The 49,697-nt window shown below is 65.8% G+C and carries 43 protein-coding genes and 1 pseudogene; 15 read left to right on the top strand and 29 right to left on the bottom strand.

The window, feature by feature from the left end; all coding sequences use genetic code 11:
- Positions 1 to 341 (top strand): hypothetical protein (locus WDA27_10240; GenBank protein ID MFA5891306.1); only part of this gene is annotated, 341 nt, incomplete at its 5' end.
- 103 nt (positions 342 to 444) lie between these two features.
- On the opposite strand, the gene WDA27_10235 is transcribed toward WDA27_10240, so the two are convergent.
- Entirely contained in the window at positions 445 to 2,880 is a 2,436-nt protein-coding gene (locus tag WDA27_10235; protein MFA5891305.1) for a hypothetical protein, read from the bottom strand.
- A 305-nt stretch (positions 2,881 to 3,185) separates the two neighbouring features.
- On the opposite strand from WDA27_10235, the pseudogene WDA27_10230 reads away from it, so the two are divergent.
- A pseudogene (locus WDA27_10230) lies at positions 3,186 to 3,302 on the top strand (RidA family protein).
- On the opposite strand, the gene WDA27_10225 reads toward WDA27_10230, so the two are convergent.
- From WDA27_10225 to WDA27_10195, 7 genes are all read right to left on the bottom strand, one after another.
- Positions 3,299 to 3,697 carry a DUF1232 domain-containing protein gene (locus tag WDA27_10225; GenBank protein ID MFA5891304.1) on the bottom strand — a complete coding sequence of 133 codons (399 nt, stop codon included), beginning with the start codon at positions 3,695 to 3,697 and terminating at the stop codon, positions 3,299 to 3,301. The pseudogene WDA27_10230 and the gene WDA27_10225 overlap by 4 nt on opposite strands.
- 52 nt (positions 3,698 to 3,749) lie before the next feature.
- A complete protein-coding gene (locus WDA27_10220; protein MFA5891303.1) occupies positions 3,750 to 3,992 on the bottom strand; it encodes a hypothetical protein in 243 nt (80 codons plus the stop codon).
- A 196-nt stretch (positions 3,993 to 4,188) separates the two neighbouring features.
- The gene (locus WDA27_10215; GenBank protein ID MFA5891302.1) at positions 4,189 to 4,575 is read right to left on the bottom strand and encodes a hypothetical protein; all 387 of its coding nucleotides are present in this window, start codon (positions 4,573 to 4,575) and stop codon (positions 4,189 to 4,191) included.
- A 404-nt stretch (positions 4,576 to 4,979) separates the two neighbouring features.
- A complete protein-coding gene (gene selB, locus WDA27_10210) occupies positions 4,980 to 6,800 on the bottom strand; it encodes a selenocysteine-specific translation elongation factor (GenBank protein ID MFA5891301.1) in 1,821 nt (606 codons plus the stop codon).
- A 2-nt stretch (positions 6,801 to 6,802) separates the two neighbouring features.
- Positions 6,803 to 8,122: an L-seryl-tRNA(Sec) selenium transferase gene (selA, locus tag WDA27_10205; protein ID MFA5891300.1), complete on the bottom strand. Its 1,320-nt coding sequence runs from the start codon at positions 8,120 to 8,122 to the stop codon at positions 6,803 to 6,805.
- 23 nt (positions 8,123 to 8,145) lie between these two features.
- On the bottom strand, positions 8,146 to 8,640 hold the full coding sequence (locus WDA27_10200; protein ID MFA5891299.1) for a hypothetical protein: 495 nt from the start codon (positions 8,638 to 8,640) through the stop codon (positions 8,146 to 8,148).
- Complete coding sequence (locus WDA27_10195; protein ID MFA5891298.1) at positions 8,641 to 9,813, bottom strand: acyl-CoA dehydrogenase family protein; 1,173 nt, start codon at positions 9,811 to 9,813, stop codon at positions 8,641 to 8,643.
- 157 nt (positions 9,814 to 9,970) lie between these two features.
- Between WDA27_10195 and WDA27_10190 the strand changes: the two genes are divergently transcribed.
- From WDA27_10190 to WDA27_10170, 5 genes are all read left to right on the top strand, one after another.
- Entirely contained in the window at positions 9,971 to 10,807 is an 837-nt protein-coding gene (locus WDA27_10190) for an NUDIX hydrolase (GenBank protein ID MFA5891297.1), read from the top strand.
- A gap of 26 nt (positions 10,808 to 10,833) precedes the next feature.
- Positions 10,834 to 11,610, top strand: coding sequence for an MBL fold metallo-hydrolase (locus WDA27_10185; GenBank protein ID MFA5891296.1), 777 nt, complete (start codon positions 10,834 to 10,836; stop codon positions 11,608 to 11,610).
- Positions 11,592 to 15,125, top strand: a complete 3,534-nt coding sequence (locus tag WDA27_10180) for an adenylate/guanylate cyclase domain-containing protein (GenBank protein MFA5891295.1) — start codon at positions 11,592 to 11,594, stop codon at positions 15,123 to 15,125. The genes WDA27_10185 and WDA27_10180 overlap by 19 nt, the downstream gene beginning before the upstream one ends.
- 75 nt (positions 15,126 to 15,200) lie before the next feature.
- Positions 15,201 to 15,626, top strand: a complete 426-nt coding sequence (locus WDA27_10175; GenBank protein ID MFA5891294.1) for a universal stress protein — start codon at positions 15,201 to 15,203, stop codon at positions 15,624 to 15,626.
- A gap of 11 nt (positions 15,627 to 15,637) precedes the next feature.
- Positions 15,638 to 15,997, top strand: coding sequence for a universal stress protein (locus WDA27_10170; protein ID MFA5891293.1), 360 nt, complete (start codon positions 15,638 to 15,640; stop codon positions 15,995 to 15,997).
- 109 nt (positions 15,998 to 16,106) lie between these two features.
- Here the strand turns inward: WDA27_10170 and WDA27_10165 are convergent, their stop codons facing one another.
- The 5 genes from WDA27_10165 to WDA27_10145 all read right to left on the bottom strand — a co-directional run bounded on the left by WDA27_10165 (position 16,107) and on the right by WDA27_10145 (position 24,807).
- Positions 16,107 to 18,356: an Ig-like domain-containing protein gene (locus WDA27_10165; GenBank protein ID MFA5891292.1), complete on the bottom strand. Its 2,250-nt coding sequence runs from the start codon at positions 18,354 to 18,356 to the stop codon at positions 16,107 to 16,109.
- 242 nt (positions 18,357 to 18,598) lie between these two features.
- A complete protein-coding gene (locus WDA27_10160) occupies positions 18,599 to 19,642 on the bottom strand; it encodes a hypothetical protein (GenBank protein MFA5891291.1) in 1,044 nt (347 codons plus the stop codon).
- A 279-nt stretch (positions 19,643 to 19,921) separates the two neighbouring features.
- The gene (locus tag WDA27_10155) at positions 19,922 to 22,258 is read right to left on the bottom strand and encodes an Ig-like domain-containing protein (GenBank protein MFA5891290.1); all 2,337 of its coding nucleotides are present in this window, start codon (positions 22,256 to 22,258) and stop codon (positions 19,922 to 19,924) included.
- A gap of 149 nt (positions 22,259 to 22,407) precedes the next feature.
- A complete protein-coding gene (locus tag WDA27_10150; GenBank protein ID MFA5891289.1) occupies positions 22,408 to 23,952 on the bottom strand; it encodes an Ig-like domain-containing protein in 1,545 nt (514 codons plus the stop codon).
- Between the two features lie 69 nt (positions 23,953 to 24,021).
- Positions 24,022 to 24,807: an alpha/beta hydrolase gene (locus WDA27_10145; protein MFA5891288.1), complete on the bottom strand. Its 786-nt coding sequence runs from the start codon at positions 24,805 to 24,807 to the stop codon at positions 24,022 to 24,024.
- Between the two features lie 42 nt (positions 24,808 to 24,849).
- Between WDA27_10145 and WDA27_10140 the strand changes: the two genes are divergently transcribed.
- Positions 24,850 to 25,194: a co-chaperone GroES gene (locus WDA27_10140; protein ID MFA5891287.1), complete on the top strand. Its 345-nt coding sequence runs from the start codon at positions 24,850 to 24,852 to the stop codon at positions 25,192 to 25,194.
- A gap of 71 nt (positions 25,195 to 25,265) precedes the next feature.
- Positions 25,266 to 26,231: a hypothetical protein gene (locus tag WDA27_10135; protein ID MFA5891286.1), complete on the top strand. Its 966-nt coding sequence runs from the start codon at positions 25,266 to 25,268 to the stop codon at positions 26,229 to 26,231.
- Positions 26,232 to 26,289: 58 nt separating this feature from the next.
- On the opposite strand, the gene WDA27_10130 is transcribed toward WDA27_10135, so the two are convergent.
- On the bottom strand, positions 26,290 to 27,078 hold the full coding sequence (locus WDA27_10130; GenBank protein ID MFA5891285.1) for a hypothetical protein: 789 nt from the start codon (positions 27,076 to 27,078) through the stop codon (positions 26,290 to 26,292).
- Between the two features lie 218 nt (positions 27,079 to 27,296).
- Here WDA27_10130 and WDA27_10125 point away from each other — a divergent pair, with 218 nt between their 5' ends.
- From WDA27_10125 to WDA27_10115, 3 genes are all read left to right on the top strand, one after another.
- Positions 27,297 to 27,926: an HAD-IA family hydrolase gene (locus WDA27_10125; protein MFA5891284.1), complete on the top strand. Its 630-nt coding sequence runs from the start codon at positions 27,297 to 27,299 to the stop codon at positions 27,924 to 27,926.
- 89 nt (positions 27,927 to 28,015) lie between these two features.
- A complete protein-coding gene (gene greA, locus WDA27_10120) occupies positions 28,016 to 28,522 on the top strand; it encodes a transcription elongation factor GreA (protein ID MFA5891283.1) in 507 nt (168 codons plus the stop codon).
- 10 nt (positions 28,523 to 28,532) lie between these two features.
- Positions 28,533 to 29,048 (top strand): peptidylprolyl isomerase, encoded by a 516-nt coding sequence (locus tag WDA27_10115; GenBank protein MFA5891282.1) that lies wholly within the window; start codon positions 28,533 to 28,535, stop codon positions 29,046 to 29,048.
- Between the two features lie 10 nt (positions 29,049 to 29,058).
- Here WDA27_10115 and WDA27_10110 read toward each other — a convergent pair whose 3' ends face one another.
- From WDA27_10110 to WDA27_10090, 5 genes are all read right to left on the bottom strand, one after another.
- Complete coding sequence (locus tag WDA27_10110; protein MFA5891281.1) at positions 29,059 to 29,955, bottom strand: LLM class flavin-dependent oxidoreductase; 897 nt, start codon at positions 29,953 to 29,955, stop codon at positions 29,059 to 29,061.
- An 89-nt stretch (positions 29,956 to 30,044) separates the two neighbouring features.
- Positions 30,045 to 30,596: a hypothetical protein gene (locus WDA27_10105; GenBank protein MFA5891280.1), complete on the bottom strand. Its 552-nt coding sequence runs from the start codon at positions 30,594 to 30,596 to the stop codon at positions 30,045 to 30,047.
- A gap of 19 nt (positions 30,597 to 30,615) precedes the next feature.
- Entirely contained in the window at positions 30,616 to 31,161 is a 546-nt protein-coding gene (locus WDA27_10100; protein ID MFA5891279.1) for a hypothetical protein, read from the bottom strand.
- Positions 31,162 to 31,332: 171 nt separating this feature from the next.
- A complete protein-coding gene (locus tag WDA27_10095; protein MFA5891278.1) occupies positions 31,333 to 31,893 on the bottom strand; it encodes a hypothetical protein in 561 nt (186 codons plus the stop codon).
- Between the two features lie 75 nt (positions 31,894 to 31,968).
- On the bottom strand, positions 31,969 to 32,493 hold the full coding sequence (locus WDA27_10090) for a hypothetical protein (protein MFA5891277.1): 525 nt from the start codon (positions 32,491 to 32,493) through the stop codon (positions 31,969 to 31,971).
- A gap of 163 nt (positions 32,494 to 32,656) precedes the next feature.
- Here WDA27_10090 and WDA27_10085 point away from each other — a divergent pair, with 163 nt between their 5' ends.
- Entirely contained in the window at positions 32,657 to 33,040 is a 384-nt protein-coding gene (locus WDA27_10085; protein ID MFA5891276.1) for a cupredoxin domain-containing protein, read from the top strand.
- 25 nt (positions 33,041 to 33,065) lie between these two features.
- On the opposite strand, the gene WDA27_10080 is transcribed toward WDA27_10085, so the two are convergent.
- From WDA27_10080 to WDA27_10035, 10 genes are all read right to left on the bottom strand, one after another.
- Positions 33,066 to 33,623 carry a hypothetical protein gene (locus tag WDA27_10080; GenBank protein ID MFA5891275.1) on the bottom strand — a complete coding sequence of 186 codons (558 nt, stop codon included), beginning with the start codon at positions 33,621 to 33,623 and terminating at the stop codon, positions 33,066 to 33,068.
- Positions 33,623 to 34,117, bottom strand: coding sequence for a hypothetical protein (locus tag WDA27_10075; protein MFA5891274.1), 495 nt, complete (start codon positions 34,115 to 34,117; stop codon positions 33,623 to 33,625). Before WDA27_10075 ends, WDA27_10080 begins: the two co-directional genes overlap by 1 nt.
- Positions 34,114 to 37,218, bottom strand: a complete 3,105-nt coding sequence (locus tag WDA27_10070; protein MFA5891273.1) for an MFS transporter — start codon at positions 37,216 to 37,218, stop codon at positions 34,114 to 34,116. Before WDA27_10070 ends, WDA27_10075 begins: the two co-directional genes overlap by 4 nt.
- Positions 37,215 to 39,377, bottom strand: a complete 2,163-nt coding sequence (locus WDA27_10065) for a hypothetical protein (GenBank protein ID MFA5891272.1) — start codon at positions 39,375 to 39,377, stop codon at positions 37,215 to 37,217. Before WDA27_10065 ends, WDA27_10070 begins: the two co-directional genes overlap by 4 nt.
- The gene (locus WDA27_10060) at positions 39,374 to 40,354 is read right to left on the bottom strand and encodes a hypothetical protein (GenBank protein ID MFA5891271.1); all 981 of its coding nucleotides are present in this window, start codon (positions 40,352 to 40,354) and stop codon (positions 39,374 to 39,376) included. The genes WDA27_10065 and WDA27_10060 overlap by 4 nt, the downstream gene beginning before the upstream one ends.
- On the bottom strand, positions 40,332 to 42,674 hold the full coding sequence (locus WDA27_10055; GenBank protein ID MFA5891270.1) for a transglutaminaseTgpA domain-containing protein: 2,343 nt from the start codon (positions 42,672 to 42,674) through the stop codon (positions 40,332 to 40,334). Before WDA27_10055 ends, WDA27_10060 begins: the two co-directional genes overlap by 23 nt.
- Positions 42,671 to 43,966: a DUF58 domain-containing protein gene (locus WDA27_10050; GenBank protein MFA5891269.1), complete on the bottom strand. Its 1,296-nt coding sequence runs from the start codon at positions 43,964 to 43,966 to the stop codon at positions 42,671 to 42,673. The genes WDA27_10055 and WDA27_10050 overlap by 4 nt, the downstream gene beginning before the upstream one ends.
- A gap of 2 nt (positions 43,967 to 43,968) precedes the next feature.
- Complete coding sequence (locus WDA27_10045; protein MFA5891268.1) at positions 43,969 to 45,024, bottom strand: MoxR family ATPase; 1,056 nt, start codon at positions 45,022 to 45,024, stop codon at positions 43,969 to 43,971.
- A 337-nt stretch (positions 45,025 to 45,361) separates the two neighbouring features.
- Positions 45,362 to 46,681, bottom strand: a complete 1,320-nt coding sequence (locus WDA27_10040; GenBank protein ID MFA5891267.1) for a pitrilysin family protein — start codon at positions 46,679 to 46,681, stop codon at positions 45,362 to 45,364.
- A gap of 17 nt (positions 46,682 to 46,698) precedes the next feature.
- Positions 46,699 to 48,006, bottom strand: coding sequence for a pitrilysin family protein (locus tag WDA27_10035; protein ID MFA5891266.1), 1,308 nt, complete (start codon positions 48,004 to 48,006; stop codon positions 46,699 to 46,701).
- Positions 48,007 to 48,111: 105 nt separating this feature from the next.
- Between WDA27_10035 and WDA27_10030 the strand changes: the two genes are divergently transcribed.
- Both WDA27_10030 and WDA27_10025 read left to right on the top strand, forming a co-directional pair.
- A complete protein-coding gene (locus WDA27_10030) occupies positions 48,112 to 48,546 on the top strand; it encodes a response regulator (protein MFA5891265.1) in 435 nt (144 codons plus the stop codon).
- Positions 48,547 to 48,616: 70 nt separating this feature from the next.
- Positions 48,617 to 49,697 (top strand): PAS domain S-box protein (locus tag WDA27_10025; GenBank protein ID MFA5891264.1); only part of this gene is annotated, 1,081 nt, incomplete at its 3' end.

Raw genomic sequence — 49,697 nt, 5'->3', positions numbered from 1 at the left:
AGAAGCCGACAACCGATTTCAAGGATCTGATCGCCGCAAACGCCCACCAGGACCGCGCCGACGCGGCATTACCCGTTCAACGGCCGACCCGAGGGCATTACTTCAGGAGCGTCCTAGCGCGCGGGGAGGCGCCGGATGTACCTCCGGTCGCCACGACGACTTCGGACGCGCGGGGCCGATTCGCAGTGAGTCTCGCTCCGGGAACCTACAGCGTGTTCGTGGAGGATGAAGGCAAGCCGTTCTGCCGCCGGAGTGACGGCGAAGGCAACGCGTGTCCGCATCAGGTTGAGGACTCCGCGCCCACGTGGACCGAGTTGGTGATCGATCATGCGTCGTATTGACCCACACGCCATCCGCCCGCACTGTTTGCCGATCTTGCCGTGTTGACCGTGGAGAGAGGTCGCGCAGATCGCCGCGCGTGACTCGGCGCCCTGCGACCGGCTCCTACCCCACCACCACGATCTTCTTGGTCGCCCCACCCTGATTGCCCGCGACGTCGCGCGCGGTGACGCTCACGTCGTAGACGCCGGGCGAGAGACCGGCGAGCGAGATACTGAAAGAGCACTGCGTGCGCGCGCTATCACATGTGAGTTCATCCCCGGAGAGCATGTGTCCCCTGGCAAGACCCGATGCGGGAGAGAAGATCACCCGAGCTGTGGCGACGCCGGAGTCGTCGTCGAGGATCTCGCCGGTGATTGCGCTTTGCGATGTGTACCACAGCGTTGGCGTGATACCCACCGTGGGGCCGCGGCGGTCGGCCGTGTCCGGCGTCACGCGACGAATCCGATCGTTGTACGTGTCCGCAATGAGGAAGGAGCCATCGGGCGCAAGCGCGATGGTCCGCGGTGAGGAAAGCGCCGCACGGATTGCTGAGCCACCGTCACCGGAGAAGCCTTGAGCGCCGGTGCCTGCGACCGATGTGATGATCCCCTTGGGATTCACCTTGCGGATACAGTGGTTGCCGGTGTCGGCGATGAAGATCGAACCGTCGGGGGCGACGGCGACGCCTTGCGGATGAGAAACATCCGCGACAACCGCCTCGGCACCGTCACCGGAGAAGCCTGCAGTTCCCGAACCGGCGACCGTGGAGATGGTCCCGTCGGGATCCACTTTGCGGATGCGGTTGCTGCCCGAGTCGGCGACATAGAGGGATCCGTCTGGACCAAGGGCAAGACCCCGCGGGTCGCAGAGCGACGACGTGGATGCGGGGATGCCGTCGCCGACTGGGGTGGGAAGACCGGTGGTCAGGCAAACACTTCCCGCAATGGTGGAGATCGCACCGTTCACAACCTTGTAGATGCGATCCGCGTTGGAATCCGAGATGTAGAGGACGCCGAAGTCAGTGATGACAACATCATCGGCATGAAGTGCCACGCTCGTCGCCGCACTTCCATCAACCACCACAGTAGAAGCGCCCAATCCATTCCCGGCAACTGTGCTGATCTCGCCGTTCTCGACCTTGAGAACCCGGTAGCCGTCGGCGATATAGGGGATACCGTCGGGATCGACAGCGATTCCCGTCGGGTCCTGCAGCATGGCCTCAGTTGCTGGACCATCTTTGCACTCCGAGTAGTACTCGCACTTGAGACCATTGCCCGCCACGACCTCGGCGCTGCCGTCGGGGGCGATCCGGAGAACACGGTAGTCCTCGGTATCGGCGATATAGGTTGAGCCGTCGGGAGCAACCGTGACGCCTTGCGGACGATCAAGCGACGACTCCAGGGCAACTGCGCCCACCCAACTCCCCCCCGCAACCGTCGATATCTTTCCGCTCGGATCCACCTTGCGGATACGGTGGTTGTTGTAGTCGGCGATGAAGATCGAACCGTCGGGGGCGACCGCGACACCTTCCGGGTAGTAGAGGCCCGCCTGCTTCGCCGGGCCACCGTCACCGGAGAAGGAACAGCAACTTCCGTTGCCCGCGACCGTGGAGATGGTCCCGTCGGGATCCACCTTGCGGATGCGGTAGTTGCCGGAGTCGGCGATGAAGATCGAGCCGTCGGGGACGACGGCGACACCTTCCGGCTCGCTGAGGCTCGCCTGTGTCGCGGGGCCACCGTCACCGGAGAAGCCTGAACTTCCGTTGCCCGCGACCGTCGAGATGGTCCCGTCGGGATCCACCTTGCGGATTCGGTAGTTGCCGGAGTCGGCGATGAAGATCGAGCCGTCGGGGGCGACGGCGACACCACGCGGGTAACTGAGGCTCGCCTGTGTCGCGGGGCCACCGTCACCGGAGAAGTCCCCGTTTCCGTTGCCGGCGACCGTCGAGATGATGCCGGCGGGATCCACCTTGCGGATGCGGCTGTTGTAGTAGTCGGCGATGAAGATGGAGCCGTCAGGGGCGACGGCGACACCACGCGGGTAGCTGAGGTTCGCCTGTGTCGCGGGGCCACCGTCACCGGAGAAGCAGCAACTCTCGTTGCCGGCGACCGTGGAGATGGTTCCGTCGGGGTCCACCTTGCGGATGCGGTCGTTGCCGGAGTCGGCGATGAAGATCGAACCGTCGGGGGCGACCGCGACGTCGGTGGGGTCAAGGCCCGCCTGTGTCGCCGGGCCGCCGTCGCCGGAGAAGCCTGAACTTCCGTTTCCCGCGACCGTGGACATGATCCCGGCGGGATCCACCTTGCGAATGCGGTTGGTGTCCGCGTCGGCAATGAAGACTGAGCCGTCAGGGGCGACGGCAACACCGGAGGGTCCGCGAAGAACTGCCTTCACCGCGGGACTTCCGTCTCCGGTCCAGCCTCCGGCAAAGGTGGCGATCTCCCCGGGTGCCGCAGAGGCAACACCTCCAGCGACCAACATCGAGACCGCAAGGGTCAACAGCACCCACGGACGACCGTGCGCGCGAAATGTCATTGCCTCTCCCTCCCCAGGCTGCATCGCGGCATTCTTCGCCTTGCGGCACCCCTTCTCCTGTGCAAAAGCACAGTCGAAAGTGCAAACAGCCCACATCCCTAGAGCGCAATCGTTGCTTTGGTTCGTGAGGTCGCGCAGATCGCCGCGGCACCGGGTGAAGCCGGTTGGGTCGAGGTACAAGCAGATGCTGTACTTTCGGTTCATGCCGAGCAGTTCTCGAATTTCGTAAGGCTGTGAGCGGACCTTCGCTTTCCATGCTTCCGGCCAAGGCATCGAGCAGTTTGGCGGATAGCCGGGGGTCCTAGACTCCAGCATCTGCGCCCGTCTGCCTGATGGTCGAGGTGTTCGGCGACGCAGGCCGCCACGCGCGCGCGGCCGTCGGCGTGGCGGAGTTGCCTCTGGGCGTTCCGGTCGAGGTGGACGCCGTGGTGCAGGTGCGAAGTTAGGGCTCGAGCCTCCGTCCGGCGGCGCGCAGCAACGCGTTCAAGGTGGAGGGGTCTCCGCGCCAGTGAGAGGCGAGCACGCTTGAGTCCACGTGACGAAGCGAGATGCGGATGGCGAGCACCGCGACAAGAGCGTCGTCGAGCGTACCGATCACCGGGATGAACTCCGGGACCGGGTCGATGGGGGAGGCGATCCAGGCCACCGCGATCACCAGCAGGACCTTCACGTGACGTGGGACGGCGGGGTCGCGGATCAGACCCCGGAAGAGCATCGCGAGGTTCGGGATGAAGGCGGCGATCTCGCGCGCCTGACGGGGCCGTCCGACGAGGGCGAGCAGGCCGATCGCCGCAAGCCACACGCCGGCCACGACGATGAGCGCGAGAACCCAGGTTCGCATCGACGTCGATCCTACGGGGGAGGCGTCCTCGGCGCGCGAGTCGGCAGCCGAGCTACTGAGTGGCGCGCGCGCGGCGCTTGCCGGGTCTGACCACAGTCCACAGGTAGACGCCGCCGACGATCGGGAAAGCCCCCGTCAGGAATCCGATGAGCAGAGCAAGGCGCCACCACGACTCGGTGCCCACGGCGAAGTCGTCAGGATCTCGATGCGTGCAGTCGTAGGCCGGCCAGAAGAGCGTGAAGGCAAAGACCGCGAGTGCGGCGAGAATCCCGGCGAACTCGACGCTCGTGGGCATGGCTCCCCCCTGTCGAATCGAGTCTTCATGCTGACAGGTTTCGGGCGCGAGTTCCAGGCGATAGTGGGTCCTTTGCGTGGGCGGCCCGCCGACCTCAGGCCGGCCGAGACCGCGATCGGCACCACATCCGGAGTCAGATGGAACCGCACCGGGTCCGGCGCGCGCGTGGCCATCTCGTCTCGGAAGCCGGGTCTCCTCAGGTCGCGAGGTCGCGGAGGTCGGGTGTCTTCGCCTTGGCGTCGGGTTTGATCGCAGAGGCGGCGCGCTTCCCTTTGATCTTGGGCGCCGCGAGGTAAGGCGCAGAGGCTTCGCCCACGCGTTCGGCTGCGTTCAACTCGTCGTCCAGGCGCTCGAGAACCCACTCCCTCAGGAGTGCGGTGGGTTGCTCGTCGCGACGCTCGGCAAGCCGGCGGATTGCCTCAAGCCTGCTTGCGGGAATGCGAATCGCATAAACCTGCGAAGGCTCTTTCGCATACCGCCTGAGCGGCGTGAGAGGAAGGTCGTCAAGCGCGCCATCCTGGTCGATGGCGTCCTGGCGCGCGGCTTCCTGTCTGCGGGACTCGTGGGCGTACGGTTTCTTCATTGGCTCGTCTCTTGGACCTTGTCTGGATGTAGGCGACAACATCCTTCGGCCGGCGAACGGAGCGGATTCGGATCTCGTCGAGGGGAACTCCGCGATAGGTGGCATGGTGCGTCACGGCAGATCCGTAATACGAGACGTATTACGGTTCAACTGGAGCGGTTCGCGCCTATTCCTGCGTATCCCCGGAAGGTCACATCCACCCGGCGCTGTCTGTTGCCGGCGTTCTGGTGGTGCCCCGGCGTCATCGGTGTCGCCAAACCGACACCAGAAACTCTCCGCCTTGTTGCTGCTGTGCAACCGGATCGCGGGGAAGCAGCATCGATGTTCGCGGGGATTCGAGGGTGACTTTCAGCCGACGGGCGGGACGAAAACTCTGCTTGCGCCGTCCCGGTGAACGGGTGGGTCTACCGCGCGAGGTCGCGGAGGTCGTCGCGGCGGCGGGTGAAGCCGGTTGCGTCGAGGTACTCCAGAAGCGGGATTGCGTACTTGCGGCTGGTGCCGAGCAGTTCTCGAACTCGTGAGGCGGTGAGTGGGCCTTCGCGTTCGATGGCGGTCTTGATCGCGTCGCGCGCGCGCGCCAGCGTGGTCGCTGTGAACACGATCTCGCTTGAGATCTTGATCAGGTCCCCGGCATCGGTGAGCGCGCGCACAAGTTTCGCGCCGTAGGTTTGCTCCAAGGCCGCGCGCGCGGGGGGAGCGAAGCCGGCCGCATCCATCTCGCGGAGAAGTTCGGCGCGGGCCTTTTCTTGCACGGGATCCAGACGGACTTGGTGCGACGCGGCGCGCAGCAGTGGGCCGGTCTGCGTGATGTTTCCGGCCAAGGCATCGAGCAGTCCGGCGAACAGGCGGGGATCTTCGATTCCGGCAGCGGCGCGCGCGTCTTCGCGCGGCATGCCGGCGGCGAGGGGTTCGCGGGCGTGGAACTCGGCCAGCGCGTTTGCGATCGCGGTGGTGAGTTCGTCGAAGCGTGCCTGGGACACCACGAAGTCGCCGAGCGCGCGCGCGCCGGGTGGAGGCTCTTCGGTCGCCGCGAGCCATGCCAGGTCGGCGCGCGCAACCACGCCGCGTTCTTCCACCGCCAGGCGGGGAAGTTCGTGCGGCGCGGCGGCCGCGCGCGCGGCGAGTTGCGCGGCACGGGCCTCGGCGCGCGCGGCCGGGGGGTGCGCGTCGAGCACGACTCCTCCGGCAACGGTGGCGCGTCTTCCGGTGTCGCGCAGCACGACGCGGTCCAAAGGTCCGGCGGCGACCGGTTCGGCGAGCGTCAGGCGCGCGAGACCTTCTTCGCCCGCGTGCAGCGCTTTGATTCCGAACCACGCGAGGCGCGCGTCGACCTCGGCCGTGCCGATGTGTGCCTTGAAGGCGCCGCGCGCTTCCAACGGATGATCCAGCGCGCGCACCGCGCGCAGGCGCACGTCCAGGGTGGTGGTCGTTCGCCACCGTCCCGGCGCCACGATCGCGTCACCGCGCGCGATTTGATGTCGGTCCAGTCCGCCGAGGTTGAGTGCGACCCTGCTCACCGGCGAGGCTTTGGCGCGCGCGGCCTTGTGCGTCTGGATCCCTCGGATGCGCGCGCGCGATCCTTTGGGCAGCACTTCGACGGTGTCGTCTACGCGCAGGGTTCCTCCCGTCAGCGTGCCGGTTACGACGGTGCCGGCGCCCTTGATGGAGAAGGAGCGATCCACCCAGACGCGCGCGCGCCCGGCATCGTCAGGGTCTCCGGCTTCGTCGAGCATAGTGTCGATTTCGGCCAGCAGTTCGGGGATTCCGTCGCCGGTTGTCGCCGAGACGCTCACGATGGGACTGTCGTGCAGGGTCGTTCCGGAAAGGTGCGCGCGCACTGCGTCGCTTGCTGATTCCAGGTCGGCTGGGTCAACGAGGTCGGACTTGGTGAGGGCGACGACTGCGTGGCGCGCGCCGAGCAGGTCCAGGATCGCCAGGTGTTCCTCGGACTGCGGCTTCCAGCCTTCGTTGGCGGCGACCACGAACAGCGCGGCGTCCACGGGACCGGCGCCGGCGAGCATGGTGTGAACGAAGCGTTCGTGGCCGGGCACGTCCACGATCCCAACTTCGCGGCCCGACGGCAGCGTGAGCCACGCGAAGCCGAGGTCGATGGTCATGCCGCGCGCCTTCTCTTCGGCGAGGCGATCGGGGTCGATTCCGGTGAGGCGCTCGATCAAGGTGGACTTGCCGTGATCGACGTGGCCGGCGGTTGCCAGAACGTGCATCGCTACAGTGCGCGCGCCAGCGCGGCGGCAACCGCGTCGTCGTCGGACGGGTCCACGGTGCGCAGATCCAGCACGACGGATCCGCCCTCGATGCGAGCGATCACCGGCGGTTCCTGCGCGCGCAAGGCCGCTGCGAATGCAACCGGATCACGCGCAGGCACCGCGATGAGCGAGGTCGGCAGAGTTTGTCCCGGCGTGGATCCGCCGCCGGGAACGCTCACCCCGGAGACGATCTCGATGCCTTGGAGTCCGGCGATCACGACGCGCGCGCGCGCCTCGATCTGCGAGGGTTCCAGCGTGAGCATTGCTTGCACCGGCAGGACCTCGCCGCGCGCGCGCGCCCACAACGTGGCTTCCATGGCCGCCAGGGTGAGTTTGTCGGCGCGCACCGCGCGCGCGATCGGATGACGCCGGCACTGGTCGATCAGCGAACTCGATCCAACCAGGATTCCCGCTTGTGGTCCGCCGAGGAGTTTGTCGCCCGAGAAGCACACCAAGTCCGCACCGGCCGCGAGTGCGCTGCGCGCGTCGGGCTCGTCGGGGAAGGCGGGGTCCGGGGCGAGCAGTCCGCTGCCGGTGTCGTAGAGCAGCGGGATTTCACGGCCGCGCGCGATTTCTGCGAGTTCTTCAGTCGAAGGCGACGTCGTGAAGCCGGTGACTTGGTAGTTGGACGGGTGAACCTTGAGAATCGCCGCGGTCGTGTCTGCGATGGCGCGCTGGTAGTCGCGCAGGTGGGTGCGGTTGGTTGTACCGACCTCGCGTAGCACGGCGCCCGAGGCTTCCATGATGTCGGGCAGGCGGAATTCTCCACCGATCTCGATCAGTTCGCCGCGTCCGACGAGGACTTCGCGCCCACGCGCGATGGCGGCGAGCGAGAGCATGAGCGCCGCTGCGTTGTTGTTCACGATGAGCGCGTCCTCGGCGTCGCATAGCGCGGCGGCGAGCATCGCGGCGACCGGCGCGCGCCGCGCGCGTTCCCCCGTCTCAAGGTCGAACTCGACGGTGGCGGCTCCGGCTGCCTCAACAACTGCTGCGACGGCCGCGCGCGACAAAGGCGCGCGTCCGAGGTTGGTGTGAAGCACGACCCCGGTTGCGTTGATTACCCGTCGCATGCCGCGGTGTCCCAATGCGCGCACGGAGTCCAAGACCGCATCGCGCACGTCACCGACCACCTCGCCTCGCATCGCGCGCGCGCGCGCCGCATCAACCGCGTTGCGCACGATCCACCGCGCTACTGCATGCCCCGCACCGGCGAGTTCGGGGATCTCCCGCAAGAGGCGATCCACTTGCGGGATGGTCTGGAGTTCCTCCGTGCGTCGCACGCGACCATGCTACGCGGTCACGCCTACGCGAAGTCGGGATCCTCGTCTTCGAAGGACGCCAGCATCGACGTGACGGCGTCCGCGCGCGGAAGGGGCAACTCTGCAGTCTGCGCCAGTTCGTCGAGGAAGGCCTCCAGCGCTTTGCGGACTTCGTTGTCGCGCTCGGGAGCGTCGCCCAACTCGGCGTCCACCAGCGCGCGCGCGGTCTGAAACACCACGTGTTTCGACAATCGGAGCATGGCGACGATGTCTTCCAGGTCGAATGACTCCCCGGCCCGGTCCACGGTTGCAACACGGGCGCGCGCCAACTGCTCGCGCGCAGACGATTCGGGTTCCGCATACAGGGTGAGAAAAGCAAGAACGGCACGGCGCACGCTTTCGCGCACGCCGTGCCGTTCGGCCTGGGTCGCGTTGGCGACCGACGGCAGTTCGGCGTCGAACGCGTCCATCGTTCGGTCGAGAATCTCGTCGAGATGTTCCTCGACGATGGTCGCGATCCGGCGTCGGACGCTCGACACTTACAATCCCATCGTTCGCGCGATCACCAAGCGCTGGATCTCGCTGGTTCCCTCGACGATGCGGAACATGCGCACGAAGCGATAGATGCGCTCGACCGGCCCCTCGGCCAGGTACCCGGCTCCGCCGAAGATTTGCACCGCCCGGTCGGCGACGCGGTTCACCATCTCGGTGTTGTAGAGCTTGACCATCGAGGACTCTCGCATCGGCTCGAGCCCCTGATCGACCATCCACGCGAGGTGATAGGTCATCCATCGCGCGGACTCGATCTCGACGGCGGAGTCGGCCAGCATCCACTGGATCGCCTGATACTTGCCGATCGGCTTCCCGAAGGTCTGGCGGTCATTTGCGTATTCAACCGATACGCGCACGCAGTAGTCGGCGAGACCCAGGCACATCGCGCCGATGAATGCGCGCCCGGAGTTCAGGAACTTCATCGCGGCGTAGAACCCGAAGCCCTCGGTGCCCAGGATGTTTGACGCCGGCACTCGGCAGTCCTCGAAGATCAATTCGACCTGGTTTGTCTCGCCGGCCATCGTCTTCTGCTTCTTGCCGACCAAGAAGCCGGGCGTTCCCTTGTCCACGATAAACGCTGTAATGCCGCCGTTTGCGCGCTTCTCGGCGTCGGTGACCGCGAACACGATCGCGAAGTCGGCGTTCGCGCCGTTGGTGATGAAGTGCTTGCGTCCGTTCAGCACGAAGTGGTCGCCGTCGCGCACCGCGCGAGTACGGATGGCCTGCGCGTCGGATCCGGCGTCGGGCTCGGTCAGCGCGAAGCACATGGTGGTCTCGGCCTTGACCAGCGGGACGAGGTACTTCTTCTGCAATTCCGGCGACGCTTCCAGCAGCAGTCTGGTCGGAGCTTCAGGGTTCGGCGGACCGAGCACGTAGGTGGCGAAGCGCATGCCGCTTTGCGCCAGCGCCTCGACGAGCAAGGTGTAGCCGAGCGTTGACAGCCCCCATCCGCCGACCGACTCCGGAAGGTGCGCGCCGTAGTAGCCGATCTCGGCCGACTTCTTGCGCAAGCGCATCCCCTCGGCGCGCATCTCGTCCGTCCACTCGTCCTCTTGCAGTTGTGAACGAAAGCGCTCTTCCACAGGGCGCACTTCGCGGTCGAGGAACGACTTGAAGGAGGAGCGAACTTCTTCAAGTTCGGTTGGGATGGAAAAATCCATGGTCTCTCCTGGGTTCGCGGGCTCACTCGGTCCGGCAAGGATATCCGCCGCATCGCCGAATGCGGGAACCGACCTCAGGCCGGCTTCCGACCGGACGGTCGGCGCGCGCCCCACGTCGGGTTGGGTCCCAGCCCGATCCTCTGCGAACATACGGGGGATGAATCGACCGGACCGACCTTCGTTCGTTCTGCCGGTTGAGCCGCCGGGCGAACCTGCGGTCCCGCGCGACTCCGCGACCGTCATCGTCGTGCGCGACGGCGCATCCGGGCTCGAGGTGTTCATGCTCGAGCGCCACCTGCGCAGCGACTTCGCCGGCGGCGCGTACGTGTTTCCCGGCGGAACGCTCGATGTGGGCGACTCCTCGCCGGAGCTGGCCGCGCACACCGACGGCTGGTCGTCCGCCGCGGCACGCGAGATGGGGGAGGCCGACGAAGACCGGGCCCGCGCGCTCGTGCTGTGCGCGATTCGCGAGACCTTCGAGGAGGCCGGGATCTTGCTCGCGCACGACGGGCAGGGCCGCCCGGTTCGACTCGACCCGGCCGAGGCCGATCGCTGGCGCGCGTACCGGCGCGCGCTGCAGGCCGGCGAGGTTGATCCCGCAGAGGGCGCGCGCCGTGCAGGGGTTCGCTTCGCGGCGGACGCGTTGCGGTTCTGGGCTCGCTGGATAACCCCGACGATGTCACCTCGGCGCTACGACACACGCTTCTTCGTTGCCGTGATGCCCGAGGGCCAGGTACCGCTGCACGACGATATCGAGACCACGGCGAGCGCTTGGGTGCGTCCCGACGACGCCGTCCGGCGCGCGCTTGCCGGCGAGTTCTCGATCATCTTCCCGACGCGCAAGATCCTGGAGTCCCTCGCGGAGTTCTCAACGGCGCAGGAGGTGTTCGACGCCGCGGTCGGTCGCCCGGCCGAACCGGTGTTGCCGCTGGTTGTCATCGAGAACGGCGAGGGGCGGATCTTGATGCCCGACGGCACCTCGCACGCGCCGTGATTGACCCCGGCCGGCCGTCGAGGGTCGTGCGTCTTTCGCCGGTGGTTCGTGTCGTGACGGCTCCCAACCCATCTGCGATGACGCTGGAGGGCACGAACACCTACATCGTCGGCGCGCGCGCGCCCGTCGTGATTGATCCCGGTCCCGACCTCGGCGGTCATCTGGAGTGCGTCTTGGAGGCGGCCGGGTCGCCATCGCTGGTACTGCTCACCCACTGGCACCAAGATCACGCCCAGGGGGCGCAGCGGTTGGCCGCGATGGCCGCAGCGCCGCTTGGGGCGTTCACTGGAACGGCCCAAGACGCCGAAGCCATCGCCGACGGGGACCGGATCCGGGCCGACGAGGTGACGCTCGTCGCGATGCATACGCCGGGGCACGCTGCCGATCACCTTTGTTTCCTTCTGGATGATGAGCGCGCGGTCTTCACCGGAGATCATGTGCTTGGGCACGGCACTACCGTCATTGCTCATCCCGAGGGAGACATGGCTTCGTACCTGGACTCGCTTGAGCGCATTCGCGCCGCGGCGCCCGTCCGGCTTTACCCCGGGCACGGCCCGGTCGTCGAAGACGCCGCGGCGGTGCTCGACTACTACATGCGGCATCGCCATGAGCGGGAGGCCGAAGTGCTGGCGGCGATCGAAGCCGGAGATGGTTCGATCACCGCAATGGTGAGGCGCATCTACGCCGCATATGATCCGGCGCTGTATGGTGCCGCGGCGCTCAGCGTGCGCGCGCACCTCGAGAAGTTGCACCGCGAAGGCGCGGTGGAGGAGCGGGACGGAACATGGCGCACGACACGCTGATCTGCCCGAGATGTTCGGCAGCCTCGGCGGCGACCGCACGCTACTGCGGCACGTGCGGCGCCCCCCTGACGGCGCAACCGCGCGAGGAGCGCCGGATAGTGACGGTCTTGTTCGGCGACGTTGCCGGTTTCACCGAGTTGAGTGAGCGTCGCGACGCTGAAGAAGTCAAGGCGATCGTGGACCGCACGTTCGATCAGGTGTCGGAGATCATCGAGCGTTTTGGCGGCCGGGTGGACAACGTCATCGGCGACGAGATCATGGCCGTGTTCGGGGCGCCGGTCGCACACGAAGACGACGCCGAACGCGCCGTGCGCGCCGCCTTGGAGATTCGCCGGACGCTGGACGCCGAGTCCGAGATACTGGAGCGCGAGCGGGGTTTCCCGTTGCGCATGCATATCGGTTTGAACACCGGAGAGGTCGTCGCCGGGTTCGTCGGCGGTAGCGACACCTACACGGTCCTGGGCGATGCGGTGAACACCGCGCGCCGGATCGAGGAGGCGGCGGATCCCGGACAGGTGTTGGTTGGAGAGTGGACCTACGAGGCCTCGCGTCAGGCAATCGAGTACCTCGAGGTCGGGCAAGTCACTGCGAAGGGGAAGCGGCTGCCGGTAACGGTTTGGGAGGCCGTCTCTGAGCGCGGGTTGCCCGGCCACCGCGCCGGACGGCCGTCGCCGCTGATCGGGCGCGAGGAGGAACTCGCACTGCTCGAAGCGCTCGCCGGAATGGTGCGCCGCGACCGCCGTCCGATCGTGGCGACGCTCGTTGGAGAGGCCGGAATGGGCAAGAGCCGCGTCTGCGCGGAGTTCGCGCGCGTTGCCGAGGCGGCCGGGACGCGGGTTCTGCGGGGGCGCTCGCTGCCTTACGGCACCGCGTCGCCGGCGTTTGCGCTCGAGGAAATGGTGCGTGAGGCGCTGCGCTTGGACGCCGGCATGCCGGCCGAACAGGCGCGAGAAGTGCTGCGCGCGCGCCTGGAGGACCTTGGACTCGGGGCCGAGACCGAGCGCGCGATGGCGCTTCTTGGACTCGGTGGTTCGGTGCCTGTGCGCGACACGGTCGCCGGACCAGGGGCAGCTCCTGCGGGCGTCGCCCACCCCTTGCTGGAGTCCGCGCGGAAGATCCTCACCGCCGTCGCCGATCGCGAGGGGACGCTCGTGCTGTCTTTTCACGAGATGCATTGGGCCGAGGACGCAGTGCTGGACTGGGTGGCCGAGTTGCAGCGCTCACAAGCCGCACCCATCCTGACGTTGTGCTTGGCTCGCCCCAGACTGCTCGACCGGAAGCCGAGGTGGTTGGGCGGGGTTGGCTCAGTGGTCGTGCAACTCGATCCGCTGCCGCGCGACCGGGCCGGCGAGATGTTGGACGGCTTGGCGTCCGGACTCGGCGCGGCGCTACGCGAGAGCGTGCTCGACCGCGCCGGCGGGAACCCCTTCTACCTGGAGGAGTTGGCGCACCTGCTGGTGGACCGGCCCGAGGCGGGCCCCGACGTGGCGGTTCCGATCTCGGTGCAGGCGCTGGTGGCCGCGCGCCTGGATTCGCTTGCGCCCGACGAAAAGCGTTTGCTGCAAGACGCCGCCGTCGTCGGAGAGCAGTTCTGGCTCGGAGCTCTGCGCCGCCTGCGTTCGGCCGAAGACGGAGAGGATGCCGTCGAGTCGTTAGTCGCCAAGGAGTTCATCGAGCCGTTCGAAGGGGTCGTGTTGCCGGGCGACCACGGGTATCGGTTTCGCCAGACGTTGGTCCGCGAGGTGTCCTACAACTCGGTTCCCAAGCATGTGCGCGCGCGCCAGCATGCCGACGTCGGCGCCTGGCTTGAGGAAGTCGTGCGTACCGCCGGCAAGGAGCGCGAGTTCTCCGACTTGATCGCCTACCACTACGAGAGCGCCGCCCTCGCCGCACGCGAGGTCGGCAGCGAGCAGTCGGGGGCCGAGATCAAGGCGCACGAGTACTTGCTGCGCTCTGGCGAGGAGGCCCTCGGCAAGGATGCCTCGGGAGCGGCGCGCGGGTTCTTCCAGCGCGCGCTCGCGTTCGCCAAGAGCGACGCCGATCGCCTGTCTCTGCGCATCCGTCTGGCGGAGTCGCTCGTGGCGATCTGGCAGCACGAGGCTGCGGAGGAGAGCATCAAGGAAGCCTTGGCGGCCGCGCGCCGGCTGGGGGACCGCGCGACCGAGGGCCGCGCGCTGCGTCTGCTCGGCGATTCGCTGCGTATGCGCGGGGACTTCGAGGGCGCGCGTGAGCCGATCCAGAAGGCCTGGGAAATCGCAAGACTGGTCGGCGACCAGCGCGAGGAGGCTGAGGGCTTGCGCTCGCAGGGACTGCTCGCGATGGCCGAGGGCCAGTGGTCTTCGTCGGAGAAGTGGTTCGGCGACGCACTGGAGCGCTATCGCGCGCTCGGTGATCGCCGCGGCGAGGGCTGGGCGCTACAGAACCTCGGCTGGGCGAGCATGCTGATGGGGAAGGGCGACGAGGCGCTTGCCTACCTGCAAGACGGAGAGCGCGTGTTCGCCGACATGGGCGACGAGGAAGGTGTCGGCTGGTGTGTCGGCATCGGGGGCTGGGTCCTGCTGCTGCGCGGCGAGGTCGGGCGTGCCGGAGAGATCGCGGAGCGACTCGAGCACCAGTTGCGCGTTCACTCCACCGAGTACGCGCGCAACGTTGGTTTCGCGCTGGATTTGCAGCGGATCTTGTTGGCCTACGTCAGCGTCCTGCGCGCGCACTTTGCCGAAGCCGAGGCCGGCGCGCGCGCCGCGATCGGAGCCGGGCAATCGGCGGCTTGGGTCCTGGCGCTCGGGCGTTATCCGCTGTTCATCTCGGCGATGCTCGGCAGGCGCCTCGGGGACGCGCGCGCGGCTGCCGAGGAGGGCGCGCGTGCGGCTCGCTCGTTCGGCGATCCCTTCTACGAGGGCCAGTGGTGGTTCGCTCGGACGTGGCTCGCGTTTGAAGAGGGACGCATCGACGAGGTGGAGTCGGCGCTGGACGCTTTGGCCGAGCGCGGCGAACTCGGGCGACTTTGGTCGGGGAGTTCGGGCGTAGTGTGGCTGCGCGCGCGCGTCTTGCAGGCGCGCGGAAAGCTCGACGAAGCGCGCGAGTTGCTTCGCGCCGGCGGTGGACGCGAGAACATCGGGTTGATTTCACCGTCGTGGTGCCGGGCATTGCTGGCCGAGATCGAGGCCGAGCGCGGTGACATCCACGCCGCCGCCGCCGCCGCCGCCGAGGCTGTGGAGTTGGCCGGAGAGCGAACGATCGCGCGCATTCGCGCCGAGTGCGCGCTGGCCGCCACGCAACTCGAGGTCGGGGATGCGAACTTGGCCGAGCAGACGCTGCGTGGAGCGCTGGCGGCGTTGGAGGAGACCGACTGGAGCTACCGCAAGGTGCGCGCGCTTGCGTTGCTCGCTCGCATCCTCGACGCGCAGCGGCGTCACGACGAAGCCGCCGAAGCCTTCGATCGCGCGCGCGACATCATTGCCGCCCTGCCGCCGGGAACCGACACCGGCCCCGCCAAGGCCGTCCTTCTCGGCTAAGGCTGGCTTCGCCTGCTTTCACCCGTTATCGTTCCGGGTGCGTCTTTGTAGCGCCGCCCAGACGAGGGGGAAGCGATGTTCCAAAGGATCGTCGTCGGCACGGATGGATCGGGAACCGCGGCCGCAGCGGTTCGACACGCTGCGGAGCTGTGCAAGACCTTCGGCGCTGAACTGATTGCGGTCAGCGCGTATTCGACGCCGCGGGAGGCTCCGCCGCCGCTTGCCGACGCTCAAGGCTTCCCGGGGTCGGAGGTCGCGGCCGGCCTCCTTGAGGACGTCGAGAAGCGCTACGGGTCGCAGGTCAAGATGCGAACCATCGCGCGGGAAGGCAGCGCCGCCGACGCGATCATCGAGGTTGCCGAGGCCGAGAGTGCGGACCTGATCGTCGTCGGGAACAAGGGCATGACAAGCGCAAAGCGGTTCTTGCTCGGCAGTGTTCCGAACGCCGTCTCGCACCATGCCCCTTGTCATGTGCTGATCGTGCACACGACCGACGAGTAGACGAGGACTGCATGTACACGAACATCCTGGTTGCCACCGACGGTTCCGCGACGGCGCAACGCGCCGTTCGCATGGGCGTGGGGATTGCTGGAGCCCTTGGAGCGAAGATCACGGTTCTACACGTGGGCGATGCTTTCGAGGGCGAGACCGTCTTGTCGAAAGTTCGCGACGAGCACGGCGACGTTCGCACGCTTACGGTCTCGGGAGATCCGGCCGACAAGATCCTGGAGGTTGCCGAGAGCGACCGGTCGGATCTCATCGTGATCGGAAACAAGGGGATGTCGGGCGCGAAGCGCTTCTTGCTGGGCAGCGTTCCGAACAAGGTGTCGCATCACGCGCCCTGCAACGTCCTGATCGTCAAGACGACTTAACGTCTACGGCCCCTCGCTTCGATTGGATGCCGTCGGCATCCAATTCGGCGGGCGGCTCCGGAAACGAAGTGAGGGGGCCGCGTGGCCCCCTCACTCGAGATCGATAGGATCAGATCTTGAAGAAGCTGGTCCTGGCCGGCTGCGCCGAGCGGTTCCCGGCGCCGTCGATGGCCACCGCTTCCACGGTGTAGAAGCCGGACGGCAGAGCTGCCGCGTCGAAGCTCCACTCGACACTGGTCTTGACCGGGCAGTCCTCGCAGACTGCGTTCCGTTGAAGGACGGCCTCGCCGCGGACATCGAAGGCCGTGATCTCAACTGCGAACACGCTTCCGATCACCGTCGCCGGCTTATCCGCGGCGGCCCCAGTGAGGACTGCCGGCACACCCGGAGTGAACAGGCTGTAGTTCGGCGTGTCGATCGTGACCGTCGGCAGGTCGGCGTCGACATCGAAGATGCGTTCGGCCGAAAGCGCACCGGCGTTGTAGTCGTCGTCGCGCGCTCGTGCCCGCAGCGCGTGCGTGCCCGAAGCGAGCTTCACTCCGATCGTCCAATTGCCGGTTGGGCTCGACGAACCGCTACCTACGACCTCGGTTCCTCCGGCTTTGACCAGTTCCACGCGCGCGTTCGCCTCGGCCAGGCCTGAGACCGTGAACGACCCCCGCTGCAGGCTCCCGCCGTCCGGAGAAGAGATCGAGGGAGCCGCGGGGCCGACGGTGTCCTTGAGTGCCGTCCCCGACCTCGCCGGGCCGGTGTTGCCCCCGGCGTCGGTCAACGTCGCCCTTGCGGTCAGCGTTCCGTCGGTCAGGCCGGAGAGATTCAACTTGATGGTGGCCTTGCCGCCGGTCAGTGTTCCCGAACCGGTCACCGGCAAGGTTGCCGGGTTGGTGTCATCGACCGACACGTTCGCCCGCGTGCCTGCTTCGCCTTCGACGTTGATCTCGGCTGCGCCGGCGTTGCCCTGGGCGACCGTGCCGACGAACGCGACGCTGGTCGGTGCAACCGGAGCCACGGTGTCCTTGGTTGTTGTCCCGGTTCCCGCCGGGCTCGTGTTGCCTGCGGGGTCGGTTGCCACGGCCGACAGCACGACGCCTCCGTCGGTGAACGCCGAGGCGTTCACCGTGACTGCGTATGCGCCGCTGGGGCCTGCGGTCCCTGATCCGGTGGCCGTGGTGGGTCCCTGCGATGCGGTGACTGTGACGGAACTACCGGCCTCGGCCACGCCCGAAACTGGGACCGCAGCCGTGTTGCCGGGTCCGATGACGGGGGCACCAACGGTCGGCGCGCTCGGTGCAGTCGTGTCCTTGATGTGGGATGCCTTTGCGATGGCGCCGAGGTTACCCACGGCGTCTTTCCACTGCCCCTTGAAGTAGAAGATCCCTTCGGGGAGCGCGTTCATACAGGTGGTGTTGATCGTGGAGACGTTGGTGGGCGTCACCGACCAGCGTCCGCAGTTGGCCGTCGGCATGTTGCCTGCGGCGTCCTCGAACCACACCTCGGCCGACGCCGCGCTCGCCCCGGCGTTCTCCTTCCAGCCGACCGGGACGCTCTGCGCCTGGATCTCGGCAGGACCGACGAACTGATCCGAGTCCCCGAAGTAAACGGTTCCATCGGGACTGACGGTGTCCTTGGATGCTGCGTCGCTCGCGGTGCTGCTGGTGTTGCCTGCGGGGTCGGTGGAGCGGACCGTCGCGGTGATGGTTCCGTCGGCGAGCGAAGAGGCGTTCTTGCTCACGGTGACGGCGCTTCCGGTCAACGCAACGGTGCTGACGATCGAACCGGTGCCCGAGTCGGTCAGCGACAGGGCCGCTGTGTCGCCGTTGCCGCCGGTGACGCTGATAGACACGGCGGTGACGTTGGACCCCGTGATCGGGTCCGTGTCGATGACGACCGACGGAGTAAAGATGACGGTGTCCTTTTGTGCGACGTTGTCCGAAATCCCAAGATCGCCGTTCCAGGGCGCTCCTCCGTGATCCGAGACGCGCGCGCGCCCGCACAGGTAGGCGCCTTCTTCGAGACCGGTCGCGTCAAAGGGACCGATGTGGAAGGTCCCGGTGCCGCCGGCTGCGACGATCTTATATGGAAGGAGTTGGGTTGAGTTCGCGCAGGTCGGGGCGGTCGCCACCGCAACGTCGGCGACGACGTGCGTGATGCCGGCCGTCGTGCTGTAGGTACCGTTCACATAGAGCCCTGCGCTGATCTCGGCGGCGTTCAACCAGTTGTCGCCGTTGCCGTCCTCGAGGTGTACCGTCGGAGCGGCTTCTGCGGCGTACGCAGGCATCACCCCAACGGCACCGACTGCCGTCGTGAGGCAGACGACAAGCGTCAGCGAACGTGCGCCTAGCTTCACTCGCTTGAGCATCGTGTTCTCCTCCACTGGCGTCGCTGCGAATCCGGTTTCCGGGTTGCGAGCCCGTATCCGCACGAAGCACGCCTGCTTGCAACGTCTATAAACCAATAGGCGGAATACCCGCCAACGAGGGAGATTCCCTGTTCGGGTAGCCATTTCCTGCCCACGAGGCACTACCTACCCAGGTTGTTCCGTTTTGGCTTGATTTGGGATTGCGGCGGGTCCTGGTGTCCGGCAGCCGGCGACGCGAGTCTCTAGATCAAGTCCGTATCGGCGGCGAGCCGGAGGCGTCCGTGGAACGCGCAGGACTCCGCCGGACAGTCGGTGAGGGACGCGGTAACGACCAGCGTCTGCAATCCGGGCGTGTATTCGCTTCGCGCCGGCCCGTGCTGGGTGCATAGTCCGACTCGCGTGGCGCCCTCGACGGGCAGTCCGGTGCCGGTGCAACCGAATGCGACGACGAGATTCCCCGAGGCGTCGAACCAATTGAGGGTCAGTGTGCCGCGCGCATCGAAATCGACAAGATCGGCGCTCGTGCCGATCGTCGAGACGTAGCGGGAGCCGTTGACCAGGAACACCTCTGAGCACGATCCACCGTCTGCCAGGGTCGCAGTTCCGGTGCACGATGCCTCGACCTGCGTCGCCCCGGCTTGTGTGAACGAGATGGTCGCCGGCTTAGACCGGTTTCCCGCGCTGTCGATCGCACGGACTTCAACGCGATACGCGCCGGCGAACAGGCCGACGTTTGTTATCCACTTCACCGAAGGGACGGGGCAGGCAGGGCTGCAGGTCGCCATTTCCGTACGAACCAATAGCCTGCTGGTTGATTCGAAGTACTTAAGCTCGACGGCCTTGACTCCTGCCGACTCGGTCGGACCTTGGTCGGTGGCCGTTCCGGTGATGGTGGCGGCATTCGTAGCAGTTGAGAACGTCGATTCGTCGGGCGTTGTGATTTCTACCGACGGCCGCTGAGCGTCCACGAAGATGGTGCGCGGTGTCGTCGACGGACTTGGGACCTCGGTCCCGTCCAGCGCGCGCGCGGTGATCAGGCGCTCTCCGCTGTTGAGTCCGACGTCGGTGCGCCAGGCTCCGCGCGCGTTCGCTTGGGTCCGTCCGATGCGAACGGCACCCTCATACACCTCAACGTATGACGCCGGCGTGGCGGTGCCCGAAACTGCAAAGACGCCACGAACGAGCGCGTTTTCAGCCGGGGCGTCTATGACGGGTGCCGCGGTGGCTCCATGGGCGGCGAGGGGTCCCAGCGAAGCGAGGAACAAGGCGCCCGCCGACATGATCATGACGCCGCGCATTGTGCGCGTTCCGGTTGTTCTCGTGCCGATCGCGTCGACCTCCTGGCTGGCTCGCGCCGGCGAGCGATCTCCACGCCCGAATTCGCCGGAGAGAATGTTCCGACCTAAAGGCTTTTCGCCGCTTTTGGTGCGAACTCCTGCCGTGTCGTGACATCAGTCATCGAAGGGGACGATGTGGCGCCCCGTTTTGCCGCAATGTCCGAGGTGAGATCGGCCACGGGGCCTTGACGAAGCTCACGGATGTATCGGGGAGGAACTCCTGCCGATTCAGATGGCGATCAGAGTGGTGGATGCCGGTCTCGACCGGTTTCCCGCGAGGTCCACCGCGTAGGCTCGTACGGTGTAGACGCCGGGTGGTAGCGAAAGCAGCGCGCGCCACGTGACCGGCGTCCCCGGGCATTCGGGACACGAAGAGGCCGTGACGGTGCGCGCGCGCACACCGGTGATCGCGTTGTCGATCTCCAGTTCGATACGGCTGATGCCGTGGTTGTCGGTCGCAGTCCCAGTCACCGCTGGATCGTCCAGGGGTGTCACGAGGACGGTGCCGCTCCCGTCGACGGCGACGATGGGGCGAGTCGCATCGACGAAGAAGTTGCGCCAGGGGGTCGTGCCGCTGGCGTTTCCTGCTGCGTCGAACGCAACCGCACGGACCGAGTGCGCACCCTCGGACAGCGTCTGACCGAAGGTCCATTCGCCCGACGAGCCGCCGGCGGCCGCTGTGCCGACGAGGGCGGACCCTTGGTAGACGCGAACGACCACGCCGGGTTCAGCGGTGCCGCGGAAGGTGACGAATCCCGGTTGCGTCGACCCGATCGATGGGGCCGTGATCGCGGGCGGATCCGGTGCCGTGTAGTCGGCCGGTCGATTGATCGTGAAAGAGCGCGGAGTCGAGGGGACGGCCGCGTTTCCGGCGGCGTCGATTGCGATCGCGACGATCGTGTGCCCTCCGTCTGTAAAGGAAATGGCGAGCGCCCAGTCCCCGGCGCCGTTGGCGTAGGTCTGCCCGATTATCGCGGTCTGTTCGCGGATGACGACCGTTGATCCCGACTCGGCGTTTCCGGCAACCAGGATCGAGGCAGCGTTTAGCGTGTTTCCCGCCGATGGCGAGGTGATCAGTGCGGGCGCGGGTGCGATGGTGTCGACGGTGAAGGACGTCCGCATCGACGGAGCGCTTGCGTTCCCGGCGGTGTCGACGGTGATGGCCATGATGCTGTGTGCGCCGTCGGGGAAGCTCGCTGTGGCCGACCAGGATCCCGCGCCGTCTGCAAGCGTGGTTCCGACCAGGTTTTGACCTTCGAACAGCCGGACGCGCGCGCCGTCTTCCGCGGTTCCAGAGAAGGCCACTGTGTGCTGGTTAAGAAAGTCCCCATCTTGCGGGGAGGAGATGACCGGCGGTGGCGGCGCGATAGTGTCGACCGTGAACGATCGCGCGGCCGGCGCTCCGGTGTTCCCGGCGACATCGGTGGCGGTGATCGAAAGCGATCGGGGTCCGTCTGTGAACTGGATCGAGGCGCTCCACTCTCCGGAGTGGTTCGCCGCGACCGTCGCTCGAAGCGAGCCGTTGTCGCGCACGCGAATGGTCGACATCGGTTCCGCGGTTCCCGAAACCTCCACGGCCGGCGACGAGACGAAGTCGCCTTCGACGGGAGTCGCGACGATTGGCGCACCCGGGGCGGTGAGGTCGACCGTGAACGTGCGTGACAGAGATGGACCGTCGGTTTCGCGACCGTCGAAGGAGGATGCCGTCACGACATGCGCGCCCTCGGCGAAGGTCAGCGTAGCCGACCAGCGCCCTTGGTTATCGGCCGTTCCTGCGGGTTGAATCGAGGAACCTTCGGCGATGCTCACGGTGCTGCCGGGCTTCGCCGTTCCCGTCATCGTGACGGCCGACGTGTTGAGAATCGCTCCATCCGTGGGGGCGGTGATCAGCGGGGGATGCACCATGCTGTCGTGCAGGAACGTGATCGTCCCGGATTCGGGGCTCGTGTTTCCGGCTTTGTCGACGGCGTGGACGATGATGGCGTGCTCGACGCCGTCCTCGTTGCCATAGGGGAGTTCTACGACGAAAGAGCCGGCCGTGTCGGCGCGTCCGAGAGCGAGTACTTCGTCGTTTTCCAAGACCGTCAGGCGCGCGCCGGGTTCCGCGCTGCCTTGAACTACAACGATCTGGTCACTGATGGTTTGGCCGTCCGACGGATGCGACACCACCGGTGCGGCAGGGGGCGTGTCGTCGATCGCGAACAGGATCGACACGTTGGTGCAGTCCCCCGGGACGTAGGGACAAGCGTGAATCGCCGCGCGATAAGGGCTCAGCGCTTCGTCGAGTGGATTGGCCGGACGGAACGAAATCGAGTCGGTGCGTCCGATCGCCGACTCCGAACCCGACAGGTAGGTGTTTCCGCTCACGCGGTTGCCGGAGGCATTGCGCAACACAAACGTGGAAGGGGGCATCGTCAGGTCGCGGTCGAATGTCGCGCTTAGCACCGGCACGTCTTCCGAACGCGCGGATGCATCTTGTCTGGGAGTCGACGACTCCAGCATCGGCTCGTTGACGGCGTGCGCGGGAACCCCGGGGAGCATCAACGCCAGAACAGTGACGACCACCGCGCGCGCGCGAAATCCTCTTCGGTGGACGCTCAAGGCGTTTGCGAGAAGGAGTGAGTTCCTGTTTGTCGTTTTTACCGGCAGGAGTTTCCGCGCGCCGGCGCGCGCACGGGTTCTGCGTCCCGCGGGTTCGTTCCCGGATCCTTGCCTCACAAGCTCACCGTCAGGTTCGTGATCGTGATGGTTGCCGGCGCAGAGCGATTGCCTACGCGGTCGAGAGCCCAAGCCTTGACGATGTAGCGACCCGTCGGGGCGAAACGCGTCTCCCAGGAAACCAGGCTCGCGAAGGGGCATCCCGCACACGAAACCGTGCGGGATGCGACCCCCCGTCCCGCCATGTCGATGAAGTCGAGCGTGATGGACTGAACGCCGAAGTTGTCCTGCGCTCCTCCGGTGATCCGGACCGGCTGAAGCGGAGTGAAGAAGGTTTCATCCGACGTCGAGATCGACACGACGGGGGGATCGGCGTCGACGACGAACGCGCGCGGCTCCGATACGGCGCCGAGGTTGCCTGCCGCGTCGCGCGCGCGCGCCATGACGGAGGCAATGCCGGAGCCGGCTTCGATGCGCACGCTCCAGCGTCCGTCGACCCCGGCAGCTGTGATTGCCGAGACGATGTTGTTGCGGATCACGAGTACCGTCGCTCCCGGTTCGGCCACTCCGTGGACGACGGCTGTCGATGGCGAGACGATCTCACCCTCTTGAGGGGACTCGATTCGTGGGGGCTCCGGTGGTGTCAGGTCGACCGTGAACGTGATTGTCGAGGACTGCGATCCGATGTTGCCGGCAGCGTCACGCGCGCGCGCGAAGATCCGGTGCATGCCTTCGGCGAAGTTCAGCGTGACATTCCAGGTTCCGCCCTCGCCCGCAGTCACCGTCTGGAGGGCGTTCGCCTCGTAGATCGTTACGGCGCTACCTGGTTCCGCGCGCCCGGTCACTTCGACGGTGGTTGTGCCGGTGGAACTGCCTTGCGCGGGAGTCGACACCGTGGGGGCCGTCGGAGGAGTTGTGTCGACCGCGAACGCGACGGCGCCGGACGCGCTGCTTTGGTTTCCCGCAGCGTCGGTGGCGCGCGCGCGCGCCGAGTAGTTCGCGTCCGCAAGGCTGCGGGTGACGCTCCACGTTCCGTTCGCGAGGGCCGTGGTCTCGACGACCGCGCTCGGGTCGATCGAGACCTGGATGCGCGCGCGCGGCTCGGATGTTCCCTCGATGGTTACCGAGGAGTAGGGCACGGACGATCCCGCGCTCGGTTGCGTGATCACGGGTGCGAGGGGTGTTGCCGTATCTACGAAGAAGGTGACCTGCGACGAGGGGCTGCTCCAGGCGCCGGACGCGTCGCGCGCGATCGCAGAGATCGTGTGCGTCCCGTCGGCAAAGGGAATGTCAGTCGTCCAACGACCGCCCGCGATGCCGGTGTCGGCGAGCACCGAAGTCCCCTCGGTCACGCGAACCAGCGTTGCGTCGCCGGGAACCGATCCCGCAACACGGGTGATCGCGGCGTTGCCCCATGTTCCGTTCGCAGGCGTGTCGATAGAAGGCGCCCCAAGTGAAGCCAAAGCCGGCGTCGGTATCGACGTTGCGGCTACGGCGAGGAGTGCGAGTGTCGCCATTCGTCTGGCGCGCAACAGCAGCGGTCCGATCTCCGCCTTCTTTCGGACGTATGGAACCGGCTCTTTACCTATCAATTTCCCCATACGTCCGGAGAATCCTCCCAGGGTTCGACGCGCAAACCGTCGAATCGTACGAAGCGGAAAAACGGCACACTAAGCTCCGAGGAACGCACCGATCATCGAAGCGAACCCTTCCAGATCGTCGTACATGGCCAGCGTCTCCGGCCAGATTTCCAACTGGGCGTCGGGAAGGATGCGGCACAGCCGTCGAGCGATCTCGGCATCGTGAATGGGATCGCCTTCGTGTCCCGTGACCAGAAAGGGTGCGCGAACGGCCTTGAGCGCCGCGGCGTCGTAGAGGGGGGGTTCGCCTGTGGCGTAGGCCCGAATCGCTCGGGGGACCCCCGTCGAGTTCATCCGCATGATCCGATCGCGAACGATCATTCGCCAGTACGGGCGCCTGGTCAGCAAGGGCGAATGTTCCGCCGAGGCGAGTGCCCGCTTGGCGACTTCTTCGAGGGGAAGGGTCTCCAGATCGTCGGCCAGGGGGCCGAAGGAAACTGCGGGACTCTTGCGATCGATTCGTGCAGGCATGAACAACGCCGCGCGCTCGAAGCGCTCGGGGTTGTCGGCGACGAGTGAAAGGATCGCTCCGGCGCCGACCGAAATCCCGAACGCGCGAGTCGCCCCGTACAGGGACGCGACGGCTTCGAGGTCGCGCCGCATCGCGTCGTGCCCGTACCCGGCATCCTCGGCAGGGCACTCGCTGCGGCCGTGGCCGCGCAGATCGAACAGCACCCGCGTTCCCGGCGTGCGCGCGGCAAGCGGCGCCAGGTCCGCGGTTGAGCCCGTCACGCCGTGGGCGAATACAGTCACCGGGGTTCCACGGCCGATTACTTCGACCCACAGTGCGCAGTCGGGACCTTGGATGAGTGTCACGGCCGACAAGGCTAACCGACCAAGCGGTATCCTGGGTGTGAGATGGCCGACATTAGAGCAGTTCAGAGCGACGACTTCGGGCAATCCGTTCGGATGACGAGCGACCGGGTCTTGGTGCGCAAGGAGGCGGAAGGCGAGCGCCAGTCCAAAGGCGGCTTGCTCATCCCTGCGACGGCGCAGAGCGTCAACAAGCGGTGCGTGTGGTCCCAGGTTGTTGCCGTCGGCCCGAACGTGCGTGCCATCGAGACGGGCGATCAAGTGTTGCACTTGCCCGACGGCGGACTCGAGGTAGAGATCCGCGGCGAGGACTACATCTTGTTGCGCGAACGCGATGTGCACGCCGTGGCAAGCAATCGTATGGACGGCGGCACCGGGCTGTACCTTTAGCAACCTGTAGCAGGAACCGCTTCGCGCACGCCGAAACCTGCTCCCGACGCTCGTCTGCGATCGGGGGAGTCATGCGAATCGGAAGACCTGTTGTTTCGGCATTCCTGGTTGCGGTGCTCATCGCATCGGCAGGTAGTGCTGATCCGGTTACGCAGGCAGCGTGCCCGGGGGCGGCCGTCGTCGGGACCCGGTTGTCGTTGGGCGCCGATGTCTTGGAGAACCTTGCTTTTTGGCAGGGATCGCTGTGGATCTCGGATTCGACGGCTTCGAGCATCCGCCGGTTCGACGCCGCAGGTGCGGAGTTGGCGGGAATCGACGGCGTCTCTTCTCCCGGCGGGCTGGCCGCGGGATCCGACGGTCTGATGTACGCGGGAACGGGCAACGCGGCTGCCGGTTCGATCGCGCGCACCGGAGAGGCCGGCGTCATCCGCTTCGATCCGGCAGGCGTGGTCACACCGTTCACCTCCGGATTCGACATGGCGAACGGTTTGGCTTTCGACGGCGACGGGAACCTGTGGGTGTCCAATGATTTCGGCGATGGGCTGGTACGCATTGATCCGTCGGGGGTGTGGGCTAAGTTCGTGACCAACGCCTGGGGGATGAATGGTCTGGTTGTCGACGGCGGAGTGATGTACGCGGCGGTGACGTTCGATCAGCGTTCGCCGATCTTGCGGCTCCGCCTTGGAGCCGATCCGGCGGTCGAATCCGTGATGCCGCTTACCACAGGGGTTGCCTCGATTCGGCCGGAAGTGTTTGCCGACCCCGACCTCGATCAGCCGCTCGTCGTCAAAGGGCTCGACGACATGACGCAGGGACCCGATGGCGCCCTATACGTTGTCGGAAACGGGTCTGGGGAGCTGTTGAGGGTTGATCCCTCAACCGGGGATGCATGCGTTGTCGCAGCGGGACTTCAGAACCCGTCCAGCGTGCGAGCCGCGCCCGAGGACGGCGGTTTCTCCGATGGCAACTCAGAGACCGTTGATTTCTGGATCACCGAGTTCTCTGGTCGCGTGCGCACCGTCGTGTACACGCCTTAGCAGCCGTCCGAAACGACAAAGAGAGGGCGCTTGCCCTCTCTTTGTGTGAAGTCTGGGACTACGCCTCCGGTGCGGCCAACACCAGGAACCCGATCGGGGCGGACTCAGGGGAAACGTTACCCGCGAGGTCCACGGCGGCGACCTTGACGTTCCAGTATCCCGCCGGCAATTCGGCCGTGAAGGAGAAGGTCGTGTTCTGCGGGCACAGACCGCCCGAGCACGTGGAATCCTGCGTGAGGCGGAGCTGGCGAGCTTCGTCCGTGCGCGGGAAGGTCACGACCGGGTTGAAGAAGTGAAGTTCGACTCGCGCGATGCCGGAGCCGTCCTTGATGTCGGAGGCCTTGCCCTCGAACACAACCGGGTCGCCGGGGGCGACGATCGAGGCGGGGTACGTCTCTAGCAAGGGAGCCTTTGGAACGCCGGCGTCCAGGTGGAACGTCAGTGGCGTCACCGTGTCCGTCACGCCGTCGTCCTGGCCCACAGCGTGGGCACGGAAGGTCACCGTGAATGGCCCATCTCCGGGGATCATTTCGTTGTCGGCGACGAACTTAAGGGTCTTCTTGTCCTTGCCCTCGATCGAAGACGCGCCGGTCAGAGTCTTGCCGGCAGCGTTCTTCAGCGAGGCCTTCGTGACGACGACATCGTCCTCGTCGGCGCGCTGCAACGGCGCGTCGTAGGTCGCCATCAACAGAGTTGCGGAGCGACCCCACCCGCTGTCGACCGACGTCCCGAGCAGTGTCGGGGCTGGATTGGCGGCGGCGCTTGCGGGCAGGCAGGCGGCCGCGATCGCAACGAGGCTCCCCGTGAGCACGGCGCGAAGCCCCCGGCGCTTCGATGACGAACGCATCCGATTTCCTCCTCTTGATACATGCACGGGCCGAATAACCCGTATGAAAGGCTTAGTCCGACGTGCCCAGGTTTCGGTGAGCAGGGGCGGGATGCCTCCCGTCGAATGTTCGCATTGGTTCGAGTTTGCCGAATCCTCCGGAGGTGATTCCTGCCTCAAGTTCCTTCTGAAGGGGAAAACTGGTACAAAACGTCGATCGTCGGACGGAGGACATCAACGTGGCGTATACGGCTCTCTTGTTGGATTTCGGAGGGGTGTTGACTACTCCGATGGTCGATTCGTGGCTCGCGTTCTGCGCGCGTGAGGGGATCGACGTCGAGGCCTTCGTCAACGTCGTTGTGGGCGGGGTCAGCGACCCGAACTCGATGTTCGCGGCGGTCGAGATCGGACGGATCGAGTTGGTGGAGTTCGAGCGTCACCTTGCGGGACTGCTCAGCGAGGCGAGCGGACGCGCCATTCACCCCGAGAACCTGAAGGATCGTCTGATGGCTTCCTTGAAGCCCGATGAGCGGATGCTCGATGCGGTGCGTGCCGCCCGCGCCGCTGGATGCGCCACAGCACTGCTTTCGAACTCATGGGGACCCAACGGGTATCCGCGCGCGCAGCTTGACGACTTGTTCGACGCAGTTGTGATCTCGGCCGAGGTCGGGATGCGCAAGCCTGATCTCGAGATCTACCTCGCGACGGCGCGCGCCCTGGGGCGCGCGCCCCAGGAATGCGTGTTTGTCGACGATTTCGAGGGCAACGTCCGAGGTGCCGACGCCGCCGGGATGCGCGGAGTGTTGCACCATGACACCGCGGAGACGATCCCGGCGCTGGCGTCCCTGCTGGGTCTGTCCTTGGAATGAGCCTTCCCCCCTGACCGCGGGCAAATGGCCGGGTAGACTTGCGGGATCGTCGGGAGAGCCCGGCGTCAATTTTTTCTTGGAGTGAACGGATGAGCGATCTCACCAATCAGCAGCCGGAACTGTCGCGCGCGGCGTATGACCGTCTCGCCGCCGAACTCGAGGAGTTGCAGACCGTCGGCCGTAAAGACATGGCCGAGCGACTGCTGCGCGCGCGCGAACTCGGCGACCTGTCGGAGAACGCCGAGTATCACGAGACGAAGAACCAACAGGGCATGATGGAGGCGCGGATTCGCAAGATCGAACACGTGCTGAAGAGCGCGATCATCGTGGAAGTTCCGCGAGTGACCGACCACGCTGTGGCCGGATCTCTCGTTACGCTGCAGCCGCTGGACGAATCCGACGCCGAACCGGAGGTGTACCTGCTTGCCTCGTCGGCGGAGGAGCGGGCACGGACGGCGCGCACGGTGACGATGGCTTCGCCGTTGGGGAAGGTAGTGCTCGGCAAGAGCGTCGGGGACAAGATCGTCTACGAAGCCCCGGGCGGCACGTTCTCGTATCAACTGATCAAGGTCGAGCCCTGGGACGGCCAGGCATGAGGAGGAATGCGTGACGCAGTACGCGACGCTTGTGACAACGAAGGGCAACATCCGTGTGCGTCTGCTTCCGGATCATGCGCCCAAGACCGTAGAGAACTTCGTCGGGTTGGCTACCGGCGCGCGCCCGTGGCGCGATCCGCGTACGGGGCAGGAAAGCACCGAGTCGTTGTACTCGGGGACGATATTCCACCGCGTGATTCCTGAATTCATGATCCAGGGCGGCGATCCGCTCGGCACCGGCACCGGCGGTCCCGGATACCAGTTCGAGGACGAGGTGTCCGGTGGCCCGGGTTTCACGAAGCCCGGGTATCTCGCGATGGCGAACTCAGGCCCGAACACAAACGGTTCGCAGTTCTTCATCACCGAAGCACCGACGACGTGGCTTACCGGCAAGCACACGATCTTCGGTGAGGTCGTCGAGGGCATGGAAGTCGTCAACGCGATAGCGCGGGTTGCGCGCGACGGACGCGACCGCCCGAAAGAAGACGTCCTCATCGAGCGCCTCGAGATCAGCGAGTCGGAGTAGCCCGCGGCGTCTAGTGCGCCGGAACGCGATACGCAGGCAGCACTTCGGCGGCGATCGCTTCGACTTGCTTCAGACTCGGGATCAACGGCAGCAACACCAGCACGTCGAGTCCTGCCTGCTCGTACTCCTTGGCGGCCTGCGCCACGATCTCGGCCGGCCCATGGTGCACGAGTTCGCGCGGCGGACGGTGGAAGTTCCCGCGGTAGTAGCGCGTGAGTGCGCGTGTTGCTTGCTCCAGGGCGTCCGTCGGATCCTCTGCGATCGCCACATAGGCGATCCCCATGAGGCCGAACTGCTTGCGTCCCGCTTCGGCTGCAGCCGCGCGAATCGCCGGCGCGCGCGCCGCCATCGCCTCGGGCCCGGCCGCTCCGAACACGTACCCGTCGCCGATCGAGACCGCGCGCGCCACCGCGCGGTCGCTGCTGCCGCCGATCCAGATCGGCGGCAGCGGCTTCTGCATCGGCGCGGGTCCGGTGATGCCTTCCTCGGGTGTCGATCGCCTCGCCGCGCGCCACGTCTTCCGGATTTTGCGGACCTGACGTTCGAGCTTTGCTCCGCGTCCGGCAAAGCGGGCGCCGAACACCTTGAAGTCATCTTCGCGGCCGCCGACCGCGACGCCGAGGTCCAGACGCCCGCCCGACAGGCGGTCGATGACGGCGGACTGCTTTGCCACGAGCACTTCGTTGCGGTTGGGCAACTGAAGGATGGTGGTGGCCAGACGCACGCGCTCGGTGACCGCGGCGGCGGCGGCGAGGGACACGAGGGGATCCCAAGAGTCGTAGTTGGGTTGGTCCAATGTGCCGAACACATGAAATCCGGCGTGATCCGATACTCGGGCCCAGTCGAGGAACAAGCCTCGATTCACGTCGGGCGTCAACGTGTTCGGCAGTCCGATCCCGAGCTTCATCCGGATCCCCCTTTTTGTCCCGGTCGGCCCGTGTAGATTACGCGGCCCGCGGCGCGCGTGTCCCGAAGTCGCCGCCGACCCCCTCCGTCTTAGACGAAGACCCAGGTGTAGTGCCCGAGGAGATCCGCCACGTCCGAGTAGTTGTATGCCCGCAGCACATAACGCCCGCCCGGCGACACCGGGGCCTGTGCCCGTTCCTGACAGCCGATCGGGGCCAGGCTTTCCGGACCCAAGAGGTTGTCGCACGGCTCCGCGAGCGCGTTTGCTCCGCGGGCGAGTTCGCCGCCGTTGTGGCTGCCGTTGGACAGCATGCCGCAGATGAACGTATCCCAGTCGATCTGCGGGGACGTCTGCAGGATCAGGATTACCTTCTTGCCCGGTGGAGGGGTCGGCGCCTGTTCCGTCACGATGTCCACCCAGGATCCCGGCGGGAACGGGTTCTCGCAGGCTTTGTAGCCCAACTCGCTCGCCGGCGGATTGTAGGCGCAGATGTCGCCACCCATCCCCGGTCCGCACGGAATCGCTTGCGCGACGGGAAACGTGATGGGGTGTTCTCCAGGGTGCGCGGAGGCGGCCGGGAGACCGGGAAGGCCCGCCGCGACCGCGGCAGCGAGGAGGGTGGCCCAGAGAACTCGTTTCATAGCTCCTCCGCAGCCGAATCTACACGAAGACCCATGTGTACTTGGCCGGACAGTCAAAGGGGTCCGAGTAGTTGTAGGCGCGCAGCACGTACTGCTTCCCGGTTTCGACGGGAGCCATCGCCTCTTCTTCGCATCCGACCGGAATCGGGCTCTCGGGGCCCTGAAGGTTGTCGCAAGTCTCGGCGACGTCGTTGGCGCCCTGGTCCAGTTCTCCGCCGTTGTGGCTGCCGTCGGACAGCATGCCGCAGATGAACGTGTCCCAGTCGACTTGCGGGAACGCTTCAAGCTTCAACAGCACTTTTCTCTTGCCGTCAGGAACTTTCGGCGCGGGCTTCGTCACGACGTCCACATAGGATCCGGGCGGGAACGGGTTCTCGCAGGCCTTGTAGAGGTCTTCGGGGATGTTGTAGGCGCAGGCCGTCCCGCACGGAACGGTTCCGGCGAATGGGAAGACGAACTCCCCCGGTGCTTGGCCTGGTTCGGCGGCGCTTGCCGGAGTAATCGCCGGTGCGACCGCGACAAGACATGCCGTGATGACAATTGCAGCGAGCTTCTTGGATCTCATCGCGTGAATCCTCCCGGTTGGAGTGTTCCTCTTGTTTCGGCCAGGTCTGGACGGCTTCCTGCCGAATGTGGTGTCTTTCCCAAAGGATAAGTGCTGCATGTGGCACGAAGGGGAAAAAGGGATAGAAAGTGAAAGCGGGCCTGAGGGCCCGCTTTCATCCTTGGCGTTGCGTTACAGGAAGATCCAGGAGTACCTGGCAGGGCAGTCGGCGACGTCCATCCAGTTGTAGGCGCGCAGAACGTACTGCTTTCCGGGCTCGACCGGAGACATCGCCTTCTCCTTGCAGCCCACGGGGAGGAGACTCTCGGGTCCCTGCAGGTTGTCGCAAGGCTCGGCGAATGCGTTGGCTCCCCGAGCCATCTCCCCGCCGTTGTGACTGCCGTCGGACAACATGCCGCAGATGAATGTGTCCCAGTCGACCTGCGGGAAGGACTCAAGCTGCAGTATGACCTTCCGCTTGCCGTCAGGGATCTTCGGAGCAGGCTTGGTCACGATGTCCACGTAGGATCCGGGCGGGAACGGGTTCTCGCAGGCCTTGTAGAGGTTCTCGGGGATGTTGTAGGCGCAGATGTCGGCCACTCCGATAACCCCGACGCCGCATGGGATCGTTCCGGCGACAGGAAAGACGAAGTTCCCCGGCGGCGTGCCGACTTCGGCTGCTGGTGCGGGAGTGGCCGGGAACATGCCGATGAGGGCACCCATCAATGCGACGGCTGTGATCAACTTGCGCATGATCCCTCCGTGAATACGAAGACGCGAATGCTTGCGGTACTTCTTCGGCGTTTTGGGACTTGTTCCTGCCGCGATCTAGACGAATACCCATGAGTAGCGGCCGGGACAAGGGGCGACATCGGACCAGTTGTATGCGCGAAGCACGTAGCGCGCGCCCGGTGTGGCAGGCGTCATGGCTCGTTCCTCGCATCCGAGGGGGACGGGGCTCTCTGGCCCGAGGAGGTTGTCGCAGTTTCCCGGGATGAGGTTCACGCCGCGTGCAAGCTCGCCGCCGTTGTGGCTGCCGTTGGACAGCACTCCGCAGATAAACGTGTCCCAGTCGATCTGGGGGAAGGTCTCGAGAATCAAGATCACCTTTTTGCCGGCCGGCGGCGCGGGCGCTCTGTCGGTCAAGATGTCCACGTAGGAACCGGGGGGGAAGGGGTTCTCGCATGCCTTGAACCCTGCCTCGGTGGTCGCAGGCCAATAGGCGCAGGCGGGGCCGCAAGGGGTGGCGCCGTCGAACGTGACGGGTATCGGCGCCGGGGTATCGGCGCGCACCGGCTGTTGAGCGCCGAGAAACGTCGCGGCAACGGCCGCCGCAAGCAGAAGTTTGCGCATGTGTGTCCAGCCTCCTGTGTCGAGTCACCCGCATGCTGCTTGAGCTTCACAGGGGTTCCCCGTTGTCTGATCGATCTCCTGCCTATCGCGCTGTGTGGCGCCGGAACTGCGGCGCGGGGTAGCCTACGGCGACCGTGTGTCCGATCGAATTGAGAGACTTCGAATGACTCGTCGAATCATCTTCCCAGCCCTGTTCGTTGCGCTTGGCCTAGTGGTGTCCGCGTGTGGGTTCTTGAAGGACGCCCCACCATTCACCGCGACGATCTCCTACAACTCCGGCGTCGGCGGAGCCGTCGTGGTGTCACCGGCGACGTTCGAGGCCGACGCGGCCTTCGGAGAAGTGCAGGTTGTGAACAACACCGACGTCAAGCGCGGGTTCGCCATCGACGATCTGGCCGTGTACGAGACCATAGCTTCCGGGCATTCCAAGCTGGTGGTCATCCAGGAAGCCAAGGACGGGAAGACGTACGAGTTCTATGACCAGTTGCATCCGGGCGCCATCAAGGGCCTGATGGTCGTCAAGTACGTTGCGGAAGGCGAGCGCTAAGCGCTGTCTTTGGACACCGGCCGGCTTAGACCCTGATCGGCCGCAACGAGATCGCTTCGGCGAGTAGCCGGCCGAAATCGATCGTTGTTCCTCCTGCCGTATCGGACTCAAGGGCGATCAGCACTTCCATGAACTGACCCGTGAACCAGATATCGATGATTTGGGAGTTCACGCGCGCCCGATAGACCAGGGTGTCGCCGATCTTCTCGGGCCGGCGCGACGTCCCGCCGATCTGTCCCGCGATCGTGCGGCGGAACTTCGGGTCGCCGGGGCGCGCGTCCGGGGTCAGGCGCGCAACTTGGAGCACGGCGCGCAGTTCTTTCCCGTCGCGCATCGCGAACACCATCGCGTTGCAGACGTAGGAGTTGCTTGCCGCCGCTTTCGCGATCTTGGATGTGGCTTTCGTGTCGACCGACACGGTGAGCCCGGCCAGGATCGGTGGTATCGGCAGCGTCTGGCGCGCGGCGAGATCCGCATCGGTGTTGCACGCGGCGTTGGCATTGGCGTTCCCGCCGCAAGCCGAGCCGGCCGCGACCAGGGCCGCGGACAGCGCGAGGATGCCGAGGCGGCGAGGAAGGGTCATCAGCACTTCCCGAGCACTTCCAGCGGCCCGCCGACCAGGTAGGGGACTTTGTCGTCGTGCCACTTGTACTCCCCGGGCGCAGCGTCAATCGTCCACGTCCACGACTTCCCCTGTGCGAGCATCGGGGACTTCCAAGGCCCGGGGCGGCCGCCGGATTCGTCGGCCGACCACGAGTGTTCGTAGGAGGGATCCTGGTTCGTGAAGGTAATCAGGTCTCCAACGCAGGCCCGCAATTCGCGCGGGAGGTAGCCCTCGTTCACGCTGCGCACCACGATGGTGAACTTGTTTGGTTCGCTCGTCGGAGTCACGGGGCGCGCGCTGGACTTCGTCGCCGTCGGCGTCGCTCTCTTCGTCGGGGACTTCGACGTGGTGGGTGCCGCCGAGGACGGCAGCGTGGTGCTTCCGCCGCTCACGCCGCTTCCGATGCTGTGGTCTTGGGCGCAGGCCGGCAGCGCAAGCGCCAGCGTCGCTACGAAGATGACTACTCGTTTCACGCTCTTCCCTTCGTCCGTCCGGACCGATGGATTACATCTTCGGATGTTCCAAGATACGAAGCTACGACACGTTCGTCGTTGAGCACGTCGTCCGGCGCTCCTCGCACGACGACCTCGCCGAGGTTCATGGCGAGCAGTTCGTCGGACACCGCCGAAATCAGCGGCATGTCGTGTTCGATGATGATCATGCTGCAGCCGGTCTCTATCCGGACTTGATTCAGCAGCGGGGCTAGGTTTTCGGCCTCGCGCTGTGCGAGTCCGGACGATGGCTCGTCCAGGAGCAGTACGCGCGGCTCGGCGGCGAGAACGCACGCGATGTCCACGATACGCCGCGTCCCGGTCGACACCTCGCCGACGAACTTGTCACGGTAGGCCTCCAATCCGAGGATCTCGATCAGCCGATCGACTTTGCGTCGAACGACGGTCTCGGACTGGCGTGCCTGCGGCAGCGACATGGCCTGGGCGACCATGCTGCGCACTTGAATCTGACGCTCGAACGCGATTGCGACCGTCTCGGACAGAGTCAGGGACGGGAAGAGCCTCGCGTCTTGGAATCTCCGGATCAGGCCGATCTTGGCGCGCTCGTCGGGCGGAAGCGGCGTGATGTCCTTGCCGTCGTAGATGATCTGTCCGCGGTCGGCGGGGTTGAACCCGGAGATGATCTCGAGCACGGTCGTCTTGCCGGCGCCGTTCGGCCCGATCAGGCCCAGCACTTCCTGCTCGCGAAGCGTGAAGCTCACGTCGTTTACCGCGGCGACGCCGCCGTATGTCTTGACCAGGCCGCGCACCTGGAGGATGTCGGCCCGTTCCTCGTCGCGCAGCTTGGTCGGCATTGCCGGACCCGCGTTGATCGTCAGTTGCGCGCCGCCCTTGAGGAATACCGCGCGCATGATGTCGGGGCGTCCCAGCAGATCCTCCGTCGGACCGTCGAAGCGAACCTCGCCCTTTTCCATGAAGATCGCGCGCTCGGCGATCGTGAGCGCGACGTTGACCGATTGCTCGACGACGATGATCGTCGTGCCGCGCGCGTGGATTCCGCGCACGATTTCCAGCAGTTGTCCCACGATCGCGGGGGACAGCCCCAAGGAGAGTTCGTCGATCATCAGCAGCTTCGGACGAGCAAGGAAGGCCTGGGAGAGCGTCAGCATCTGCTGCTCTCCGCCCGACAGTGATCCCGCCGTCTGATCGAGGCGTTCGCGAAGCACAGGGAAGAACTCGAAGATCTGCTCGACTTCCTGCGCGTGCTCGGGGTCCTGTCCGTGTAGCCAGCCGGCGAGCTGAAGGTTCTCGCGCACCGTCAGGCCGGGGAAGATGCCGCGTCCGCCGGGAGTCTGCGCAATGCCGTACCGAGCGGTCTCGTGCGGAGGGACGTGTGTGATGTCGCGACCGTCGAACACGATCGCGCCGCCCGTCGCTTCCTGAGTTCCTGAGATCGCGCGCAGCAGTGTGGACTTGCCGGCGCCGTTGGTTCCCAGCAGCGCGATCAGCTCGCCCTCCTGGATGTCCAGGTCGACGCCGAACAGCACTTGCACCGAGTCGTAGTGCACGTCCACGCCGCGCAGGACCAGCAACTTCGCGCGCCCTTCCGACTTCGCGCGCCGCCATTCCTCGGCGGCCATTGCTCCCGCGGTAGCCGAGCGGATGTCGAACTCAACGAATGGTCCGGCCGAGATCTGCAGAACGGCCCCGATCAGATAGAACGGAATGAAGAACAACAGGCCTGAGCGGAAGCCGTACTTTCCTGCAATGCCGCCGATAAGCGGAAAGACGAAGAAGACCGGCAAGCTCCAGTAGGCGAGTGTCGAGAGTCCGAGGTTGCGGATTCGCGGAGGGATGACGAGCGAGCTGACCGCCGTCCAGGCCGGGGCGATAACAGCGTCGAAGGTGGTGAACAAGGCGGCGAAGAACAGCACGCCCCACGCGTTGGGGGACAGCACGATGCCGACTATGCAGATTGCGGTGGCGATGCCCGCGATGCCTCCGATCATCACGACGCGTCCCGGCGCGCGGCCGATGATTCGGTCGACGAGCGGACCGCCGATGATGAGTCCGATGAGCGCGCACGTGGCCAGGATCGCTCCGAAGATCCCGCGTTGCAGGAGTCCGACGCCGTGGGTGCGCGCGAGAAAGAAGGGGAAGAAGATCGCGAAGCCAAGCGACGCGACACCGTTGAATGGGATCGAGTAAGAGATGCGGCGCAGGGTCCGAACGCCCCAGGTCGCGCGGAACGCTTCGCCGATGGAGGGCGGCTCCTGCTGGCGGCGCGCGGTTTCCTCGTCGGCTCCCCACGCGCGCCGCTCCTGATACCCACGAATGGGCTCGGGCATCCGGAAGAACCAAAGTCCGATGAGTGTGCCGGCGACGCCGGCGATGATGAACGGGACTCGCCATCCGAACGCGGATCCCAGAATCCCAACGAGCAGCGGGGCGAGAATCGCGCCGAGTTGCCGGCCGGCCGCCCGGAAGGCAAACGACTGGCCGCGGTATTCCTGCGGGACGTAGTCGGAGATGAGGCTGAATCCCACCGCTTCCGGACCAACGTCGCCGATGCTCGACAGTGAGCGCGACGCGTACATCACGCCCTTGTTCGGAGCCAGGCCGACGAAGAGAACTCCCAACGAGTTCACGACGGATCCGATCGCGTAGATCGTCACGCGTCGCGCGCGGTCTCCCAGGTACCCCAGCGGAACCGAGATCAGCGTACCGATCAGTCCGATCCACTTGGCCAGCTCGAGAATCGAGGACAGGTTCAGCTTGAATGTGCGCTGGATCTCGGGCAATGCAAGGTTCGACGCTGTGCCGGCGAAGATCCCGACGATGCCCATCAACATGATCAGCACGAGTGGCTTCTTGCCGTACGAGCTTCGCAGGTTGCTGGGACGCAACCCCTCCCGCATGAGCGTCGCGATCTTGACCAGCGGGTTGCCGATGAGCTGCGCGCGTTCGGCTTTGGCCGCGTGCGTCCCGGGCATGTGGGTCTCGATTTCGACGGTGGGCAGGTCGGCGACCGGCAGCGCCGGGGAGTCCGGCTCGCCGGTCGCGGGTGGCGCGTCGATCTGCGCGCCCTGAACGGGGCGCGGCTCGTCAGTCGGGCGCGTCATGCCTTAGCTCCTCCGAAGATCCTCGACCGCAAGCTGTATCGCTGGTCGGGCTTGAGCACCGCGAGCCCTTGGGTCTGCGACGCCGGGGCGAGCGGAGCAAGTCGCTTCTCCCACGCTTCCGGGCTGTAGTCCGCGAAAAGGCTGGGAACGATGATGTGCCGGCGCATCGCAACGACCCGCAGCACTGCGTCGCGCAGGCCGAACACCACCTGTGTCAGTCCGCCGGGGATCGCCATGAGCACGATCAACCCCGTGACGCCGGTCACCAGCGAGACCAGCGCGGGGAACAGCAGCGCGCCGCCGATGAAGAAGAGCGCGCCGAGCAGCGCGCCGGCCAGCGATGACACTCCGCCGATGACGACGAGAATGAAGATCTGGATGCTTGCCCCCACTGCGAAGGTCGACCTGTCCATCCCCATGGTCTGATGAACCAGCAGTGCGCCGGCGAGCGCCGCGATGAACCCGGAGATGGCGAACGCGGTAAGGCGTGTGCGCACGACGTCGATCCCGAACGACTGCACGCCGGGCTCGTTGTCTCGCAGAGCGATCAACACGCGTCCACCCCTGCTCTTTCGCAGAGCCATTATCCCGGCCGCCACGAGCAGGAAGAGCAGCATCGACAGGTAGTACATGGACCTGCTGTCGGTGAAGTCCAAGAAGAACATTCGGGGAGGCTTGATGTTGTTCGACGGAAGCCAGCGTCCCAAGTAGCTCTCATCGAACAAGAACAACGGCAGCACGATCGCGATCGCAAGCGTCGTCACCGCGAGGAACAGACCTCGGATGCGAAGCGCGGGAATCCCGATGATCAGCGAGACCGCCGCACCCGCGAGCCCCGCAAGCGGCAGCGCGAGCAGGAACGGGATGTGCCAGTGCGCCGTCATGTTTCCGCCGAGAAACGCTCCCACGGCAACGATCGCGTACTGCCCGAGACTGATCTGGCCCGACCATCCGGTGAGAACCACGAGCGAAGTTGCGACGATGGCCGTCGTCCATATCTGCTGAAGCGTGTTGATCGTCTGCAAGCCGGTTATCCACGGCAGGCCGAGCGCAATCAAGATGCCGACGGCCATGATCGCAATCCGCGAGACCGCGATCGGGCGCAGCGACAGCATCTCTCGTGGTGTCGGGCGCACCTCTTTCACGGCTTTCCAACTGGTGCCCTGGTCCGCGCGCACTTCGATGCGCTTACGCTGCGCCAGCAGTCCGACGAGCACGACGACCAGCAACGCCAGTGGGATCAGGGCTGAGTCTCCGGACGAGAAGATGATCGAGTTCTGCAGGACGAGCATCCCAACCGCGGCGAAGAATGCGACCGGCATACTCGCCAGTCGTCCGAGTACCGCGGCGGCCAGGGGAAGCAGCAGATCTGTTTGGTTTGCCACCGCACCGGGGGAGTACGGGACGACCGCCATGACGGAAACCGCCCCGACGCTGGCCACGAGTCCCACGAGGGTCCAGACTCCCACTTGCAGCATCTTGACGTTGATCCCCAGCAGCGACGCCCGGTCGGAGTTCTCGGCCGAAGCGCGGATGGCGGTGCCGACGCGGGTCTTGCGGAAGAACACGGCTAGACCCACCGAGATGCTAAGGAGTAGCACTAGACCGATGACGTGCGCGACGCGGAACGGGATCGCGTCGATTTCAAACAGTTTCCGGCTCCAGATCGACGAATCCGCCAAGGGGACGGACTTGATTGTGGTGATCTCGCCTTCCTTCTTGAAGGCGGACCCGACCTGGCTCTGGACGTTGGCCACCAGTCCGGACACGAAGATGGTCACCACAGTCATGACCAGCCGGGGGTGACGGAAGAACAATGTGCTCGCGATGATCCCGACGACCGCCGCCAGCACGACACCGGCGGCGACGCCCGTCAGCATCGCTATCGGGTAGGGGAGGATCTTGCGCGTGTACAACTCGTAGAACAACTGCGCAGCCAGTCCGCCCATGGCGAGTTGTGCGAAGTTGATCACGCGCACCGTTCGGTAGATGAGTACCAGCGACGCCGCAACCAGGCCGACCGATAGCGCGGGGAACAGGGTTTGGAGCAGCACGCCGATGGGAACACCCATGATGCCCAGCGAGAGCACCAAGATGCCGGCCGTGCACCCGATGCCGGCGAGCAGCGTCTTTTGCTTTGCGCGAACGGCTTCGCTCACAGATACGCACCCGGGTCGAGCTTCATGAGGTTGGAGGCGAAGTTCCCGTTGGCGAGATCGCCGGTGAGGATGAAGTCATCCTTGACTGGCCAGCCGCCGTAGGCGGTGTCAAGCCAGAACGTGCCGATCATCTCGATGTTGAAGTCGCCCGCGATCTTGAGATCCCAGTTGACCTTCCATGCCTGCGCGAGGTCCGCGCAGACTTCGATGATCTCGCGCGCGCCGATGTCTACTCGCGACGTCATGGTGTTCGCGGACGGCTGGTAGATCGTCCCGGGGGCCGCCGGGTTCGAGATGCCCGTATCCCGCTTCGACGCGACGTCGGGCCCCGAGGCCGTCTGGCTGGTCCCGACCTCGATCGGGAAGGCCAGCAGCTTCAGTGGCGACGCTGGAATGAACGTCGCGGGGGCGTCCTCGCTCTTCTTCTGAGGGATGTCCACGCGCTTCAGGAAGAGGCCGGGGAGTTGCTGTTCCTCGGTGGTCGGGCGAACCTCGAAGTGCAGCACGACCCCGTCGAACTCGCTCTTGATCGAGTACGAGAACCCTTCGGGCTCTTCTGCTGTGCTGCTGATGGTCTTGTATGCGGTGACGCCTTCGCGCGCGGCTTCGCCCTCGAGGCCGCCGTCGAAGTTGAACAAGTAGGTTCCTTCTTGGGGGCGCTGCTTGCTGGAGATGTCCGGCGTTGAGGTGTCGCGTGCCGCGATCGCCGTCGTGACGCCGCACAGCGGTCCCGCGGGAACCGACGGAGGCACCGGGACCGGCACATAGGGCGGAGGCGGCAGGTAGCGGGGTAGCGGCGGCAAGGGCGGCAACGGGGGCCGCGAGGGTGCGGCAACGGCCTTCGCCCCGAAGGTGAGGTCGATGGGGACCTGCTTTATGGCGACTTCGGACTGGACGCGGAAACTCGAGCAGCTCGTCCCGAGAAGGGCGAGCAGCGCGATAGTCGTCGCGGTTCTACGCGGGTTCGATCGCGTCATCGAAGGTCTCCTTCGCAGCACGCCGAGGCATGCGTGGCAGGTGGCTATGCAGCTGTTTCCAGCTGAACTTCTCAAGCGGCGGAGACAGAAGCTCCGGCGCGTAGGGGTTGCGCAGGGACAGTCGCGAAATCAGTGCGATTCCCCGGATGGTGAAAGGCTGAGCCTCGAAGAGGCGGCGTCGCAGCGAGCGGCTCAGTTCTTCTGCTGCGAAGACGTCGTCGTCGGTGAGCGTCTTGCGCATGTCGCCCCACAGCGCGCGCGAGACCAGCCAAGCCAACTCGCGGTGCTCGTCGTCGGGGACGACCTTCTCGACGTAAGCCAGCGGTGTCGCGTAGGGGTCGCCGACGCCGAGGTCCGTAGCACCGTCGCGGAAGTCGGCGTAGGAAACGGCAATGCGCTCGGCGCGTCCGACGGATGCAGCCCACAGCCGCCGGCGGGACCGGCGTCTGGACTTGTAGGCGACCGGCCACAACAGCCACACGAGGCCGATGGTGATCAAGAATGGAGTCACCATCAGCAGCACGATCTGAATCTGCTTGAACAGGAAGTTCTTCGGCTGTACCCGCAGCGGAATGAACAACTGCACGGCGATCTCGTCCCCGGGCAGGACGTTCGCGTCGATGGTCTGGTCGCCGGAGCCGAGACGCTGCTTGGCTTTCTTGGGCAGTCCGGTGATCGGCAGCCATCCGCTTCCGCGGAAGTAGACCTCCAGCCACGCTGCGCCGTGCTTCGGCCGGTACTCGATCGTGCTGCCGACCTTCTCTCCGCGGTCGAATCCGTAGCCGATGCGCGCGGGGATCCCGGCCCAGCGGGCGAGCACCGCTTGCGCGGCGACGATTTCGAACGGGGAGGCTTCCTTGGAGCCGGCCAGCATGTCTTGGATCTTGGCCGGAGGGACGGGTGCGGGCACGCCCTGTCCCGATGCCGTCACCGTGTCCAACAGCGCTTGGCGGAGGAAGTCGAGTCGGTCCCACAAGTTGGTTGTTTGCGCATCCGCCTTTGCCAGAAGGTCGCGTACGGCTGCCGGGGGTTCCTGGTGCGCGGTGTCGGTGAACTCCCGCAGCAGTTCGGCGTCGGGGGCGCCGGCCTCACGCAATGTGCTCTCGGTCGGCAGCAGAGCGAAGACCGCGTCGTAGCCCAGGCCCAGGTCGACCTGCCCTTCTGCGACTCGAACGGTCTGGGTTCGCGCGTCCACGACCAAGGCTGGTCCGCGTTCCACGACGATTCCGTACATCCGTGCAGGAAGCGGAATCACAGTGCCTTCCAGACCCTCGATCGTGACGTGCGCGCGCACTTGGTTCGGAACGGGGTTTCCGAACACGTCACCGAGGAGTCCGCTCTTGGGCGCCGGCTTGAACGTCGACGCCGAGTACGGAGGCAGCCGCCAGTTCTCACCGTCGAACACGTCCAGAACACCCGCGCGCCACGGACCGGTGAACTCCGACTGGTTCGTGAACAGCACGCGGTCCTTGACGCCCGAAAGCGGGACGGCGCGCGGCAGTTGCGCGCGCTGCGTCGGGTCGATGCGCGGAGTCGGGAACAAAATGTTGAGTTGGCTGGCCGCAGCCAGCGCGACGATCAGCACGATCACCAGAGGCGCCGCGCGCGCCGCGCGCTTGAGTTCGTATGCGGTGGAGACGCCTTCGCCCTCTCCGCGGTCTGCCCGGTAGATGACGGTGAGGCCCACGACGAAGCCGACGAAGGCGATGATGCCGGAAGGGATCTGCGCTTCGCTCGGTTGAGCGATTGCCGAGAAGGCGATGACTGGGATCGGGACCAGAATCCCCACGGCGGCCTTGCGATTGACGACGCCGATCCAGGCCGCGAGGTACCCGATCATCCCCATCGTCCAGGGCAGGATCGCGCGCCACCCCAGGTCGAATGGGGCCGGAGGACGGCGAAGTCGAGCGTTCTTGGCAGCCTCTCCGACGACCTCGCCTAAACGGCTGACTGCGCCGATGTCGCCGACGGCCAGCAAGATCATGCCGGCGAGCAGGATTCCGCCGAAGGACATGGCCTGCACGAGCGAAACGCGCTTGGTTGCGCTGGCGGCCCAAACAGCCATCGCGACGCCGACGATGCCGCCGATGGCGGCGTAGATGCGGGGGGAATACCCAACGAACATCCCGCCGACGAGGAACGAGCATGCGAGTGTCGTCGCGAGCGCTCCGATCGCGGGACGAAGAAGTTCTTCCCGCGTGATCGGTCGAACCAGCGATTCGAAGCCCGGCGCAGGGGTTTCGGAGACGACGCCAGGTGTGGCTGTCGGCGCATCCACTAGGGGAGCCGGCGCGAGTGGGTCTTCGAGGACGGTGCTCACCGGCGACTCCCGGCTCCGACCTGGGTGTACAGCGCGCCGGCGATCGACTGCCCGGGCCGCATCTCGACGACCTGGCACCCAAGGGCCGTCGCTGTGTTCAACGTCTCCGAGGAGTGCTCGTCCCACATCAGCGCGACGACCAGCACCGAGACACCCTTGTTCAGCAGCAACCGCAACTGGGCGGCCTCTTCCGGCTTGAGCCGCGGGGTGATCAGCACGTTGTGAGCGTCGCGGCGAGGGTCGGTCGCCAGGCGCATGATCGCCTTAGAGATCGGATGCTTGCCCATCTCCAGGCGCGCGCACGCGTCCAGCATCTGCATTGGGGCGCCGGGACCGCGAAGCTTGCGCGTGAGAGGCCCGTCGTTCGTCTCGATCGAGACCGCGTAGCCTTCGGTGAGGTGCTTGACGGCGAGCGACGCCGCGACACGAACTCCGGCTTCGAACGACTCGGACGGCTCGTCCTTGGAGTGGTACTGGCGTCCGGTATCGAGGATGACTGTGATCTGGTCGGTGATTCCTTGCTCGGCCTCGCGGACCATTAAAACGCCGGTCTTGGCGAACGCGCGCCACACGATGCGCCGCAAATCGTCACCCGGCGCGTACTCGCGCATTCCGTAGAACTCCAACCCTGAAGGCCATGGCTTGGATACCGGCGGCCGGATCGGCGGGTCTTCGAATTGTCGCGTGAGCGGCCGGTCGCTGACGTTCTCGATGTTCGGGTGGATCAGCAGTTCGAACTCCGGCACCAGCACCATCTCGCGCTGCGTGAGCCCGATCGGGTCACCCCAGCGGGCGATGAGCGGCCCGAGGGTGTAGGCGCCGCGGCGCTTGCAGAACAAACGGTAGGAGTGCTGGATGTCCTCACCGGAGTGCAGCGTTGCGATGGGAAGCTGCACCGGAGTGCCGAGCCGTTCGGGGATCTGCTCTTCCAGTACCACCGTGGACAGGCGACGCTTGGCATGCAAGGTTAGGTCGACGCCCAGGATTTCGCCTTCGCGCGCGCGCGCGCGAACTTCGGAGCGCGCGCCGGTGAGCGGCAGGGATCGCTTGCCGGTGAAGTACGTGACGAGGATCAGCAGCGCGGCGCCGTAGGCGAACAAGTACAGCGTTTTGCCCGCCACGATGAACCCGAGGAGCCACAGGCCCACGGCCATCGCGATACCCAGCAGGCCGATCGGTGTGATGCCGATCTTGCGCTGCAGGCGCAGCAGTTTCGGCCGAAACCTGCGAACGTCGGTTGCGCGCGTGAAGGCTGCCCCCGCGCGCGACGCGAGTTCCCGAAGCCCGTCCACCGCTAGAGCTTCACCGCCGCCTTCTTGACCGCCGCGCGGCCGTCGCCGCCGGCCTTGATGTCACCCATCAGTGGGGCCTTCACTCGGCCTACGACGCGCTCCAGGATTGCCTCGACGGTCTCACCGCGAAGGATGGCATCCGGAGCAAGGATGAGACGGTGCGCCATGACCGGGAACAGCACGTGGCGCACGTCGTCGGGATACACGTCCGAGCGTCCGTCGGACGCGGCGAGCACCCGCGCCGTGCGCAGGAGGTTGATCGGCGCGCGCGGCGAGGCGCCGAGCGTAAGGCCGGATTCCTGGCGGGTCGCTTGGGCGAGGTCGACGATGTAGTAGCCGACCGCATCCGAGACGTCTACCGCGTCCTGCGCGTACGCGATCATGTCGCTTACGGTATCGGTGTCGATCACAGAGCCCAGCGAGTCAACGGCCAACTCCTTGGAGTTGGCGAACATGATCGTGCGTTCCGCTTCGCGGTCCGGGTAGCCCATGCGCAGCTTGAACATGAAGCGGTCGAGCTGCGCCTCGGGGAGCGGGAACGTCCCGGCCAGCTCGACGGGGTTCTGAGTTGCCAGGACCAAGAAGGGGCGCGGGAGGTTGCGCACGACGCCGTCGCCGGTCACGCGGCGCTCCGCCATCGCCTCGAGCAGCGCCGACTGGGTCTTAGGGGTGGCGCGGTTGATCTCGTCGGACAGCAGGATGTTGGCGAAGATCGGGCCCGGGTGGAAGATGAACTTCTTCTTCTCCTGGTCGTAGACGGCCGAGCCCGTGATGTCGCCCGGGAGCATGTCCGGCGTGCACTGGATCCGGCTGGCGATGGCGTTCAGCGACTGCGCCAGCGCGCGCGCGAGCACCGTCTTACCGACGCCGGGAACGTCCTCGAACAGGATGTGGCCTTCGGACAGCATGGCCACCAGAGCCAGGCGAATGACGTCGTCCTTGCCCTTGACGACGGTCGCCGCGTTTGCGATGACCGCCTCAAAGATCTTCTGGTAGTCCTTGGGGTTCAGCGACGCTCTGCGGGAGGTCGCCCTGCGGGTGGGTGTCGTGGTTGCCATCCTGTCGAGTGTCCTTTCCTCACCACGGGGAAGCCGGGGGAGTCATCCGGGAGACGGCGCGCGCACCGGCGAGGGCGGGTGCGGCAAGAAAAACAAGCGCCGGCCGAAAACGGCCGGGGCGGCAGCGTGGGCGAAGCGTGATCATTTTCGGTAATTGACCTTATTGACGCTCTTGGCTCACAGGGTGATGCAGAAGGCTTTTGGCCGACTGACTAGGGAAAAGCGAACCCGAAAACTGCTCCGCAGGGCGCCACATCAAGATACCGTATTCGCCGCTCGGGTCGCCAATCCTTGAGCCATTGTGAGCGAACCTGCCGCTTTGCCCGGGGAGACCGGGCTACGGGGCGTTGCGAACTTCGACCGGGCCGAAGGCTTCGGCCTGCGCTCGGATCGCTCCGGCGTCGCCGACGAGAACCGTCAGCAGTTTGCCTGGACCCAGGTATTTCCTGCTGATTTCCAGGATTTGGTGGGTGGTTATCCGCTGGAGCGCAGGCTGGAACGTGCGGAGGTAGTCGAGACTCAAGCCGCACGAGATCAAGGTGTCGACGTAGCCGGCCAGGCCGGCTTGCGTCTGGATCGAGAGCGATGTGACTCCGGCGAGGTATCGGCGCGCGGCGTCGAGTTCGTCGGGATCAACCTCGAGCGCGGCCATGCGGCCGAGTTCGTAGCGGATCTCCAGCAGTGCCGCAGCGGTTACCTCGGTGCCGACGTCGGCACCTACCACCAGCGCCGACGCGCCCCGACGGTGGTCTACCGCGCTGCCGGGGGAGTACGTGTAGCCCTTGGTCTCGCGGATGTTGGTGACCAGGCGGGAGCTGAAGTACCCGCCGAAAACCAGGTTTGCCAGCGTGAGGGCGAAGTAGTCCTTGTGCCCCCGCGGGAGCGCCGCCCCCGCGAGCCGGATGTTCGTCTGGACTGCTCCTGGGCGATCTACCAGCAAGATCGACTCGGGAGCAGACATCGTTGGCGCCGGCGTGGCTCCGGTGACGGGCCGGCCCTTCCAGCCGCGGAAGGCCTCGGCTGCCGCCTCGACGGCTTGCTCGGGGCGGATGTCGCCTACGAGTACCAGGGTGCTGCCGCGCGGCAGCACCCGCTCGGCGTGGAAGCGGCGTATCTGCGCCGGGCCGGTGCGAGCGATCGTCTCCGGAGCCGGCATGGGTCTTCCGTAGCCGTGCCGCCCGAAGAGCTGCGCGCGCCAGGTCTCGCGCGCGATGACCGAAGGCTGGCTTCGTCCGATGATCAGTTCCTGGACGACCCTGTCCCGGGCGACATCCACCTCGTCCGCAGGGAAGGTCGGTGCCGTCACGACCTCGGCCATCAGATCCAACATCCGCTCGAGCGACGCTGAGAGGCAACCGACTGAAACGACGAGATCATCGGCGTCTGCCGCGGCTTCGAGGCCGGCGCCTAGCCCCTGGAGTTCCTGCGCGATGTCCACACTGGACCGGCTGCGGGTTCCTGTGAGGATCGTCTCCGGAAGCATCCAGGCCCGGGCCGCCTGCCCGCCGTCGTGGATCAGGCCCGCCGGCATACGTAGCCGAATCTCCACGCGGGGGACTGTCGGGCGCCGAATCGCCAGGACGCGAAGGCCGTTGCGCAGCTTGCGCTCGGCTGCCGTCGGAACCCGAATCGGGCGCGCGGGCCCGACCGAAGGCACGTGGGAGGGTAGCGGCTTCATCCGGCGGCCCCGGGTAGGAGTTCGAGCACGGCTCGGTTGTCGGACGTGAGCCACTGGGCGGCTACCTTGGCGACGTCCTCGGGTTGGATTCGCGTGAGGATGCCCGGCAGTTCGTTCAGCAGTTCCGCCCGGCCGCGCTGCTGCTCGAGCGCGGCGAGGAGCATGCCGCGCTGCATGAGGCTGTCGACTCCTCCGAGGTAGTCGGCGAGGTACGCGTTGCGGAAGCGGTCCAGCTCGGCTGCGTCCACACCCTCGGCGATCCGCTCGATCTCTTCATCGATCGCGCGCAGGATGCGATCCGGTCCCTGGCCGTCGGGGTAGAAGACCTGCACTTGCAGCATCGAGGGGTCGCGCACCTCGAAGGTGCCTGCGACCAGCCCGACATCGCCGTCAACGTGGCTGGCGATTCGGTCGGTCTTGAGCAGCCGCTGGTGAAGTCGGGACGCCTCGCCGCCGGTCAACAACTGACAGCACAGGACGGTCGCCGCGTACTCGTCGAACGCGCGGATGGGGTCGGGAATCCGATACCCGATTGCCAGCGCGGGCTGAGGAGCGTGGGGATCCCGTCGGGCGTCGCGGCGTTCCCTGCCGGGCAGCGGCTCGCGCGCGTCCACGGTGGGTGGGACCTCGCGCGCGGCGATACCTCCGAAGTGCCGTTCGACGTGCTGCATGGCCTCCGTCACGTCGAAGTCACCGGCGACTGTCAGAACGCAGTTGCCTGGCGCGTAGTACCGGTCAAAGAACTCGGCCACCTCTTCGATGGTTGCCGCGTCCAGGTCGGCGAAGTCCCCGTAGGCGTCATGTGCGTTTGGGAACGTCTCGAAGAGCGTCATCGGTAGGTATAGCCAGGGGAAGCCGCCGTAAGGCTGGTTGTGAACGTTGACGCGGATCTCTTCCTTCACCACGTCGATCTGGTTTTGCAGGTTCTCCGGCGTCAGGCGGATCTCTCGCATCCGGTCGGCCTCGAGGAACAGTGCGACCTCTAGGGCATTCGACGGCATCAGCTCGAAATAATTGGTGAAGTCGTTTCTAGTGCTGCCGTTGTTGATTCCGCCGTTGCCCGTCGTCAGGCGGTCGTGAAGTCCCTTCTCCAGGGTTGCCGACCCCTGGAACATCAGGTGTTCGAATAAATGGGCAAACCCGGCGCGCCCTTGGGGTTCCGAGCGAAAACCAACGTCGTAGTAGGCGCCGACAAACACGGTAGGGGACGAGCGGTCGGGGGCCAGGACGACGCGAAGGCCGTTCGACAGCGTCGCGCGCTCGACGGCGATTGCCGTTGCGGGAGGTCGCGGCTGTCGTGGCACGAGGGCCAGAATACCTGTTTGTGCAGGGGTGTGGCCTTCCGTGCCTAGGTGAAATGGCTAGATCTACCGGTAGAACTCCGGCGCGAGTGCGGCGAAAGTAGACGCATGACGCACGGTGTTACCACCAAACGCGTTCTTATCATCGACGACCAGCCGGACATTCGCCTGATGTGCCGGGTGAACCTCGCATTGGAGGGGTTTGAGGTCGTGGAGGCCGGTGATGGCGAGACAGGGCTCGCTGCCGCGCGCCAAGGTGGGATCGACCTCATCTTGCTCGACGTGATGATGCCGGGTATCGACGGCTGGCAGGTGCTTGCGGAGTTGAAGTCGGATCCGGGAACGAACGCGATTCCCGTTGTTTTGCTGACCGCGCGAGTGACCCGTGAAGACGAGATCCGCGGCTGGAAGGCCGGCGCGGCCGACTATTTGCCCAAGCCGTTCAACCCCTCCGCGTTGACAAAGGTCGCCAGCCGAACGCTTCTCGTTTCAGACGAAGACGAGCGCCGTCGGCGCGCGCTCCAGAAGTTGAGCATCATCTGACCGGGCGGTGCCGACACGTGCTCTAGGGAACGCGCCGCGCGATGAGCGCGGTCGTCGGGACGGAGGGGAAATGACGCGACCCGACGGTGATCGAGAGCGATCCGCCGGCGAAGAGACTCGCCTTGCGCTTTTGGCCGCCATCGTCGATTCCTCCGACGACGCGATCATCAGCAAGGACCTGGACGGGATCATCACCAGTTGGAACCCGGCTGCCGAGAGGATGTACGGGTATACGGCCGACGAGATAGTTGGTAAGTCCGTCGCGCTGCTGAGGCGCGCGGACAGAGCCGACGAGATGGTGAACATCCTTAACCGGATCCGAACCGGCCATCGCATCGACCACTACGAGACCACAAGGGTCAGGAAGAACGGTAGTACGGTCGCCGTGTCGCTGACCGTGTCTCCTGTTCACGATTCAAGCGGCAGGATCACCGGCGCTTCGACCATCGCCCGCGACGTCACCGAACGCATGCGGGCCGAGGAGCACGTCCGCGCCGCCTCCCAGTACGCGCGAAGTTTGATTGAGGCCAGCCTCGACCCCCTCGTCACGATCAGCCCCGAAGGCAAGATCACCGACGTGAACGAGGCCACCGTCAAGGTGACCGGCGTCGAGCGGGAGAGCTTGATCGGTACCGACTTCTCCGACTACTTCACCGAGCCGGGCCAAGCTCGCGAGGGCTACCAGCGGGTCTTCGCCGAAGGGGCCGTCACCGACTACCCCCTGACCATTCGCCATCGCGACGGACAACTCACCGACGTGTTGTACAACGCCTCGGTCTACAAAGATGCCCAAGGCAGTGTGCTTGGAGTCTTCGCGGCCGCGCGCGACGTCACCGCGCAAAAGCAGGCCTCTCAGTACGCGCGAAGTTTGATCGAGGCCAGCCTCGACCCGCTCGTTACCATCAGCCCCGAAGGCAAGATCACCGACGTAAACGAAGCCACCGTCAAGGTGACCGGCGTCGAGCGGGAGAGCTTGATCGGGACCGACTTCTCCGACTACTTCACCGAGCCGAGCCAAGCTCGTGAGGGCTACCAGCGGGTCTTCGCCGAAGGGGCCGTCACCGACTACCCCCTGACCATTCGCCATCGCGACGGACAACTCACCGACGTGTTGTACAACGCCTCGGTCTACAAAGATGCCCAAGGCAGTG

It is taken from the genome of Actinomycetota bacterium, assembly GCA_041658565.1.
In the GTDB taxonomy this organism is placed as follows: Bacteria; Actinomycetota; AC-67; order AC-67; family AC-67; genus JBAZZY01.
Note: the sequence above shows the minus strand (reverse complement) of the source record. Positions and strands in the feature narration are given on the sequence as shown.

What these genes read in the sequence shown, in the direction of transcription:
- WDA27_10150 (MFA5891289.1), bottom strand. Translation starts at nt 23,952, where the DNA reads ATGGGGAAATTGATAGGTAAAGAGCCGGTTCCATACGTCCGAAAGAAG.
- WDA27_10070 (MFA5891273.1), bottom strand. Translation starts at nt 37,218, where the DNA reads ATGACGCGCCCGACTGACGAGCCGCGCCCCGTTCAGGGCGCGCAGATC.
- WDA27_10030 (MFA5891265.1), top strand. Translation starts at nt 48,112, where the DNA reads ATGACGCACGGTGTTACCACCAAACGCGTTCTTATCATCGACGACCAG.
- WDA27_10170 (MFA5891293.1), top strand. Translation starts at nt 15,638, where the DNA reads ATGTACACGAACATCCTGGTTGCCACCGACGGTTCCGCGACGGCGCAA.
- WDA27_10100 (MFA5891279.1), bottom strand. Translation starts at nt 31,161, where the DNA reads ATGAGATCCAAGAAGCTCGCTGCAATTGTCATCACGGCATGTCTTGTC.
- greA (MFA5891283.1), top strand. Translation starts at nt 28,016, where the DNA reads ATGAGCGATCTCACCAATCAGCAGCCGGAACTGTCGCGCGCGGCGTAT.
- WDA27_10130 (MFA5891285.1), bottom strand. Translation starts at nt 27,078, where the DNA reads ATGCGTTCGTCATCGAAGCGCCGGGGGCTTCGCGCCGTGCTCACGGGG.
- WDA27_10080 (MFA5891275.1), bottom strand. Translation starts at nt 33,623, where the DNA reads ATGACCCTTCCTCGCCGCCTCGGCATCCTCGCGCTGTCCGCGGCCCTG.
- WDA27_10110 (MFA5891281.1), bottom strand. Translation starts at nt 29,955, where the DNA reads ATGAAGCTCGGGATCGGACTGCCGAACACGTTGACGCCCGACGTGAAT.
- WDA27_10060 (MFA5891271.1), bottom strand. Translation starts at nt 40,354, where the DNA reads ATGACGCGATCGAACCCGCGTAGAACCGCGACGACTATCGCGCTGCTC.
- WDA27_10215 (MFA5891302.1), bottom strand. Translation starts at nt 4,575, where the DNA reads ATGAAGAAACCGTACGCCCACGAGTCCCGCAGACAGGAAGCCGCGCGC.
- WDA27_10135 (MFA5891286.1), top strand. Translation starts at nt 25,266, where the DNA reads ATGCGAATCGGAAGACCTGTTGTTTCGGCATTCCTGGTTGCGGTGCTC.
- WDA27_10235 (MFA5891305.1), bottom strand. Translation starts at nt 2,880, where the DNA reads ATGCAGCCTGGGGAGGGAGAGGCAATGACATTTCGCGCGCACGGTCGT.
- WDA27_10105 (MFA5891280.1), bottom strand. Translation starts at nt 30,596, where the DNA reads ATGAAACGAGTTCTCTGGGCCACCCTCCTCGCTGCCGCGGTCGCGGCG.
- WDA27_10190 (MFA5891297.1), top strand. Translation starts at nt 9,971, where the DNA reads ATGAATCGACCGGACCGACCTTCGTTCGTTCTGCCGGTTGAGCCGCCG.
- WDA27_10095 (MFA5891278.1), bottom strand. Translation starts at nt 31,893, where the DNA reads ATGCGCAAGTTGATCACAGCCGTCGCATTGATGGGTGCCCTCATCGGC.
- selB (MFA5891301.1), bottom strand. Translation starts at nt 6,800, where the DNA reads ATGCACGTTCTGGCAACCGCCGGCCACGTCGATCACGGCAAGTCCACC.
- WDA27_10225 (MFA5891304.1), bottom strand. Translation starts at nt 3,697, where the DNA reads ATGCGAACCTGGGTTCTCGCGCTCATCGTCGTGGCCGGCGTGTGGCTT.
- WDA27_10175 (MFA5891294.1), top strand. Translation starts at nt 15,201, where the DNA reads ATGTTCCAAAGGATCGTCGTCGGCACGGATGGATCGGGAACCGCGGCC.
- WDA27_10140 (MFA5891287.1), top strand. Translation starts at nt 24,850, where the DNA reads ATGGCCGACATTAGAGCAGTTCAGAGCGACGACTTCGGGCAATCCGTT.
- WDA27_10165 (MFA5891292.1), bottom strand. Translation starts at nt 18,356, where the DNA reads ATGCTCAAGCGAGTGAAGCTAGGCGCACGTTCGCTGACGCTTGTCGTC.
- WDA27_10045 (MFA5891268.1), bottom strand. Translation starts at nt 45,024, where the DNA reads ATGGCAACCACGACACCCACCCGCAGGGCGACCTCCCGCAGAGCGTCG.
- WDA27_10220 (MFA5891303.1), bottom strand. Translation starts at nt 3,992, where the DNA reads ATGCCCACGAGCGTCGAGTTCGCCGGGATTCTCGCCGCACTCGCGGTC.
- WDA27_10180 (MFA5891295.1), top strand. Translation starts at nt 11,592, where the DNA reads ATGGCGCACGACACGCTGATCTGCCCGAGATGTTCGGCAGCCTCGGCG.
- WDA27_10090 (MFA5891277.1), bottom strand. Translation starts at nt 32,493, where the DNA reads ATGCGCAAACTTCTGCTTGCGGCGGCCGTTGCCGCGACGTTTCTCGGC.
- WDA27_10160 (MFA5891291.1), bottom strand. Translation starts at nt 19,642, where the DNA reads ATGATCATGTCGGCGGGCGCCTTGTTCCTCGCTTCGCTGGGACCCCTC.
- WDA27_10195 (MFA5891298.1), bottom strand. Translation starts at nt 9,813, where the DNA reads ATGGATTTTTCCATCCCAACCGAACTTGAAGAAGTTCGCTCCTCCTTC.
- WDA27_10085 (MFA5891276.1), top strand. Translation starts at nt 32,657, where the DNA reads ATGACTCGTCGAATCATCTTCCCAGCCCTGTTCGTTGCGCTTGGCCTA.